Origin of the sequence: Sphingomonas faeni (assembly GCF_040407565.1) — a bacterium.
Taxonomy (GTDB): Bacteria; Pseudomonadota; Alphaproteobacteria; order Sphingomonadales; family Sphingomonadaceae; genus Sphingomonas; species Sphingomonas faeni_F.
The window spans coordinates 113,587-171,257 of record NZ_JAPZPR010000007.1; the positions used below are offsets into that span (position 1 = coordinate 113,587).

At 67.0% G+C, this 57,671-nt stretch carries 51 protein-coding genes (2 of these 51 only partly in view); 35 read left to right on the plus strand and 16 right to left on the minus strand.

The annotated features are described in order from the left end of the window. On the plus strand, window positions 1-582 hold the 3' portion of the coding sequence (locus O6Y00_RS15375; RefSeq protein ID WP_353443464.1) for a hypothetical protein. Its footprint begins 51 nt before the window's first position; 582 of the gene's 633 nt are visible here — the last part of the coding sequence; its start codon lies off the left edge, out of view; its stop codon occupies window positions 580-582. A gap of 320 nt (window positions 583-902) precedes the next feature. On the opposite strand, the gene O6Y00_RS15380 is transcribed toward O6Y00_RS15375, so the two are convergent. Beyond that, the gene (locus tag O6Y00_RS15380; RefSeq protein WP_353443465.1) at window positions 903-1,283 is read right to left on the minus strand and encodes a hypothetical protein; all 381 of its coding nucleotides are present in this window, start codon (window positions 1,281-1,283) and stop codon (window positions 903-905) included. A gap of 1,091 nt (window positions 1,284-2,374) precedes the next feature. Between O6Y00_RS15380 and O6Y00_RS15385 the strand changes: the two genes are divergently transcribed. The 4 genes from O6Y00_RS15385 to O6Y00_RS15400 all read left to right on the plus strand — a co-directional run bounded on the left by O6Y00_RS15385 (window position 2,375) and on the right by O6Y00_RS15400 (window position 6,656). Beyond that, window positions 2,375-3,193 carry a hypothetical protein gene (locus O6Y00_RS15385; protein WP_353443466.1) on the plus strand — a complete coding sequence of 273 codons (819 nt, stop codon included), beginning with the start codon at window positions 2,375-2,377 and terminating at the stop codon, window positions 3,191-3,193. A 1,088-nt stretch (window positions 3,194-4,281) separates the two neighbouring features. Then, window positions 4,282-4,995 (plus strand): hypothetical protein, encoded by a 714-nt coding sequence (locus tag O6Y00_RS15390; protein ID WP_353443467.1) that lies wholly within the window; start codon window positions 4,282-4,284, stop codon window positions 4,993-4,995. 101 nt (window positions 4,996-5,096) lie between these two features. Beyond that, window positions 5,097-5,498 carry a VOC family protein gene (locus tag O6Y00_RS15395; RefSeq protein ID WP_353443468.1) on the plus strand — a complete coding sequence of 134 codons (402 nt, stop codon included), beginning with the start codon at window positions 5,097-5,099 and terminating at the stop codon, window positions 5,496-5,498. A gap of 69 nt (window positions 5,499-5,567) precedes the next feature. Further along, window positions 5,568-6,656, plus strand: a complete 1,089-nt coding sequence (locus O6Y00_RS15400) for an acyltransferase family protein (protein WP_353443469.1) — start codon at window positions 5,568-5,570, stop codon at window positions 6,654-6,656. Between the two features lie 381 nt (window positions 6,657-7,037). Here O6Y00_RS15400 and O6Y00_RS15405 read toward each other — a convergent pair whose 3' ends face one another. From O6Y00_RS15405 to O6Y00_RS15420, 4 genes are all read right to left on the minus strand, one after another. Continuing rightward, window positions 7,038-7,778, minus strand: coding sequence for an SDR family NAD(P)-dependent oxidoreductase (locus O6Y00_RS15405; protein ID WP_353443470.1), 741 nt, complete (start codon window positions 7,776-7,778; stop codon window positions 7,038-7,040). Between the two features lie 79 nt (window positions 7,779-7,857). Beyond that, complete coding sequence (locus O6Y00_RS15410) at window positions 7,858-8,646, minus strand: AcvB/VirJ family lysyl-phosphatidylglycerol hydrolase (RefSeq protein WP_353443471.1); 789 nt, start codon at window positions 8,644-8,646, stop codon at window positions 7,858-7,860. 67 nt (window positions 8,647-8,713) lie between these two features. After that, window positions 8,714-10,306: a cisplatin damage response ATP-dependent DNA ligase gene (locus tag O6Y00_RS15415; protein WP_353443472.1), complete on the minus strand. Its 1,593-nt coding sequence runs from the start codon at window positions 10,304-10,306 to the stop codon at window positions 8,714-8,716. Window positions 10,307-10,391: 85 nt separating this feature from the next. After that, window positions 10,392-12,521, minus strand: coding sequence for a TonB-dependent siderophore receptor (locus O6Y00_RS15420; RefSeq protein ID WP_353443474.1), 2,130 nt, complete (start codon window positions 12,519-12,521; stop codon window positions 10,392-10,394). A gap of 57 nt (window positions 12,522-12,578) precedes the next feature. On the opposite strand from O6Y00_RS15420, the gene O6Y00_RS15425 reads away from it, so the two are divergent. Beyond that, a complete protein-coding gene (locus O6Y00_RS15425; protein ID WP_353443475.1) occupies window positions 12,579-13,871 on the plus strand; it encodes a DUF1624 domain-containing protein in 1,293 nt (430 codons plus the stop codon). Window positions 13,872-13,935: 64 nt separating this feature from the next. On the opposite strand, the gene O6Y00_RS15430 is transcribed toward O6Y00_RS15425, so the two are convergent. After that, window positions 13,936-14,451 carry a MucR family transcriptional regulator gene (locus O6Y00_RS15430; protein WP_353443476.1) on the minus strand — a complete coding sequence of 172 codons (516 nt, stop codon included), beginning with the start codon at window positions 14,449-14,451 and terminating at the stop codon, window positions 13,936-13,938. Between the two features lie 363 nt (window positions 14,452-14,814). On the opposite strand from O6Y00_RS15430, the gene O6Y00_RS15435 reads away from it, so the two are divergent. The 4 genes from O6Y00_RS15435 (at window position 14,815) to O6Y00_RS15450 (ending at window position 21,934) form a co-directional block, all read left to right on the plus strand. Further along, window positions 14,815-17,646, plus strand: coding sequence for a M16 family metallopeptidase (locus O6Y00_RS15435; protein ID WP_353443478.1), 2,832 nt, complete (start codon window positions 14,815-14,817; stop codon window positions 17,644-17,646). A gap of 19 nt (window positions 17,647-17,665) precedes the next feature. After that, window positions 17,666-17,965 carry a hypothetical protein gene (locus O6Y00_RS15440; protein WP_353443480.1) on the plus strand — a complete coding sequence of 100 codons (300 nt, stop codon included), beginning with the start codon at window positions 17,666-17,668 and terminating at the stop codon, window positions 17,963-17,965. Between the two features lie 307 nt (window positions 17,966-18,272). Next, the gene (locus O6Y00_RS15445; RefSeq protein ID WP_353443481.1) at window positions 18,273-20,822 is read left to right on the plus strand and encodes a DegT/DnrJ/EryC1/StrS family aminotransferase; all 2,550 of its coding nucleotides are present in this window, start codon (window positions 18,273-18,275) and stop codon (window positions 20,820-20,822) included. Further along, window positions 20,819-21,934 carry a glycosyltransferase family 2 protein gene (locus O6Y00_RS15450; protein ID WP_353443483.1) on the plus strand — a complete coding sequence of 372 codons (1,116 nt, stop codon included), beginning with the start codon at window positions 20,819-20,821 and terminating at the stop codon, window positions 21,932-21,934. Before O6Y00_RS15445 ends, O6Y00_RS15450 begins: the two co-directional genes overlap by 4 nt. 49 nt (window positions 21,935-21,983) lie before the next feature. On the opposite strand, the gene O6Y00_RS15455 is transcribed toward O6Y00_RS15450, so the two are convergent. Next, on the minus strand, window positions 21,984-22,688 hold the full coding sequence (locus tag O6Y00_RS15455; protein WP_353443484.1) for a murein L,D-transpeptidase catalytic domain family protein: 705 nt from the start codon (window positions 22,686-22,688) through the stop codon (window positions 21,984-21,986). 205 nt (window positions 22,689-22,893) lie between these two features. Here O6Y00_RS15455 and O6Y00_RS15460 point away from each other — a divergent pair, with 205 nt between their 5' ends. Beyond that, window positions 22,894-23,496 (plus strand): L,D-transpeptidase family protein, encoded by a 603-nt coding sequence (locus tag O6Y00_RS15460; protein WP_353443485.1) that lies wholly within the window; start codon window positions 22,894-22,896, stop codon window positions 23,494-23,496. A gap of 83 nt (window positions 23,497-23,579) precedes the next feature. Here O6Y00_RS15460 and O6Y00_RS15465 read toward each other — a convergent pair whose 3' ends face one another. Further along, a complete protein-coding gene (locus tag O6Y00_RS15465) occupies window positions 23,580-24,206 on the minus strand; it encodes an HAD family hydrolase (protein WP_353443662.1) in 627 nt (208 codons plus the stop codon). A 4-nt stretch (window positions 24,207-24,210) separates the two neighbouring features. After that, entirely contained in the window at window positions 24,211-24,336 is a 126-nt protein-coding gene (ykgO, locus tag O6Y00_RS15470) for a type B 50S ribosomal protein L36 (RefSeq protein WP_003046794.1), read from the minus strand. Between the two features lie 167 nt (window positions 24,337-24,503). On the opposite strand from ykgO, the gene O6Y00_RS15475 reads away from it, so the two are divergent. The 24 genes from O6Y00_RS15475 to O6Y00_RS15590 all read left to right on the plus strand — a co-directional run bounded on the left by O6Y00_RS15475 (window position 24,504) and on the right by O6Y00_RS15590 (window position 45,967). After that, window positions 24,504-25,118, plus strand: a complete 615-nt coding sequence (locus tag O6Y00_RS15475) for a DUF4136 domain-containing protein (RefSeq protein WP_353443486.1) — start codon at window positions 24,504-24,506, stop codon at window positions 25,116-25,118. Window positions 25,119-25,147: 29 nt separating this feature from the next. Next, entirely contained in the window at window positions 25,148-26,269 is a 1,122-nt protein-coding gene (locus O6Y00_RS15480) for a M14 family metallopeptidase (protein ID WP_353443487.1), read from the plus strand. Window positions 26,270-26,401: 132 nt separating this feature from the next. After that, window positions 26,402-27,088: a 2,3-diphosphoglycerate-dependent phosphoglycerate mutase gene (gene gpmA / locus O6Y00_RS15485; protein ID WP_353443488.1), complete on the plus strand. Its 687-nt coding sequence runs from the start codon at window positions 26,402-26,404 to the stop codon at window positions 27,086-27,088. Between the two features lie 214 nt (window positions 27,089-27,302). Further along, complete coding sequence (purE, locus tag O6Y00_RS15490) at window positions 27,303-27,758, plus strand: 5-(carboxyamino)imidazole ribonucleotide mutase (protein WP_353443663.1); 456 nt, start codon at window positions 27,303-27,305, stop codon at window positions 27,756-27,758. Window positions 27,759-27,769: 11 nt separating this feature from the next. Next, window positions 27,770-28,837 carry a 5-(carboxyamino)imidazole ribonucleotide synthase gene (locus tag O6Y00_RS15495; RefSeq protein WP_353443490.1) on the plus strand — a complete coding sequence of 356 codons (1,068 nt, stop codon included), beginning with the start codon at window positions 27,770-27,772 and terminating at the stop codon, window positions 28,835-28,837. Between the two features lie 368 nt (window positions 28,838-29,205). After that, the gene (locus tag O6Y00_RS15500) at window positions 29,206-29,961 is read left to right on the plus strand and encodes an HPP family protein (protein ID WP_353443492.1); all 756 of its coding nucleotides are present in this window, start codon (window positions 29,206-29,208) and stop codon (window positions 29,959-29,961) included. Window positions 29,962-30,160: 199 nt separating this feature from the next. Further along, a complete protein-coding gene (locus O6Y00_RS15505) occupies window positions 30,161-30,772 on the plus strand; it encodes a hypothetical protein (protein ID WP_353443493.1) in 612 nt (203 codons plus the stop codon). Then, window positions 30,769-32,109, plus strand: a complete 1,341-nt coding sequence (locus O6Y00_RS15510; RefSeq protein WP_353443494.1) for a DNA-packaging protein — start codon at window positions 30,769-30,771, stop codon at window positions 32,107-32,109. Before O6Y00_RS15505 ends, O6Y00_RS15510 begins: the two co-directional genes overlap by 4 nt. Window positions 32,110-32,289: 180 nt before the next feature. Beyond that, on the plus strand, window positions 32,290-33,411 hold the full coding sequence (locus O6Y00_RS15515; RefSeq protein ID WP_353443495.1) for a phage portal protein: 1,122 nt from the start codon (window positions 32,290-32,292) through the stop codon (window positions 33,409-33,411). Beyond that, the gene (locus O6Y00_RS15520; RefSeq protein WP_183129183.1) at window positions 33,411-33,716 is read left to right on the plus strand and encodes a DUF6127 family protein; all 306 of its coding nucleotides are present in this window, start codon (window positions 33,411-33,413) and stop codon (window positions 33,714-33,716) included. Before O6Y00_RS15515 ends, O6Y00_RS15520 begins: the two co-directional genes overlap by 1 nt. Then, a complete protein-coding gene (locus O6Y00_RS15525) occupies window positions 33,704-34,090 on the plus strand; it encodes an HK97 family phage prohead protease (protein WP_353443496.1) in 387 nt (128 codons plus the stop codon). Before O6Y00_RS15520 ends, O6Y00_RS15525 begins: the two co-directional genes overlap by 13 nt. A 204-nt stretch (window positions 34,091-34,294) precedes the next feature. Then, window positions 34,295-35,296, plus strand: a complete 1,002-nt coding sequence (locus tag O6Y00_RS15530; RefSeq protein WP_353443497.1) for a phage major capsid protein — start codon at window positions 34,295-34,297, stop codon at window positions 35,294-35,296. Window positions 35,297-35,464: 168 nt separating this feature from the next. Beyond that, window positions 35,465-36,013 (plus strand): head-tail connector protein, encoded by a 549-nt coding sequence (locus tag O6Y00_RS15535; protein WP_353443498.1) that lies wholly within the window; start codon window positions 35,465-35,467, stop codon window positions 36,011-36,013. Between the two features lie 8 nt (window positions 36,014-36,021). Further along, entirely contained in the window at window positions 36,022-36,393 is a 372-nt protein-coding gene (gp17, locus tag O6Y00_RS15540) for a tail completion protein gp17 (protein WP_353443500.1), read from the plus strand. A 26-nt stretch (window positions 36,394-36,419) separates the two neighbouring features. Continuing rightward, complete coding sequence (locus O6Y00_RS15545; RefSeq protein ID WP_353443501.1) at window positions 36,420-36,827, plus strand: phage tail protein; 408 nt, start codon at window positions 36,420-36,422, stop codon at window positions 36,825-36,827. 177 nt (window positions 36,828-37,004) lie between these two features. Beyond that, window positions 37,005-37,319: a gene transfer agent family protein gene (locus tag O6Y00_RS15550; RefSeq protein WP_353443502.1), complete on the plus strand. Its 315-nt coding sequence runs from the start codon at window positions 37,005-37,007 to the stop codon at window positions 37,317-37,319. Continuing rightward, entirely contained in the window at window positions 37,316-37,507 is a 192-nt protein-coding gene (locus O6Y00_RS15555) for a phage tail assembly chaperone (protein ID WP_187502562.1), read from the plus strand. The genes O6Y00_RS15550 and O6Y00_RS15555 overlap by 4 nt, the downstream gene beginning before the upstream one ends. Beyond that, on the plus strand, window positions 37,500-38,048 hold the full coding sequence (locus tag O6Y00_RS15560) for a tail tape measure protein (protein ID WP_353443504.1): 549 nt from the start codon (window positions 37,500-37,502) through the stop codon (window positions 38,046-38,048). The genes O6Y00_RS15555 and O6Y00_RS15560 overlap by 8 nt, the downstream gene beginning before the upstream one ends. A gap of 216 nt (window positions 38,049-38,264) precedes the next feature. Further along, window positions 38,265-40,565: a DUF2460 domain-containing protein gene (locus O6Y00_RS15565; RefSeq protein ID WP_353443505.1), complete on the plus strand. Its 2,301-nt coding sequence runs from the start codon at window positions 38,265-38,267 to the stop codon at window positions 40,563-40,565. Between the two features lie 175 nt (window positions 40,566-40,740). Then, the gene (locus tag O6Y00_RS15570; protein WP_353443506.1) at window positions 40,741-41,538 is read left to right on the plus strand and encodes a DUF2163 domain-containing protein; all 798 of its coding nucleotides are present in this window, start codon (window positions 40,741-40,743) and stop codon (window positions 41,536-41,538) included. Continuing rightward, a complete protein-coding gene (locus tag O6Y00_RS15575; protein WP_353443507.1) occupies window positions 41,535-41,906 on the plus strand; it encodes a peptidoglycan endopeptidase in 372 nt (123 codons plus the stop codon). Before O6Y00_RS15570 ends, O6Y00_RS15575 begins: the two co-directional genes overlap by 4 nt. Window position 41,907: 1 nt before the next feature. Next, a complete protein-coding gene (locus O6Y00_RS15580) occupies window positions 41,908-44,058 on the plus strand; it encodes a phage tail protein (protein WP_353443508.1) in 2,151 nt (716 codons plus the stop codon). Window positions 44,059-44,080: 22 nt separating this feature from the next. Continuing rightward, complete coding sequence (locus O6Y00_RS15585) at window positions 44,081-44,584, plus strand: DUF2793 domain-containing protein (protein WP_353443510.1); 504 nt, start codon at window positions 44,081-44,083, stop codon at window positions 44,582-44,584. Window positions 44,585-44,854: 270 nt separating this feature from the next. After that, on the plus strand, window positions 44,855-45,967 hold the full coding sequence (locus tag O6Y00_RS15590) for an OmpA family protein (RefSeq protein ID WP_353443511.1): 1,113 nt from the start codon (window positions 44,855-44,857) through the stop codon (window positions 45,965-45,967). Between the two features lie 346 nt (window positions 45,968-46,313). Here the strand turns inward: O6Y00_RS15590 and O6Y00_RS15595 are convergent, their stop codons facing one another. The 7 genes from O6Y00_RS15595 to ligA form a co-directional block, all read right to left on the minus strand. Next, window positions 46,314-47,312 (minus strand): MBL fold metallo-hydrolase, encoded by a 999-nt coding sequence (locus O6Y00_RS15595; RefSeq protein ID WP_353443512.1) that lies wholly within the window; start codon window positions 47,310-47,312, stop codon window positions 46,314-46,316. Window positions 47,313-47,383: 71 nt separating this feature from the next. Then, window positions 47,384-49,252: an ABC-F family ATP-binding cassette domain-containing protein gene (locus O6Y00_RS15600; protein ID WP_353443513.1), complete on the minus strand. Its 1,869-nt coding sequence runs from the start codon at window positions 49,250-49,252 to the stop codon at window positions 47,384-47,386. Window positions 49,253-49,673: 421 nt separating this feature from the next. Continuing rightward, a complete protein-coding gene (locus tag O6Y00_RS15605; protein WP_353443514.1) occupies window positions 49,674-50,690 on the minus strand; it encodes a cell wall hydrolase in 1,017 nt (338 codons plus the stop codon). A 293-nt stretch (window positions 50,691-50,983) separates the two neighbouring features. Continuing rightward, window positions 50,984-51,781: a LytR/AlgR family response regulator transcription factor gene (locus tag O6Y00_RS15610; protein ID WP_031393111.1), complete on the minus strand. Its 798-nt coding sequence runs from the start codon at window positions 51,779-51,781 to the stop codon at window positions 50,984-50,986. Beyond that, a complete protein-coding gene (locus tag O6Y00_RS15615) occupies window positions 51,778-52,935 on the minus strand; it encodes a sensor histidine kinase (protein WP_353443516.1) in 1,158 nt (385 codons plus the stop codon). The genes O6Y00_RS15610 and O6Y00_RS15615 overlap by 4 nt, the downstream gene beginning before the upstream one ends. A gap of 167 nt (window positions 52,936-53,102) precedes the next feature. Next, the gene (locus O6Y00_RS15620; RefSeq protein ID WP_353443517.1) at window positions 53,103-56,402 is read right to left on the minus strand and encodes a TonB-dependent receptor; all 3,300 of its coding nucleotides are present in this window, start codon (window positions 56,400-56,402) and stop codon (window positions 53,103-53,105) included. A 211-nt stretch (window positions 56,403-56,613) separates the two neighbouring features. Next, window positions 56,614-57,671: the 3' portion of an NAD-dependent DNA ligase LigA gene (gene ligA / locus O6Y00_RS15625; protein ID WP_353443518.1), read on the minus strand. It continues 1,066 nt past the right edge of the window; 1,058 of the gene's 2,124 nt are visible here — the last part of the coding sequence; the start codon falls outside the window, past its right edge; it ends in the stop codon at window positions 56,614-56,616.

A 57,671-nucleotide genomic window follows, 5' to 3' on the forward strand; every position in this document is an offset into this window, starting at 1 on the left:
GCGGATCGATCCGATGGGGACCTGACCAACGCGGCCAGTCGTGATGCGCCGAGTCCACGACCGGGCAAGGGCACGATCCGACCTTCGATGGCGGCCAGCAAGAACCTCCCCGCGCGGTACGTGAAAGCCCTGTCGTGTGACTTCGACGAGAACCCCATCGCTGCCGTGCAGACCTATCACAGTACGGCGGCTGGCCGGGCCGAGCGCGCGCGCGACGTGACGCTGCTCAAGTCGCTAGGCTTCACACGGGAAGGGCGCGATGGCGATCTGGAGAGCGTCGGGGGCAAGATTCGGGCACCCGCCGGCCTGACCGTTCTCGGCTTGCCTGTCCGGTCGGTGGAACTCAACGGCATGATCGGCGACGCGAACGCGATGTATGTCACCGTCTTCGACAACGGCGTGACCGTGGACCAGACCGTCAAGGCCGCCCGTTTGCAGATGGATCCCGAATCCTACAGGAAGTACAGGATTCGGCACTACAGCAGAAGGGTCGCTGGCAACCCCTATACGGAACTCTACCTCGACGACCGAGGTGGCGGTACTGCCACGCTCGTCTGTCAGATCAAGGGTACTCCGGACTGACCCTGCGCGTTGATGGCGCATGGACGACTCGCCTTCGTTCCCGAGCGTGGGCGCGACGACATTTCCGGCGGCGGCGTGAACACCGGCCACGTATCGTGATCGCGGCAGTCGCCCTCGGCGTTCAGCCCAGCCACGCGGCGGAAAATCTTCAGTGCGGGTCAGGCTAGCAGTCCAGACCGTCACGGGTCGCGGCATGGACGGCGTCTATTGCGTGCGGTCAGCCAAGCTCGCGGCGTGAGCTTTCGCGTGTCTGGCAGGTTGACTCCGGTCGACGCGGGGGAGGTCGATCCCGTAGAGGGCACTTGGTCCGCAGTCGCCCATTAACGGACATTCAAGGGCGACAGGTCGAGGTGCATATGCGCTACTTCAACCGTCGCGTCGAACCACTCGGTGGATATTTGGAAACGGCTAGGGGTCAGCCAGTGCAGTCCGATACTGCCGAAGTCGAACGTGCCGTCTAGGTCTCGCGCGACATTCGGCTTGCCGGGTAGCCATTCAACGATTGATGGCTGTTTCAGCACAATGCTACCCTCACGATAGCAATGCGCCTCGCCGGGTAGCGGAGGAGCATAATCGGGGTGATCGGTCGTAAGGGCAAACAGGACCCTTAATCGAAGATCGCCGCCTTCAGCGATTATCCCGAGGAAGTAACTGTCTTCCAAATTGGCGCCGCCGAATTCCGGCATGTATTCATTTTCCATGTTTCCGATCGTAAGCGTGAACCACGCCGAAGCAATGTCCGCTTTCCTCCCATTGCGGCCATTCCGCTTTCGCCCATTTACGGACATCACTTGTTCCGGTTAGGTTGCCGCTGTGGATCAGGCAGTCTCATCTCCGCCAGCGCAGAAGGGCGGCACCGCTCAGTCGGCCTACCTGCATCCCTATGCCTGCTTTTGTTGCCGCAAGAGCTTCAAGCGGGCCAGCCGGATCGAGGCTGTCTTACCGTGCCCCGAGTGCGGCGGTCCGAGCGTCGGGCTGACTCGTAAGTTCAAGCCACCGAAGCGTTCTGACGTGAAGCAGTGGAACAAGGTCGAGGCGTTAGTGAGACACGGCTTTTTGTTTTGGAGTGTCGGCGAACCTTATCCTGACACTCTCCAAGAGGTCGCCTCCTTTGCTGTGCGCCACGCGAACTTCATAGCTGCGGAGCGCGCTCGACGACCGGAAGCCTACCTTCAAATAGAAGCGGCTTTGTCGCGAGTCCGTTAATCGGTCTACGTCCGCTTTCCTTCCCAAAACAGCCCTAATTCGCCCTGAGGTCTTTGCCGCATTTCGAGCAGCACCGGCGCGGCCACGGATGGCTAATTCCGACGAAGCCAAGCCGCGTTGTGAACGGAGATGTGCCGCAATCAGGACAGCGAAAAAGCCATAGGAAGGCTGCGCCGTGGGCTAGCCACGACGCCATTCCCGGCAGGGCTCCAATGAGACCTAAGCGGATGAACGGCCAGAATAGCCAAAGCGGCGAAGTAACGAACACGAGCATCGTCCACCCCGTGAACAGCCATGCTTTGCGGTAGAGCGTCACAAGCACACCGTAGGTGATAGGAGGTTGCCGACCAATGGCTGCTTTCCCTCAATTCTCGCCAAAAGCCGCCCGTCCGCTTTCCTCCCAAAGCGGCCATTCCGCTAACGCCCATTTGCGGTATTTCGAAGATGGCAAAACGCTTGCCCAGAAGCATGCGTTAGTTCAACTTCGGATCCGGTTCTATCTCGGTCGTATCGGCGATTGGCCTTTACGATAAGTTGGGAATTTGTTTTGGTGCACATGCCGTCGATAGCGATCGCAATCGCGTATTTGAGCATTTTCGCCATCCCGGCGGACGTCCATGCGCAGGCCAAGGACATCGTGGTAACAGGGCGACGTCCGCCGAATCATGAAGCGACCCGAACGATGGTGCAGCAAATGATCCGGCCCGTGGACGGCAAGTTTCCGCGTTGGCAGATACCGGTTTGTCCCGTTGCCTCTGGTTTGTCGGAAGAGGCAAACGCGACATTGGTCCTGAGAATGCGACAGGTGGCCAAAAACTCAGGCATCAAGGTAGCCGCGCCGCGCTGTTCCGCTAATTTCATACTGGCGTTTACACCTAACAGCCTCGCTTACATCAAGGCGCTCGTCTCGCGGTTGCCGTCCGCTTATAACGATCCAAAGCAATCTCAAAAAAGAGCATTGCTGGCAAGCAAGGGCCCTGCCCGCGTGTGGGTATCAACCGTGATGCACAGCGAGGATGGCATTGCTGCGATCCCAGACGCAAAATTCAACGGGGCTGCGACGATCAAGGTTCGTCGAGATACCAACATCCCGGTTCAGACCCGTCAGGACATAGAATTCGGCATTGTTGCAATTGATAGTTCGGCCGCAATCGGGAAATCGCTTAATCAACTCGCGGATTATGCAATAATGCGCGGATTGTCGACTATGGCGAGTGCTCAAGGGCCTTATTACGCAAACAGCATCACCACTATATTCGACGAAGGGCGGAATGAAATGCCGCGCGAACTTACCACCTTCGACGTATCGGTATTAAGGACGCTTTACAGGGGTGCGGCTAATACACCGGCAAGTAGTAAGGTGGCGGAACTGGTGCGCGAAGTCGAGAAAGTACCGAACGAATAAGTCGTGAACCGGCCTGCCCTACATTGCAACCGACCAATGCCGCGGACATTCGCGGACTATCAACGCCCCGTGCCGACGATATTCCGAGGGTGCGGCGCGACGCGCTGGTCGGATGCCAGATGTCCTGCGCACTGACACTGTTCGCTAACTAACGCTCCAACTCCCCGTACCGTGTGCCGAGGAAACGGCAGAGGCCTTATCCGCCGCAGACTTTCTCACCCCTTAAAAACTCGGGGTTTGGGGCGGGCATGCCATGATATACGCCAAAATACCCCCGCCAAGCCCTACAACAATGCCATGGATCGTTGCTCGACGCTCGTCCGCTTTCGCCTAAATGCGGACATTGCCAAAGTCGCGTCGAGGGTCAAAGTAATGGCTCTCTTACCGTGCAAGCGATCCTTGATCGGAGTTACGATGCCAAAGCAGCTTGCCGTTGCGCTGATTCTGACATTGGCAGCGTGTAACTCATCAAGTCCGGTCGGCACTCGGAGTAAGACCCGCATAGAACCAGACAGTAGGCGAGCGTCCCACTGCTATGCCGCCCATGATTTTGGGGCGGAACAAGGAATAAGGCAGAATCCACCCCCCGGCTTCACCAACCGCCGTGACCCCAAACACTTTGACAACAGCGTCAGGGCGTTGTGGCAGTATAACAGGTTCAGAGCGTCTGCTACCCCGCAAGTTGAGGAAGAGCAGGTAATTGCTTTGACAAAACAGATGCTAAGATTTCCGGAAACTGCTGCGGTATTGGTCAGGGAATGCAGCAGACTTGAAGACCGAGACCCCGAATTTCATCGCGCGAAAAAAGATATTATTGAAAAGCTACTGGAGCCTCCATCGACGATCCCGATAACCTTATCGCGCCAATAGGCGTTAGCTTCGATGTCCGCCTTCCTTCCCATCCCGGACATGCCGCGTGAGCCCGCAAGCCGTTGGTGGGGCTTTCGCGCGGTTACCCGTCAGCGGTATTTCGGTCGGTCTCACCGGATATCGTCCGATGCCGGATGCGATGCGTTGTAATACTGAAACCTTGCCAATGCCGGATGCGACCGCGCACAATCCGGCTGCATCGAACAAGGACCCTGCTGATGGCTTTGAGTCTTCAATTGTGGATCAACGCCTTCATCCCGAAGACCGTGCCGGGCTATACCAAGACGCTGACCACCGGCATCCACCGGGGGAAGACCGCAATTCCGATGCCAATGCTGGCGAGGTTCGTCAATTATCAGGCCAGCGATCATCAGGGATATCTGACCGACCAGCGTGGGTTCGACGACAGTCTGAAGGCCAGCGTCAGGATGCGGACGTTGCTGGACGTGCGGATCGACGGCGCGTCCACACTCGTCCTGCCCAGCGCACAGACATCGGGAACCACCGGCGTGGACCTGGTCACCGGCAAGCAGAACGGGCAGGGCGATGCCAACATGAGCAAGTGCAAGGCGACGGTTCGCGGCGCCGTCTCGCAACGAAAGGACATCATCAGCAGGGCGATGCTCGCGCCTACCGCGTCGTCGATCGAAATCGACATCTATGGAGGCGCAGGCGACCCGCTGGTCAACTTCGCGGCCGAGATCAACTACGAAGGCACGTTCCAGATCATCACCGACACGGCGGGCAAGACGCTGAGCGTGCGCTTCGCCGGAAAGCTGGACGAGTTTCCTGCATTCGAGGCTTATGCCCGCTGCAACGGCGTTACGAAGACGCTGTTCCAATCATCGCCACCGAAGAACAACACGGTCATGGACTTGCTTGGCGGCGCGTGGCGGCCTGTGTCGGGCAAGGCGGACTTCAAGCTGGCTTAGCTGGGCGCCACGCCACGCCACGCCACGCCACGTCAACGACATTGCGCTTGCCAAACCCGCGCGTCAGGATCGCTGATTACCGCTGGAATGAGGAGACGCGGGTGCTGACCATCGAGGCCGTCGATCACATCGTCCTGAACGTCGCCGACGTGGAACGCTCCGCAGCGTGGTACGAACGGGTGCTCGGGATGGCGCGTGTCGACCGGCGCGTGGCATCGGGCAAGGTCCGTACGAGCATGATGTTCGGCGACTCCAAGATCAATCTACGCCCGGTCGCGGCCTCGCAGGACAGCTGGTTCACGGCACGAGCGCCCAGTGTCGGCAGCGACGACCTCTGTTTCCTGACGACGGCCGAGCCGGACGCCGTGGTCCGGCATTTCACGGCATGCGGCGTTCCGATCGTGACCGGACCGGTGACGAAGGCCGGGGCGCGCGGGCCGATCGAGTCGGTCTACATCCGCGACCCGGACGGTAGCCTCATCGAAGTCTCGTCGTACCGCTGACGCCCTGTGGCGATCGTCACTGCTGCAGCGCGATTTCGAGTAAATTAACCGCGACCGGCTACGCGTCTCATGGTGAACGAAGCCGCAACCAGACCTGGGGATCATGGCCTCGCGACGACGCATGCCGGTGACCCGAGCGGTCAGCGCCTGGTGCAGCTGGACGGCTTGCGCGGCATCGCGGCGATCGCGGTGATGGTCTACCACATCCACAACATATTCGGGCTGACGCTTGGCTTCGAGCGCGCCTATCTGTTCGTGGACGTCTTCTTCATGCTGAGCGGATTCGTCCTGCAGCTGGCATGGTCGTCGACTTCGACCCACGCTTTCGATGCGGCTGCGGTGTTGAAGGCGCGCGTTCGCCGATTATGGCCGACGATCGCCGCAGCCGCGATACTCGGTGCGATCATCCACGCATTCCTGGGCGACGTGGCCCATCCCACGACGTTCCTGCTGCTGGCGCTCCTGATCGTGCCCGCGATCTGGAACGACGGCGCGATCTTCCCGCTGAACGGTCCGCAATGGTCGCTGTTCTGGGAAGGGGTCGCCAACCTCGTCCACGTGCTCTGGCTGCGCCGGCTGACGGAACGCGAGCTGGTTCTCGTCAGCCTGGTCATGGGGCTGTCCGTCATCACGGCGATCGAACTCTGGGGTGCCGCGATGTTCGGGCCGACGTCCAACGGCTGGTGGCTCGCGCTGGCGCGGGTCGGCTGGTCGTACACGGCCGGGATGCTGATCGGTCGTCGATATCAGGCGACGCATTGGCGACCGGTCCTGTCCTGGTGGCAGGCACTGGCGCTGCCCATGCTCGTGGTGCTGGCGCTGCCGTTCGTCCCGCTGCCGACCAAGACGGGCGACGAACTGCTGATCATCGTCGTCTTCCCGCTGCTGTTCTGGCTGCTGGCGACGGCGCGGCCGCCTCGGCGCGCGCGCGAGGCATTGGCGCGGCTGGGGGCGCTGTCGTTCCCGCTCTATGCCGTTCATCTGCCGTTGCTCGACCTGTTCGCCGGCTTCGGTGTTCCGCGCATCGCGGCCGCCGCGTTGGCGACGACGGCGTCGCTGCTGTTCGCCATGGGGTTGAGTGGCGCCGGGGGGCGACGTGGGGAAATGGCGTCGCCGACTGCGGCGGCGGGCAATCTGCCGCGTCGCCAGGCGGTCTGACGCGACAGCCACCGATCCCGCAGAGGCATGCCCGCGAGTCCACCGGGACACGGTCACTCGAAGACCGCTGCTGCCCCGCCTGTCATGGGCGTCGGCGTTGGACCGCGCGGGGCAGGGGCGGGTTCAAGCCCCCCATCGTCGCGAGATCCCGGCCGCTTCGGTAACGGCATACCCAAGCGCTTATGCAGTTCGACGATCAGCGCCTTTTCTTCCGCGGTCGGCAGGGGCGGCCCGATCAGATCCTGGACTGGCATAGCGTGCCTCGCTCATGTGTTGCTGCCCGATCCTACCATAGTCCGTGCGCGCGGTTGATACCCCGTCGGTTGCGCGATCGCGCCGCAGGGCTGCCGGGTTGCCGGCCGGGGGTGGAGCTTCGGGCGGTCAGGCGCTCCAGCCGCCGTCGATGTCGTAGGTGGAGCCGGTGACGAAGCCGGCGTCGGCCGAGGCGAGATAGGCCACGAGGCTGGCGACCTCGTCGGTCGTGCCGTGGCGGGGGATCGCGAGGGGGCTGCGTTTGCCGGCGGCGTCGGGGCCATCGGCCGGGTTGCGCTCGGTGTCGATCGGACCCGGCTGGACGAGATTGACGGTGATGCCGCGCGGTCCGAGATCGCGCGCGAGCCCGCGGGTCATGCCGCCCAGCGCGGCCTTGCTGGCGGCGTAGAGCGTGGCTCCGGCGCCCGGCATCCGATCGGCGACGATGCTGCCGATGGTGATGATGCGACCGCCTTCGCGCATGATGCGGGCGGCCCTCCTGGCGGCGAGGAACGGCGCCCTGACGTTGAGCGCGAAGATCCGATCGAAGGCGTCGTCCGCATAACCGTCGAGCGGGCCGACGATCGCCATCCCGGCGACGTTCACGAGCACGTCCAGCCGGCCGAAATGCGCCGTGACGGCGTCGATCGCGCGGTCGAGCGCGGCGGGATCGGCGACGTCGGCCTGCGTCAGATGGATGTCGGCACCCCGATCGCGCAGTTCGCCGGCAAAGCGGTCCGCCTCGTCGGCACGGCTCAGATAGACGATCGCCACGGACGCGCCGTCGGCCGCCATCCGCCGACTGATCGCGGCGCCGATCCCGCGCGTACCGCCGATCACGAGAGCGACCTTTCCGTCCAGCGCTTGCATGGCATTTCCTTCGCGTGTGAGTCCGTTGCCGGGCAGCGTAGGTCGGTGGGTGGCAACCGGCCAGCCGAATGCGCCTGACCTAGCGGGCGTTTGGGGGCACGGCGGCGGCCTGTCGGATCGCGGCCAGGACGTGGGCGAGCAGGCCGTCGGCGTCGTGGCGGATGTTGTGGCCGCCGGGCATCGCGACCTTGCGCGCGTTTGGCTGCGTCAGGAGCGGGCAGAGGCTGTCGGTTTCCTCGACACCGAAGATGCACGTGACCGGCGCCCAAGTCAGCCGGTTGCCGGTGGTCGCGCCCATGCTGTCGGGCGTACCATGGTCGTACAGCAGGCTCGAGGGATCGGCGCGGTAGAAGACGGTGTCGCCGGGGAGGATCAGGACGATCGCGGCGACGCGCGTGCGGAGGTCCGATGGCAGCGCGGCGAGGCCGGTCTGGACGATGTCGGCGCCGTAGGACTGGCCCATGACGACGATCCGCCTCGCGCCGGTGCGGGCGAGCGCGGTCCGCACGCCATCGGCGACGATCGCGTCGAGTTCGGTGCGGGTGCGGTGGCGGCCGAACAGCGCGGGCGTGGTGATGCCGACGACCGGGATGCCGTGCTCGGTCAGCCCGCGCGAGGTCGACGCGCCGAGCAGGAAGCGCAGCCCCATGTCACCCGAGAAATTGACGACGGCGACGGGCGGCGCGCCAGCCGAGGAGCTGGTCGACGACGGGGTTCGCAGCGCGGGATAGACGTGGACCGGATCGCGATCGAAATACCCCGCCAGCGCGACGAAGGTGACGATGATCGCGGACAGGATGCCGGTGACCCAGGCGCCGCGTCGCCAGCGGCGTGCGGTCGCGGTGCGGGGATGATTTTTCGTTTTCACCGGAATGTCCTGTGCGCGGGATCAGGCGCGATACCGCACGCCGCGCGCCGCTTCCATGACGCGCGGATTACGTAATCATCCGCTTGAGCGTCTCGATCCGGTCCGCTTCGGCGGCGGGCTTGTCGGTCCTGATCCGGGCGATCCGGGGGAAGCGCATCGCGACCCCCGATTTGTGGCGCTTCGAATCGTGGAGCGAATCGAACGCGATCTCGAGCACCAGCGTCTTCTCCACCTCGCGCACCGGGCCGAAGCGGTTCTGCGTGTGATTGCGGACGAAGCTGTCGAGCATCCTGAGCTCGTCATCGGTAATGCCGGAATAGGCCTTGCCGACCGGGAGCAGCTCGCCCTCCTCGGTCCAGCAGCCGAACGTGTAGTCCGAATAATAGGACGAGCGCCGGCCCGAGCCGCGTTGCGCGTACATCATCACGCAGTCGGCGGTCAGCGGATCGCGCTTCCACTTGTACCACAGGCCGGCGCGGCGGCCGCCGACATAGGGCGAGTCGCGGCGCTTGAGCATGACCCCCTCGATCGCCGCATCGCGCGACGTCGCACGAATGGCCTCCAGCGCGGTGAAATCCTCCGCGTCGATCACCGCGCTCAGATCGAACCGGTCGGGATCGAGTTGCGGCACGAACGCCTCAAGCCGTTTGCGCCGCGCGGTCCAGGGCAGCGCGCGCAGATCCTCGTCGCCGTCGATCAGCAGGTCGTAGAGGCGGACGAAGGCGGGATACTCGGCGAGCATCTTCGCCGACACGGTCTTGCGGCCGAGCCTTTGCTGGAGCGCGTTGAAGCTGGCCGCGCCGCCGCCATCCTCGAGCGTGCCGCCCTGATGCTCGCCCTTGACCAGCAGTTCGCCATCGACCGTGCCGGGCGTGCGGAACGCGGCGGCGATCTCGGGGAAGCTCGCGGTCACGTCGTCGCCGGTGCGGCTGTAGAGCCGGGTTTCGCCGGCGACATGGACGATCTGCACGCGGATCCCGTCCCATTTCCACTCGGCGGCGTAATCGGCGAGATCGACCCGCAGGTCCTCCAGACCATGCGCGAGCATGAACGGGCGGAACACGGGCACGTCGGCGGGGGTCGGCTGTTCGCCGGTGCCCTCGGCCCAGGCGAACAGGCTGGGATAGGGCGCGTCGAGCCCGTGCCAGACCTCCTCGACCGCATCGACGTCGAGCCCGAACGCGTCGGCGAGCGCGGTCTTGGCGAGCCGTGCGGACACGCCGATGCGGAGCGCGCCGGTCGCCATCTTGAGCAGCGCGAACCGCTCCTCGGCATCGGAGCGGTCGAGCATCGCCGCCAGCGCCGCGGGGGCATCGGCGCGCGACAGCGCCGCGAGCTGCTCGACGACATCGGTGATCGACAGGGGGGCGGGATCGACCGGCACGCTCGGCTCGGGCCAGAGCAGCGCGACCGTCTCCGCGGTATCGCCGACATAATCGCGGCTCATCCGGAACAGCACCGGATCGACGCGCGTCTCGATCAGGCCACGGATCACTGCCGACTTGACGCCGCGCAGATCGAGATCGCCGGTCAGCGCCGCCATCGCCCAGCCGCGATCGGGATCGGGCGTCGCGCGCAGATAATCGGCGATCAGCTTCAGCTTGGCGTTGCGCGACCGGGTGTAGGTGAGCGAATCGAGCAGGGCGGCGAAGGCGTGCATGACGGCTCAACGCGCGAGCAGGGATTTAGTCCTGCTGGCTGGATCCATCAGCTCGGGCCATCAGTATCGGTGGGCGCGTGCGCGGCTACTGCGTCAATCGCACGGAGAACCGCAGCGTGCGCGGCGCGCCGGGGAAGACCCAGACCGGGCTGTACGAGCTTTGCGCGTAGCGGGCGTCGAACAGATTGTCCGCCTCGGCCCGGACGGTCACGTGGCGCGAGACCGCATAGTCGACCGCGGCCTTCGCCTTCACATAATCGGGCAGGACCAGACCGCTCGCGTCGATCGCGCCGGCGCGCTTGCCGACATAGCTTGCGCCGGCGCTGATCGAGGGGCCGCGACCGTCCGCGTCGAGGAAGCGGCCGAGCGCGAACAGCGTGGCGGCGTGTTCGGGGACGTTCAGCACGCGGTCGGTCGCGAAGATGCTGTCGTCGGCGCGCGCGCGGGTCCAGGCATAGTTGGCGACGACCTGCCACTGCGCGGCGATCCGCACCGACGCGTCCAATTCGATCCCGCGGCTGGTCAGCCGACCGACCGGGGCGAGGAAATTGGGATCGACCGGATCGTTGGTCAGGATGTCGCGCTTGGCGATGTCGAACCAGGTCAGCGCGATGTCGAGGCCGGGCAGGGCGGCGGTCGCGCCGATCTCGTACCCGTGGCCGCGTTCGGGCGAAAAGCCCGTGCCGTCGCGGCCGATCCCCGAGTTGAGCAGGAAGCTTTCGCCCCAGTTGGCGTGGACCGCGAGCGTGTCGGTCAGCGCATAGCGACCGCCGAGCCGGAACTGGGCGGGCTCGCCGACCGCCTCGCCGACAGCGCCGGTGCGGTTGTTGCGGATCCGCTGGTCATAGGCATCGAGCCGAACGCCGACGGTCAGCGTGAGGCGCGGCGTGACGTCCCACATGTCCTGCGCATACAGCGTGGCGGAACGCCGGGTCTCGTCATTGTCGGTGAACGGCAGCAGCGGCCGCGCCTGGCCGCCATAGACCGGCGCGAAGACGTCGATCGCATGGGGGGTGGCGGCGGTCGGGTTCCGGCGGAGCAACCCTTCATGATAGTCGAGCGTGTAGCCCTTCACGCCGATGCTGGCGCGGTGCGCGCCGAACCGTCCGGTCAGTTCGAGCCGTGCCGACAGATCGTCGACGCTATAGTCGCGCGCGCGGCGCTGTCGCCACAGCGTCCGCCCGTCGACGAGCCGCGACTGATCCGACGACAAGCCGCGTAGCGAGCCGGTCCGCCACGCGATGCCGCCGTTGAGCACGATGCGGTCGTCGAGGTCGACCTGGCCGGTCAGCTGGTGCCGGGTGTTGCGGAAGCGCGTCGTGCCATCGCCGGGTTCGCCGTAGAAGCGCGTGCGGGGCAGCGCGTTGGCGTCGCCGTCGATCGCCGGGATGCCGCGGTCGAACGGCGCGTCGAACTGCGTGAACTCGCCGACATAGGTCAGCCGCAGGCCGTCGCGCGGCGCCCAGGTGAGCGAGGGCGACACCACGCGCCGCCGCAACGGGACGAAATCGCGCCAGCCGTCGCTGTCCTCGCCGGCGACGACGATCCGTGCCGCCAGTGTCGTGGACAGCGGCCCGGTCGCGTCGATCTCGACGCGGCGCGTGTCGAACGATCCATAGGTGAGCGTCGCGGATGCGGCGGGGGTGAAGCGCGGCGTCTTGCTGACGATGTTCACGCGGCCGCCCGGATCGATATCGCCGAACAGCGCGCCCGCCGGGCCCTTGAGCACCTCGATCCGCTCGACCGTCGCCGGATCGCGGGGCGGGCCGAGGCCGCGATTGGCGAGGAACCCGTCGACATAATATTCGGCGCCGCCGTCAGGCGTGCCGAGAAAGCCGCGGATCGCGAAATTGTCGAGGAAGCCGCCGCGATTATTCTGGTTGCTGACGCCGCTGACGAGTTCGAGCGCGTCGGACAGCCGGTACGTTCCCGCCGCGGTCAGCAGATCGCGTTCGAGCGAGCGGCTCGATTGCGACATGCGTTCGGTGGCCAGATCCGACGACAAGGTCCGATCGGCGCGTGCCCCGCGCGTGCCGAGCACGACGATGTCGTCGCGTCGAGGATCGTCGGCGGCCGTATCGTCGTCGCGCCTATCGCGCTCGCCGGCCCGGTCTCGCGGTCCATCCCGTGGATCGTCCTGCGCGTCGGCGGGCAGCGGACATGCGAGGAGAAGGAGCGCGGCGAAGGGACCGGCGGATCGCAGGATGGCGGACAAAAGCGTTTGCCTTGGAAGTGATGATGTAACATTACGAATGACGGAGGTACGTCGATCTTGTCAACCGTTTTGAACCCGATGCCGCATGGCCTGAACGCCCCCGCCGCCATACCGGCGCCCGTATCGGGGCCCGTGTCGACGCCCGTATCGGGGCCCGTATCGTCACCCTTATCGGCGGCCACCGCACCGCCGCAACGGCGGGCCCGCATTCCGTCGATCGACGCGTTGCGCGGCGTCGTCATGCTGCTGATGCTCGTCGATCACACCCGCGAGTTCTTCTACATCCATGCGCAGGTGAGCGATCCGATGACGCTGGCGACGACGCCGCCCGCGCTGGTCTTCACGCGGCTGGCGGCGCATCTGTGCGCACCCGTGTTCGTCCTGCTGACCGGCCTCGCGGCGTGGCTCTACGCGGATTCGCGGCGCGGCGGTGGCGATGACGAGTGGCGCGGACGAGCGGCGGCGTCGGCGTTCCTGCTCAAGCGCGGAGTGTTCCTCGTGGCGCTGGAACTGACCGTCGTCAGTTTCGCGTGGTCGTTCGATCTGACGCCGACGATGGTCTATCTCCAGGTCATCTGGGCGATCGGGCTGTCGATGATCGCACTGGCGGCGCTCGTCCACCTGCCGCACGCGGTCGTACTGGCGGTGGGACTGGCGATCATGCTGGGGCACAACCTGCTCGATCCGATCACGATCGCACCGGGACAGCCCGGCCATGCGCTGTGGGCGGTGCTGCACGATCGCGGCCTGATCGACCTGCCGTTCGGGATGACCGCGCGGACGTCCTATCCGGTGCTGCCGTGGATCGGCGTGATCGCGCTGGGATGGTCGATCGGCCCGTGGTTCGCGCAGGCCATCGCTGCGGATCGACGGCAGCGACGGTTGCTGTTCGCCGGTGCGACCTCGATCGCGCTGTTCGCGGTGCTGCGCGCGATCAACATCTACGGCGACCCGACGCCGTGGCAGCCGGGGGCGAGCATGCTGGCGACGATCATGAGCATCCTCAACGTGACCAAATACCCGCCATCGGCGGACTTCCTGGCGCTGACGCTCGGCATCGGCCTGCTGGCGCTGATCGTGCTGGAGCGCGTGCCGGTGCGGTGGAGCGGCGTGCTGGCGGTGCTCGGAGCGGCGCCGCTGTTCTTCTACATCCTGCATCTCTACGCGCTGCATGCGCTCAACCGCGCGATCGGGATCGCGATCGGTACGCAGGGGGCACCGGTGAGCGTGCCGGGCGTCGCGTGGATCTGGGGAATCGCGGCGATCGTCGCCGTGCCGTGCTGGTTCGCCTGCCGGTGGTTCGGCGCGTTCAAGTGGCGCCATGGCGGCTGGTATTGGCGCTATCTATAGCGCGCACATCGTGCGGGGATCGTGGGGAAGGCCAGGCCTCCCCCACCATCGGACTCAGGCGGACTCAGGCGTCGCTGCCGAGCGTCTTCTTTGCAGCATCGAGTGCGGCCTTGCCGCCCTTGCGCACCGTCTTCACCGCGTCGCCCGCAGTCTTCTCGACGGTCGAACCGGCCTTGCGACCCAGACCGATCGACTTCGCCATCGCGCGACGGGCTTCCGAATAGGTCGCGGCGACCATCGGATAGTCGGCCTTCAGGTTGAAGCGCTCGCGATACTGTTCCGGCGTCAGGCCGTTGGTCGAGAGGTGACGACGCAGCGTCTTGTACTTCTTGCCGTCGAGCATCGAGATGATGTGATCGGGCGAGGCGAGCGACTTGCGGACCGAAACGGCAGGTTCAGCGGTCGGCGCGGTGGTTGCTTCCGGCTCCACGTCGCCATTGCCGGCAAGTTTCGCCACGGCTGCATGCATCGCCACCAGAAATGCCGGCACATCGTCGGCTGCGGTGCGCGTATTGGGGTTGGCGAGCCAGGCTGCGGTCAGTTCTGCGGCCAGTTCTACGGTATTAATTGTATCCGTCACGCTAGTTCCTTGAATTCGTCATGGGTCCCCGGTCCGGGAGCGCCTACAGCTTTTAAACGGTAATGAACACCATCGAAAGTCGCTAAGTCGCGGGCAAGATATCGATTATTCTGATCGACTGGTTTTCAAGGGGGAGCGGCGTCGCCGAACCACGAGATCGTCGTATCTCCGACATCGCGACGCCAGGCCGCGTCTTCGGTGCATTATCGTCAACCAATCGGTATCGCGGAACCGCCGTGCGAGGGCGCCGAAATATCCGCCGCGATGCGGGCTCACCTGGGCTGTTGTCGAAAACTGTCGCGTAGCTATGTTGCGATGTCCAACAGTCCCCACTCTACAGTTCCAACAAGGTAACGATCGCGTATGACCCTGAAATTGACCGCCTGTGCGAGCGTTGCCGTGGCTGCCCTGCTGGGCTCGACCAGCGTCTGGGCGCAATCGGCGGCGACCCCCGCGGCCAAGCCCGCACCGGTCGCCGATCTCGTCAAGTCGGTCGATATTCCGTACCAGCAGTTCACGCTCAAGAACGGGCTGCGCGTGGTCGTGCATACCGATCGCAAGGCGCCGGTGGTGGCGGTGTCCGTATGGTACAATGTCGGGTCGAAGTTCGAGCCCAAGGGCAAGACCGGGTTCGCGCATCTGTTCGAGCATCTGATGTTCAACGGCAGCGAGAACGCACCGGGCGATTTCTTCGAGCCACTAAAGCAGGTCGGCGCGACCGACTTCAACGGCACGACCTATTATGATCGTACCAATTACTTCGAGACGGTGCCGACCGCCGCGCTCGACCGCGCGCTGTTCCTCGAATCCGACCGGATGGGGTATCTGACCGGCGCGATCACGCAAGGGGTGCTCGACGAGCAGCGCGGCGTCGTCCAGAACGAGAAGAGGCAAGGCGACAACCAGCCCTACGGCCTGACCGAATACAAGATCACCGAGGGGCTGTTCCCCGCGACGCATCCGTATGGCCACACCACGATCGGCTCGATGGCGGATCTCGACGCCGCCTCGCTGCAGACGGTGAAGGACTGGTTCAAGGATCACTACGGCCCGAACAACGCGGTGCTGGTGCTTGCCGGCGACGTCGACGCGGCGACCGCCAAGCGCCTCGCCGAGAAGTATTTCGGCGGCATTCCGAAGGGCGCCGAGAGCATCGTTCCGCCCGCGCCGATCCCGACGCTGCCGGCGCCGGTGAGCGAGACGATCAAGGACCGGGTCGCTGCGGTGATGATCAGCCGCAACTGGGTGGTGCCCGGCCTCAACGACAAGGACGGCACCGCGCTCAGCGTCGCCGCGGGCGTGCTCGGTGGGCTCGCGAGCAGCCGGTTCGACACCGCGCTGGTCAAGAAGGAGAAGCTGGTCACGCGCATCTCCGCCTCGAACAACAGCTTCAGCCAGCTCGGCATGTTCCAGATCGAGGCGATCGTCCGCGAGGGCGTCGACCCTGCGCTGGTGTCGAAGCGGATCGACGAGATCCTCGCCGACTTCCTCAAGAACGGCCCGACCGCCGACGAGGTCGGCCGCGTCGCCACGACGACCGCGTCGCGCACGATGGAGGGGCTCGAGTCGGTCGGCGGGTTCGGCGGCAAGGCGGTGACGCTGGCCGAGGGCGCGCTGTATTCGAACGATCCCGGCTATTACAAGAAACAGCTGTTGCAGCTGGCGGCGGAAACGCCGGCGAGCGTGCGCACGGCGGCGGCGAAGTGGCTGTCGCGTCCGGCCTATTCGCTCACCGTCGTGCCGGGCCCGCGCGATGCCTATGCTAACGCGGTCGTGCCGCCCAAGGTCGACGTCGTGCCAGCCCCCGAGGCACCACCGAAGGGAACGCGGGGGCCGTTGCCGGGCGTCGGCACGGTCGCGGGCCTGAGCTTCCCGACCGTCGAGCGCACGCGCCTCGCGAACGGCATCGAGCTGGTCTACGCGCAGCGCACGGCCGTTCCCGTCACGCAGGCGGTGTTGAGCTTCGATGCGGGCGTGGCGGCGGACGTTCCGACCAAGCTCGGGACGCAGCAACTGACGCTGGCGATGATGGACGAGGGCACGCCGACCCGCGATTCGGTTGCGCTGGCCGAAGCCAAGGAGCGTCTCGGCGCGGACATCGGTTCGGGGGCATCGAGCGACCGGACCTTCCTGTCGTTGCAGGTGCCGAGCGCCAATCTCGCGCCCGCGGTCGACCTGTTCGCGGACATCGCGCAGAACCCGGCGTTCGCCGATGCGGAGGTCGCGCGCGTCAAGAACCAGCAGCTCGCACAGATCGCGCAGGAGCTGACGAGCCCGCAGGGGCTGGCGACGCGCGTCCTGCCGAAGCTGCTCGCGCCGACCTCGCCCTATGCCAAGGCGCAGGGCAGCGGCGATCCGAAAGCCGTCGCAGGCCTGACCCGTGCGGACCTGGTCGCGTTCCAGCAGGCGTGGCTGAGGCCCGACAAGGCCAAGATCTTCGTCGTCAGCGATCGTCCGCTCGGCGAGGTGAAGGCGGCGCTCGACGCACGGTTCGGGACGTGGCGCCCGACCGGGGCGCCCGGCGTCAAGGCGTTCCCGGCGACCGTCACGCCGTCCGCACCGAAGATCGTGCTGATCGATCGTCCGGACAGCCCGCAGTCGGTGATCGTCGCGGGCGTGCCGACCGGATTGAAGGGCACGCAGGACCTGTTGCCGATCGTGACCGCGAACGATGCGCTCGGCGGCAGCTTCCTCGGGCGCATCAACATGGACCTGCGCGAGAACAAGCACTGGTCCTACGGTGTGTCGGGGCGGTTCCAGCAGGTCGAGAACGCCGCGCCCTACATCCTGTCGGCACCGGTGCAGGCAGACCAGACGGGTCCGTCGATCGCCGCGCTCAAGGGCGATATCGCCGCGTTCCTCGGCAAGGAGCCGATGACCCAGGTGGAATTCGATCGTGCGATCAACGGCGCGATCCGTTCCCTGTCGGGCAATTTCGAGACGTCGGACGCGGTGCTCGGCGCGATGCAGCAGAACGATCTGTTGAAGCGCCCCGACGATTATTACGCCAGGATCACGCAGCGTTACCAGGGGCTCACCCTGCCACAGCTGAACACCGCGATCCAAAAGGCGATCGATCCGAACAAGACGATCTGGGTGGTGGTAGGCGACGCGAAGACGGTGCGCCCGCAGCTTGACAGCATCGGCTTGCCGGTCGAGGTCGTTCCCGCAGCGTCGGTTGCCGGCGCTCGGTAAGTTTCAGGAGAGAGATGCAATGGCGAACGTCGATGGCAGCTGGGATTGCGTGGTCAAGTCGCCGCTGGGCGACCAGAAGATGACGCTGACCGTCAATAGCGCAGGCTCGACCTTCACCGGTGCGGTGTCGGGCGCGATGGGCGGCATGGACGTGACCGGTGAGGTCGATGGCGACACGATCAGCTGGAAGCAGAGCATGACCGTGCCGATGCCGATGACGCTCGATTGCAAGGCGACCGTCGAAGACGACGTCCTCAAGGGCAGCGTCGCGGCGGGTGCTTTCGGCAGCTTTCCGCTGACGGGAACACGCACCGCCTGACCCGCGTCACACCGCGGACAGATGAGCCCGCCTTTCCAGCAGGAAGGGCGGGCTTTTTTGTTGCGCGGCGCCAGAGAAGGCGCGTCCGCCAGCCGCGCGGTGCAGCTAGAGGACAAAGCATCGGTTGTTGCCGGATCCGCACGGAACCGGATATGCTGTCGGAATCATTGGCTTATCTTGGTGTTTATGTACAATCGGGCGAAGAAACTGCCGACTCGATTGTCGGAACTGTCGGCATGGCAGAGGGTGTAACCTGTTCTTAGGAGGCTTTGCGGCAAGGTCTTGGCGAACATAGCCGGATGCGCCGATGAAACCCCTGCCCCTGATCGCCCCGAACCCGCCCCGCCTGAGCGAGCATCTCGATGCGTTGCGCAGGGTCGAGGCGTCGGGCGTGTTCAGCAACAATGGCCCCGAAGTGCGTGCGTTCGAGCAGGGCGTGACCGATCGGCTGTTCGGCGGGCACGGCGCGAGCCTTGCGGTGTCGAATGCGACGCTGGGGTTGATGATCGCGATCCGGCAGGCGGCGAGCTGGCGGACGGGCGGGCTCAACCCCAAGCCCGGCACGCTGGCGATCATGCCGGCGATGACTTTCGCGGCAACCGCGCAGGCGGCGGCCTGGGCCGGGCTGACCCCGCTGATCTGCGACGTCGACCCGGACGACTGGGGTGCCTGCGCGCGTGAGGAGGAGCGTTTGCTCCAGTATCACGGCGAGCGGGTTGGCATGATCCTGCCCTATGCCACGTTCGGCAACGCGATCGATCTCGAGCGCTATGTCGATTTCCGCGACCGCTACGGCGCCGGCGTGGTCGTCGATGCCGCCTCGTCGCTGGGGACGCTGGACGATGCGGGCGAGGGGTTCGGCGCGCGGGCGCCGTTCGCGGTGGTCCACTCGATGCACGCGACCAAGACGTTCGCGGTTGGCGAAGGCGGGCTGATCCACAGCGGCGACGTCGCGCTGATCGCGACGTTGCGCGCGATGGCCAATTTCGGCTTCGACGGCAGTCGCAGCGCGATGCTGCCGGGGATCAATGCCAAGCTGCCCGAGATCCTGGCGATCATGGCGCAGGCCAAGCTCGCCGAGATCGACACGGTGGCCGGGCACCGCGCCGCGCTGGAGGCGACCTACCGCGAGGCGCTGGCGGCGTTCCAGTTGCAGGCGGTATCCGGCACGCGCCGCGCGACCCAGTTCATGGCGGTGCTGCTGCCCGAGCGGCTCGCGCATCACCGCGACGCGATCGTCGCGAGCGTCGAGGCGCAGGGGGTCGGATGCGGCCGATATTTCAGCCCGCATCTCGGCGAGCAGCCCTGGTTCCAGGCGACCGCGCTGATCGAGCCGACCCCGGTCGCCGACAAGCTTTCCGGTCGGATGCTGTCGCTGCCGATCACCGATGCGATGTCGATGGCGGATGCGCAGCGTGCCGCCGGTGCGCTGACCAAGGCGTGCGCGGCGATCCTGGTACCGCGCGACCGGCGCACGAAGACCGGCGGCGGGGCGGCGCGCACGACGGGGCGCACGACGGGGCAGGGGGGGGCGCGCGCGATCGCGTCGGTGATCGTGATCGGCGGCGGCCCGGCAGGCACGGCGATGCTGACGTCCGCGACCAAGCGCGGCGCGTTGCCCGCGCTGGCCGCCTCCGGGCTGATGGTGGTCGAGCGCGGTGGCGCGATCGGGGGCGGGCGGCTCGGCCGGTATGCGATCACCTCCGATTCGACCGCGCAGACGTTCCTGACCGCGGTGCGCGACAATATTCATCCCGAGCTGGCGCGGCTGGTCGATCATCCCGCCGGACGCGCCGTTGCTGCGCACGAGGGCGCGCTGGGCGTGCCGCTGGTCGAGGTCGGGCCGTTGCTGCGCGCGACCGGCGATCGATTGACCGACATCGTCCGCGAGCATGGCGGCGTGGTGCTGACCGGGCACGAGGCGCTGGGTGCGCGGCGCGTCGGCGACGGCCTGTGGAGCGTGCAGCTCCGCCGGCTGTCCGACGGGCACGTCTTCGAGCAACTCGCGCGCAACGTCGTCGTCGCGACCGGCGGGCATCAGCCGCTCGACCGGCTGGCGGCGCAGCGCGTGGCGGGGGCGAGCCTGGTCGATCTTGCCAGCGGGCGGCTGCTGCAGTCCGACGACGTGCTGACCGTCGGCGGGTTCGAGAAGGTCGCCGACCTGCTGACCGGCAAGCGCAATCCGAAGATCGCGGTGATCGGCGGATCGACCAGCGCGCTGACGACGATCGCGCTGCTGCTCAAGAGCCGTCCGGCGATCCCGCTGGGCGCGGCGGCGGTGACGTTGCTGCATCGCCGGCCGCTGCGGCCGTTCTATCATTCGGTCGAGGCGGCGCACGCCGAAGGGTTCACCGATTTCGGACCCGACGATATCTGTCCGGTGTCGGGCTTCGTCTACCGGCTGGCGGGGTTCCGGCTCGAGGCGCGCGACCTCGTGTTGCGGATGCTCGCGGTCGACGGTCGCACGCCCGATCCGCGCGTCGCGCTGCACCGGATCAGCGGCGACGACGATGCGGCGGCACGCGCGCATATCGAGCAGGCCGACCTGGTGATCGCGGCGCTCGGCTATCGTCCGATCGGGATGCCGATCGCCGATCGCGACGGTGCGCAGATTCCGCTGGCCGCGCATGGCGGGCGGCCGATGGTCGATCGCCACTGCCGGATCGTCGATTCCGAGGGGGTGCCGATCGCGGGACTCTACGGATTGGGACTGGCGGCTGGGTTCGTGCCCTGGGGGGCGCTTGGCGGTGAATCGAGCTTTAGCGGGCAGGCCAATGGATTGTGGCTGTGGCAGAACGACGTCGGGTCGATGATCATCGACCAGGTGATGACACACGAGGTCAAGGCGGTGGCATGACCGGGGATGCCGCCGCCGGACCGGACCCGATGACGACGGACCCCGCGATCAGCGTGATCGTCGCGGCGTATAACGGCGCCACGGTCATAGAGGAGACGCTGGCGAGCCTGACGGCGCAGACGTTCGGCGATTTCGAGGTGATCGTGGTCGACGATTGCTCGACCGATACGACGCGCGACGTGGTCGCGGCGTGGCCCGATCCGCGCGTGCGCCTGGTCGCGCTGGAGAAGAACGGCGGGCCGGTGAAGGCGCGCAACCGGGGCTTCGCGCTGGCCCGCGGGCGCTACGTCGCGGCGCTGGACCAGGACGATCTGTGCCGGCCGGAGCGGTTCGCGCGGCAGGTCGCCTATCTCGATGCGCACCCGGAAACGGTGCTGCTGGGGACCGCGGCCGAACTGCTGTTCGAAGGGACGATCAAGCCGTCGACCTATTCGCCGGCGACCAGCCCGGCGGCGACCGCGTGGCTGACCGCGATCGAGAACCCGCTGGTCTGGTCGTCGGTGATGCTGCGGACCGAGGTGGCGCGGCGGCTCGATCCGTTCACCCGGCCCGAGCTGCTGTATGCCGAGGATTTCGACCTGTACCAGCGGATGCAGGTGCATGGCGGGATCGCGCGGCTCGACGACATGCTGATGCTGTACCGCGTCCATGCGGGCGGCGCGTCGAAACGGTTCGTCGATGTGATGGAGGCGTCCGCGACCCGGGTGCTGACCGAGCGGCACACGCGGTTGTTCGACGACCGGGCGGGCCACGTCGCGCATCTGCTGGTGGCGCACAACATGGGCAAGCGGCCGGTGCCCGACCGCGAGACGCTGGCGGCGCTGGGCAGTGCGCTGAGCGTGATCCAGGCGGATTTCCTGGCGACGCACGCGTGCACCGCGCACGACATCAGGCTGATCCGGTGGGAAACGGCACGGCGCTGGGGCGATATCGGGCGGGCGGGGCTCCGTGCCGGGACGATCCGGCTGGCGGATGTTCTCGCCGTGCGGCCCGACCATCTCGGGCTGGGCTATGCGAGCCTGGAGGCGCTGCTGTGGTCAGGGATGATCGGTGGCGTCCGGCGTGCGCGCCGCCGGATGGAGCAAAGCCGCATGGTGCAGACCGCGACCTGATGCCGTCATTGGCGCCGGCGGTCGGCGCGGCACGATCTGCACAAGAGGGTCAGACCTTGGCGGCGTAGATCATCCGGCCCGGCCCGAGGCGTGCGAACACCTGGTCGAGATCGCGCTCGCCGACCGCGAAGCAACCCTGGCTGCGACCGAGCATGCCGTGGCTCTCAATCATGTCCTTGTTGGCGTACCACGCCGAATGGACGACGATCGCGCGGTCGAGCGCGTTGTCGTTGGTCGGGTCGAGCCCGATCAGGCGCTGCGAGCGGCCATGCTTGCCGACGTAATAGTCGTCGGTGACGAACGCGCCCTCGGACGAGGCGTTCGAGCCGAAGCGGTTCGAGAAGCGCTCGAGATAGCCGGTATGCGCAGGGTCGGAGCCGCTGCCGTGCGCGACCAGCAACGAGGTGCTGCGACCGCTGGCGAGATCGACGAAGTGGAAGCGGGGCTTGCCCGACGGCGCCGCGAAATCGGCGATCGCGATCCGGTCGTGATGCTGGATACGGCTGCCGTGACGGCTGAGCGACGCCATCGCCTGACGCAGCAGGTCGGGGCGAACCACCTTCGGCGAGGTCAGCGCGACCGTGGTGCGCGGCAGCGGCGGCTGCGACATCGGCTTGAGATCGCGCGCGGTCAGCGCACGGCCCAGATGGGGTGTCGCGGAGACGGCGCCCGGTACCACCAGGGCCCCCGCCAATACTAAACCGTTCTTCAGCAGTGCGCGTCGTTCGCGCACATGACCTTGCTCGTCGTGCATCGATTTTCCCGAAATTGCCCCAGTTCCCGTGCACCCCGTATAGCCGATTTTCGGTGAATATTCTGCAACCATTTCCACTGGTTGTGGGTCTGTTCCCTCTGACTACCCCGGCTTGGGGTCGGTTCGTCGACTCGCGTGCCCGACGGCACGATTCGCAGAATCGCGCGTTGAGCGGAGATATCGGGATTCGAGAACGGGCGGAACGATGACCAGGATGATGCGGACTGTTGCGGCAATCGGACTCGCATCCGCGCTGTTCGCAGGGACATCTCCCGCGCAGGCCGCATCGGCCGTTGCCATCGCAGCGATGCCGATCGAGCAGGCCGCGACCGAACTCTCGCCCAACCAGTTCGTCTGGAAGGACAACGGCTCGAGCGAGCCAGTCAGCATCGTCGTCAGCCTGCTGGAACAGCGCGCGTTCGTCTATCGCGGGTCGGTGATGATCGCGGCGACCACAATCTCGTCGGGCAAGGATGGCAAGGACACGCCGCTCGGGACCTATCCGATCCTCCAGAAGAACGCGGTCCACAAGTCGAGCCTGTACGACGATGCGTCGATGCCGTTCATGCAGCGACTGACCTGGGATGGCATTGCGATCCATGCCGGGCGGAACCCGGGTTTCCCCGCGTCGCATGGCTGCATCCGCGTACCGCTCGGTTTTGCGAAGCAGTTGTTCGGGGTGACGACGCTGGGGACGACCGTGACGGTGACGGACGATTTCGAGGGCGGGATGGCCCCGGAAGCACCGGTTGCGGATCAGGAGACTGCGGTGGCGAACTTGCGGCAGTCGGTCTCGCTGGAGCAGTAAGCGACGCCACCCCGTCATTCTGACGAAAGTCAGAATCCAGAGTAACGAACTTCGACGCTAGTGGCTCTGGATCCTGACTTTCGTCAGGATGACGGGTGTTGGGCGATCGGGAGCCCCAGCTCGACGAGCCGCGCGCGAAAATCGGCGGCATTTGTGAACAGCACCGATTCGATTCCCAATGCCTGCGCGCCCGCGACGTTCGCGGCGTTGTCGTCGACGAACACCACGTCTTCCGCCGCCACGCCGAATCGGTCGAGCGCAAGCCGGTAGATCGCCGCATCCGGCTTCACCAGCTTCTCCTCGCCCGACACCACCACATCGCGGAACCGGTCGAACAGCGCGGCTTCACGCGCGCGGAAGGGTGGCCAGAACTCGTGGCTGAAGTTGGTGATCGCGAACAGCGGCACGCCCGCCGAATCGAGCTCTTCGACGATCTCGCGCATGCCGGCGATGCCCGCACCGATGCTCTCGATGAAGCGCGGGCCCCATAAGGCGATCAGCGCGGCGTGCTGAGGATGCAGCGCGGCAAGCTCCGCCGAGGTATCGGCGAAGTTGCGCCCAGCATCGTGCTGGAAGTGCCAGTCGATCGTCACGACGTCACGCAGGAACGCGTCGAGCACCCGATCGTCGTCGATCAGGCGCTCGTACAGGATCCGGGGATCCCAGTCGTAAAGAACACGACCGACGTCGAAAATGACGGCGGTCTTCAGGGGTTTAGCCCTGGCGTGCCTTGAAGCGACGGTTGGTCTTGTTGATGACGTAGGTACGGCCACGACGACGGATCACGCGGTTGTCCCGGTGGCGATCCTTGAGCGACTTCAGGGAATTGCGGATCTTCATGATCGATTCGCTTCTTTTCAATTCTAGGTGTGCGGAAAGACGGGATCGCCTAATGGCGGGGTGTGTCCAAGTCAAGCAACGGACGCGCGTCCCAACCGTGCTCCCATCCGGGAACCTACACGGCTGGTCCGAGCGTTACCCTAGCGCAACATACTGAGGAAGTCCCGATGGCGGTTCGTTCGATCCTGGTTCTCGCGCTGGCCGGCGCATCCCTGACTGCGTGCGCGACGGGCCCGTCGCTGCCGCCCACCGAGGTGCTGCGCTATCATCTCGGCGAGCCGATCGACCGCGGCACCATCGCGGTCCAGCCGCTCACCGGCGGCGGTCCCGCCAGCCTCGAGTTCAAGACCTATGCCGCCGCGGTGCAGGGTGAGCTGCTCAAGGCTGGCTACAGCGTGCCGACGCCGGGCGCGAAGCCTTTGCTGGTCGCGACCGTCGCCTTCACGCGGACGACGCAGGCAGGGCCGCCCAAGCCGGCGCCGTTCAGCATCGGCCTCGGTGGCGGCGGCTTCAGCGGCGGTCGTGGTGGTGGCGGCGTCGGGCTCGGCGGCGGCGTCGGCTTCCCGATCGGTGGCGGTGGGCGCACCGCGATCCTGGTGTCCGAACTGTCGGTGACGATCAAGCGCAGCGCCGACCAGTCGCCGGTCTGGGAAGGCCGCGCGCAGACCTTCGCCGATGCTAGCAAGGCCGACGCGACGACCGATATCCAGGCCGGGAAGCTGGCGCGGGCGCTGTTCATGGGGTTCCCCGGTGAGTCCGGTCGCACTATCCAGGTGAAATGAACGTCCCAAGAGAAACGAACGCAAACACCATGAGCCCCGTCGCCATCAACGCAGCCTTCGATGGCGGCAACATCCGTGTTGTCGCCGTCGAGGGAGACCGAATCGACCTGGAGATCGTCACCGATTTCCAGTCCGATTTCTTCCAGTGGTTTTACTTCCGCGTGGCGGGGGCGGCTGGCCGCACGCTGACCTACCGCATCCTGAACGCGGGCAAGTCGGCCTATCCGTTCGGCTGGCCGGGCTACAAGACGCGCGCCAGCACCGATCGGCAGGCGTGGCGCATGATTGAGACGCGCTATGAGGGTGGCGTGCTCGAGTTCGACTTTACCGCCGATACCGATCTCGCCTGGTTCGCCTATTTCGCGCCCTACACGATGGAAATGCACGAGGCTCTGGTGGCGCGCACCGCGCTGTTGCCGGGCGTCACGCACCGCGAACTCGGCCAGTCGCTTGACGGGCAGGCAATCGATTGCTTCACGATCGGCTCGGGGCCCAAGCAGGTCTGGATCTACGGTCGCCAGCACCCCGGCGAAGCGATGACCGAATGGTGGATGGAAGGCGCGCTGGAGCGGCTGACCGATCCGGCCGACCTGATCACGGCGGACCTGCTGGCGAAGGCGACCTTCAACGTCGTCCCCAACATGAATCCGGACGGGACGCGTCGCGGTCATCTGCGCACCAATGCGGTCGGCGTGAACCTCAATCGCGAATGGCACACGCCGACGCCGGAGAAGAGCCCGGAAGTCCTGTGCGTCCGCAATGCGATGGATCTGACCGGCGTCGACGTCGCGATGGACATCCACGGCGACGAGGCGATCCCTGCGAACTTCATCGCCGGCTTCGAAGGCATCCCATCCTGGACCGACGCGCACGGTGAGAAATTCTACGAATACGGCCGGCGGCTCGCGGCGCACACGCCTGATTTCCAGACCGAGAAGGGCTATCCCAAGTCCGCACCGGGCTCGGCGAACCTGTCGATGTCGACCAACCAGCTCGCCGAGCGTTTCGGCGCGGTGTCGATGACGCTGGAGATGCCGTTCAAGGATCACGACGCCAACGCCGATCTTGAGTTCGGCTGGTCGCCGGAGCGCTCGAAACAGCTCGCGCATGCGATGCTGGAGACGCTCGCCGGCATGATCGACGACATCTGAACTCATCTCGTCATCCTGACGAAAGTCAGGACCCAGGATAACAGGACGCCGTCGTTCTTGGCTCTGGGTCCTGACTTTCGTCAGGATGACGGATAGTTGTTGATACCAACCCGCGCCACCCCAGGAGCCCGAATGCCGACCCTAGTCCTGATCCGCCACGGCCAGTCCACCTGGAACCTCGAGAACCGCTTCACCGGCTGGTGGGACGTCGACATGACCGCCAAGGGCGAGGCCGAGGCCAAGGCGGCGGGCGAGCTGATGGCGGCCAAGGGCCTCGACTTTGACCAGACCTTCGTCAGCCTCCAGACGCGGGCGATCAAGACGCTCAACATCGCGCTGGAGGCGATGGGGCGGCTGTGGCTTCCGGTCGAGAAGGAATGGCGTCTCAACGAGCGGCATTATGGCGGGCTTACTGGGCTCGACAAGGCCGAGACCGCGGCGAAGCACGGCGATGCGCAGGTCCATATCTGGCGCCGTAGCTTCGACGTCCCGCCGCCCGTGCTCGACGACGGCAGCGAATTCGACCTGTCGAAGGACCGGCGTTACGACGGCATCGCGATCCCCAGGACCGAGAGCCTCAAGGACACCATCGCTCGCGTCCTCCCGTACTGGGACGAGCGGATCGCCCCCGCGCTCAAGGACGGTCAGCGCGTGCTGATTTCTGCGCATGGCAACTCGCTCCGTGCGCTGGTGAAGCATCTGTCGAACATCCCCGACGACGAGATCACCGGGCTGGAGATCCCGACCGGCCAGCCGATCGTGTATGAGCTGGATGCGGAGCTGAACGCGACGGACCGGTATTATCTGAGCGAGCGCTGACGCCGTCCCTTGCTCCCCCCTCCCTGGAAGGGAGGGGCCGGGGGTGGGTCGGCCAATTGGCGAGCGCTCCGGATCCCAATTAGCCAACCCACCCCCAACCCCTCCCTTCCCGGGAGGGGAGCAGTGCACCAACAACATTGCCCAATTCCCCCCACGTCGCTAGGCACGGCGCTCCTTGAATCAGGGGGCGATCGTGGCTCTAGTCGGCATCATCATGGGCAGCACTTCCGATTGGGAGACGATGCGCCACGCCGCGGAGACGCTCGATACGCTCGGCGTCGCCTATGATACGAAGGTCGTCTCCGCGCACCGCACCCCGCAGCGCCTCTACGACTATGCGACCAGCGCCGCCGATCGCGGGCTGAAGGTCATCATCGCCGGTGCGGGCGGCGCAGCGCATCTGCCCGGCATGGCGGCGTCGATGACGCATCTCCCGGTACTCGGCGTGCCCGTCGAATCGAAGGCGCTCAAGGGCATGGATAGCCTGCTCTCGATCGTCCAGATGCCCGGCGGCATCCCGGTCGGCACGCTGGCGATCGGCAAGCCGGGCGCGATCAACGCCGGCCTGCTCGCCGCGGCGATCCTCGCGACGTCGGACGATGCGCTCGCCGAGCGCCTGAAGGCCTGGCGCGCGGCGCAGACCGACGGCGTCGCCACCGACCCTATCTGAAAGACGACGGCATGACCCCGCTTCCCCCCGGATCGACCATCGGCATCCTCGGCGGCGGCCAGCTCGGCCGCATGCTCGCGACCGCCGCGGCACAGCTCGGCTATCACACGCACGTGCTCGCGCCCGACCAGGAGAGCGTGGCGGCGCAGTCCGCCTCGACGATGACGCGCGCCGACTATCACAACCGCATCGTCCTCGCCGACTTCGCCGACGCCTGCGACGTGATCACCTACGAGTTCGAGAACATCGCCGCACAACCCGTCGAATGGCTCGCCGAACGGGTGCCCGTCCACCCGAGCCCGCGTGCGTTGCGGGTGGCGCAGGAGCGGATCGGCGAGAAGCGTTTCGTGGAAAGCGTCGGCGGGCGGCCGGCGGCGTGGGCGGCGGTCGACAGCCTCGACAGCCTGATGGCCGGGCTGGCGACGGTCGGCACCCCCGCCGTGCTCAAGACCGCGCGGTTCGGCTATGACGGCAAGGGGCAGGTCAAGATCGACACGCCCGCCGGCGCGCAGGCCGCGTGGGAGACGATCGGCGGGCCGGCGGTTCTCGAAGCGTTCGTGCCCTTCGAGCACGAGTTCTCGATCCTGATCGCGCGCGGCCATGACGGGGGCATCGCGCGCTACGATCCGCCGCTCAACGTCCACCGCGACGCGATCCTGCGCCATTCCACCGTCCCCGCACCCGCCGCCGTATTGGCCCAGGCGGACGAAGCCGCCGCGCTGGCCGAGCGGATCGCGGCCGAGCTCGACTATGTCGGCGTGCTGGCCTGCGAGTTCTTCGTCGGCGCGGACGGCCCGGTGTTCAACGAGATGGCGCCGCGCGTGCACAATTCGGGGCATTGGACGATCGAAGGCGCCGAATGCTCGCAGTTCGAAAACCACATCCGCGCGATCTGCGGCCTGCCGCTCGGCGCGACGACGCTGACCGGGCGCGAGGCGGCGATGGAGAATCTGATCGGTGACGACGCCGATCGGTGGCCCGAACTGCTCGCCGAGCCCGGCGCGCATCTGCATCTCTACGGCAAGGGCACCGCGCGACCGGGGCGGAAAATGGGCCACGTCACCCGGATCGTCCGCTAGGGACGACGGCAACGGCAGTGTGTCGCCGGCCCCAACCCGCGAGGCTGGCGCACTGATCGACCCGTCTGATGCTGGACGGCGGAAGGCGGCATCCGCCGTGCGGGCTGTACTGCTAAGGGCCTGGGCAACCGGACGTCGATCCGCCTCCGACGCGGCGTGCCGAAGGAGGATCGGCGCGGTCGCCATGGGGGGCTGCCCTTTCGGCGTTCCGGCATCGGCGTCGGCATCGGGGTCGGGGGCGGGTGAGGTCGAGAGGCTCAACCTGGAACAGAATGCCCGGATGCTGGACCCGGTAGGCGAAGCAGGTTGCGCGGGCAGGGACGAACCGCCAGACGCGGGCACCCGTCCTCCGTTCAGGCCTTGCGATCGTGCCGCTGTTCAAACCCATCCTGGCTGGCGCGACGCTCGCGGAGCGGCTCGTCGCCTGTATCGGCGCGGCGATCGCCATCGCGGCGACGATCATCCTGTGCGCGATGGTGCCGCTCGGCGCGACCGATCTGCCGATCATCGTCGCGCCGCTGGGAGCATCGGCGGTGCTGGTGTTCGCGGTGCCGTCGAGCCCGCTGGCGCAACCCTGGCCGGTGATCGGCGGCAACATCCTGTCGACGCTGGTCGGGGTGACGGCGTCCATTCTGATCCCGAACACGGCGATCGCCGCCGGGATCGCGGTCGGCGGTGCGATCCTGCTGATGTCGGTGCTGCGCTGCCTGCATCCGCCGGGCGGGGCGGCCGCACTGACCGCGGTGATCGGCGGGCCGGCGATCCATGCGGCGGGCTATGGCTTCGCGTTCGTCCCGGTCGGGCTCAACTCGGTGGTGCTGGTGGCAATCGCGGTGCTGATTCACCGCTCGACCCGCCGACGCTATCCGCACGTTCCCGGTATCGCGGTCGGGACGCCGGCGGCGGACGCCGTCACGCCGGGCGCCACGCTGGACACCAAATTGGGCGACACACCCGCTCGGATGGGGCTGCACGAGACCGATATCGATGCGGCGCTGGCGGACATGCACGAGAGCTTCGACATCAGCCGGGAAGACCTCGACGCGCTGCTTGCAGGGGCCGAGCGCCATGCAGCGCTGCGGGTGGAGCGCGAGGCCAGGCCACGGGCAGCAACCGCCTCATAGCGAACCAGATCGGTTAAACTGCTTGACATCGTCACGCTCGTTTGGTACATAACAGGAACGCTGCAGAATTGCGGGTCGGGTTGGTAGGCCCGAGGGGAAGGCCGGGACGATCGGGTTCGAAACCCGGGCGTTGCCGGCCTTTTGGCGTTCTGGCGGGATGGCCGGGGACGATATGGGACCGATCGGGAAAGGGGGCACGATGGCGCAGTCGCAGTCTGGCAAGACACGCGGGACGACCATTGCCGGGAGCAGCAACCGCCCGCTCCAGGTCCGCATCGCGCGGGCTCGGACGTGGGACGACAAGACGCAGGCGCGGTTTCTCGGCGAACTGGCGATGACCGGCAACGTGACGTCGTCGGCCGCGGTGGTCGGGATGTCGGTGGGCGGCGCGTATAACCGGCGGGCGCACGACCCGGCGTTCGCCGCGCGGTGGCAGGCGGCGCTGGTCCAGGGCTATGAGCGGCTCGAGCAGCTGCTGCTGGCGACCGCGCTGGCGTCGATCGGTGGCGAGCCGGTCGGCGAGGGCGACGCGGTGCCGGTGCATATCGCAGACGTCCAGCCGGTTGCCGAAAACGGCGGAGATCCGGGCGTAACACCGGACGGGCGGGGGCAGGCGGTGCCGGGTGCGGGGCTGGTCCAGCTGTCGAGCGTGACGGCGATCCAGTTCGCGCTGGCGATGCTCAACCAGCATCGTGCGGACCAGGCGCGCGGTCGCAAGAAGAACCAGGTCCACCGCGCGCCGTCCACGGAGACCGATGCCGTCCTGGCCAAGCTGCTCGATTCGCTCGCGCAGCGTAGGGCCCGGTCATGACGCGCGCCGGAAAGGCCGCTGCGCCCGTTCGCGATGTGGTCGCGGAACTCGCGTCGCTGCCGGTCGCGCACCGGGGCAACCTCGTCCGGAAGCTGACGATCGGCCAGCGCAACGAGCTGCGCGATCGGTGGCGGCACTGGGCGCATGAGGGGCAATATCCCCCCGAGGGCGACTGGCGGATCTGGCTGATCCGGGCGGGGCGCGGCTTCGGCAAGACGCGGGCGGGAGCCGAATGGGTGTGCCAGATCGCGCGGGCGGATCCGAACGCGCGGATCGCACTGGTCGGGGCGACGCTCGACGACGTGCGGCGGGTGATGATCGAGGGCGAAAGCGGGCTGATGACGGTGGCGCGCGACGACGAGAACACGGTGTGGCGCGGCGCGGTGGGCGAGTTGCATTTCGCGAGCGGGGCGAAGGCCTATGCGTATTCGGCGGAGGCGCCCGAATCGCTGCGCGGGCCCGAGCATGGCTGGGCGTGGTGCGACGAACTGGCGAAGTGGCGCTACGGCGACGCGACCTGGGACAATCTGATGATGGGATTGCGGCTCGGCGAGACGCCGCGCGTGCTGGTGACGACGACGCCGCGGCCGATCGCGCTGATGCGCCGGGTGATGGCGCTGCCGGACCTGGTCGAGACGCACGGGCGGACGTGCGACAATCCGCATCTTCCGGCGAGCTTCGTGGCGGCGATGACGGCCAGTTACGCGGGGACGCGACTGGGGCGGCAGGAGCTGGACGGCGAGATGATCGAGGATGTCGCCGGCGCCTTGTGGACACGCGTGCTGATGGAATCGCGGCGGGTTGCCTTCGCGCCGGCGTTGACGCGGGTCGTCGTCGGCGTGGATCCGCCCGCCGGGAGCGTGTCGGGGGGGCCGGGGGATGCCTGCGGGATCGTCGCGGTGGCGCTAGGGATCGACGGGTTCGGGTATGTGCTGGAAGATGCGAGCGTATCCGGGGCCAGTCCCGAGGGGTGGGCGCGGGCGGTGGCTGAGTGCACGGCGCGGCATGGCGCGGACCGGGTGATCGCGGAGGCCAACCAGGGGGGGAAGATGGTCGAGAGCGTGCTGTTGGGCGCGGATCGGGCGATGCCGGTCCGGCTGGTGCATGCGTCGAAGGGCAAGGTGGCGCGGGCCGAGCCGGTGGCGGCGTTGTACGAACGCGGGGGTGCCTGGCATGTCGGCGCGTTTCCGGACCTGGAAGACGAGCTTTGCGGGCTGATCGCGGGTGGCGGGTATGAGGGGCCGGGGCGATCGCCGGATCGCGCGGATGCCCTTGTGTGGGCGATGACCGAGTTGCTGCTGGGGCCGGTGCGGCGGGTTTCGGTGCGGGTGCTCTAGGCGTCTTCTTGATCCTCCCCCGTAAGGGGGAGGTGGCTGGCACTTGCCAGACGGAGGGGGCGGCACGCGCTAACCTCCGTTCCGTATCCTCCCCATCCGTCGCCTTCGGCGCCACCCCCCCCTGGCGGGGGAGGATCGTGTTCGGCGTCGGAAAACAGGGTGGAATTTCAGGAGAACATCATGAAATTGTTCGGGTGGAAATCCGGGCGCGAGGAATCGCGGCCGGTGTTGTCGCGTGCGCTCAGCACGCCGGGGTTTCAGGGCGCTTTCGGGGACGCGCCGCAGTCGTACGAGGCGCAGGTGCGCGATGGGTATCTGCGCAATCCGATCGTCCAGCGGGCGGTGAAGCTGGTCGTCGAGGGGGTGGGCTCGGCGCCGTTGATCGCGTCGGACCCTGCGTTGCTCGCGCTGGTGACGGCGCGGTCCGGGGGGCAGTCGCTGATCGAGACGGTGGCTGCGCAGATGCTGTTGCACGGCAATGCGTATGTGCAGGTGCTGCGCGATGTCGATGGCGGCGCGGCGGAGCTGTTCGCGCTGCGGCCCGAGCGGGTCGCGGTCGAGGCGGATGCGAGCGGGTGGCCGGCGGCCTACCGCTACCGGGTCGGCGAGCGGTTGACGCGGCTGCAGGCGGATCCGGTGCGGCCCGAGGTGATCCACCTGAAGAGCTTCAACCCGGTCGACGACCATTATGGGCTGGGGTGTCTTGGCGCGGCGTCCGGGGCCGTGGCGATCCACAATGCGGCGGCGCGGTGGAACAAGGCTTTGCTGGACAATGCGGCGCGGCCTTCGGGGGCTCTCGTGTTCGATCCCGGGGACGGCACGGCGTTGTCGGGGGAGCAGTTCGCGCGGTTGAAGGGGGAGCTGGAGGAGTCGTTCTCCGGCGCCGGGAATGCGGGGCGGCCGATGCTGCTCGAGGGCGGGCTCAGGTGGCAGGCGTTGAGTCTGTCGCCCGCCGACATGGATTTCGTCGGGACGAAGGCGGCGGCGGCGCGCGAGATCGCGCTGGCGTTCGGGGTGCCGCCGATGCTGCTCGGGCTGCCGGGGGATAATAGCTACGCCAATTACCGCGAGGCGAACCGCGCTTTGTGGCGGGTCGGGGTGCTGCCGATCGCGTCGGCGGTGCTGACGGGCATCGCGCAGGGGTTGACCGGGTGGTTCGCGGGGGCGGCGATTTCGATCGATCTCGACCGGGTGCCGGCGCTGGTCGAGGACCGCGAGCGGCTTTGGGGGATGGTGAGCGGGGCTTCGTTTCTCAGCGATGCGGAGAAGCGGGCGATGTTGCAGATTCAGGAGGTGGCGTGATGGACGGGGCGGTGTTGGCGCAGTTGATGCGGCAGGGGGCTGAACGCGGTGTCGACCTGGTGACGTTGCGGGCGATCGTGGAGGAGGCGGGGGAGCTGGGGGCGGCTCGGGCTTTGGCGCGGGTGGCGTTGAGTGATGAGCGGGCTCGGGAGGATGTGGCGGAGTTGCGCGAGCTGCTGGCGGCCTGGCGGGATGCGAAACGGTCGGTTTGGAAGGCGGTGGTGGGGTGGATCGCTCGGCTGGCGATGGCGCTGATGTTGGCGGGGCTGGCGGTTAAGCTGGGGTTTGCCGCGTGGTTGAAGTGAGCCCGGTGGCGTTCGCGGGGTATGCGGCGGTGTTCGATGTTGTCGATCGGGCGGGGGATGTGATGCGGCGGGGGGCTTTTTCCGAAGCTCGCGTGGTGCCCTTGTTGTGGCAGCATCGGGGTGTGGCGGTTGGGTTCTTGTCCGTCGTTGCGGAGGATGCTCGGGGGTTGCGGGTCGAGGGGGTGGTTGCGGATCCGGCGCTGGCTCGGTTGGTGCGGGCTGGGGCGGTGGCCGGGTTGTCGGTGGGGTATCGGGCGACGTCCGTGCGGCAGGGGGGGCGGCGGGAGTTGCTGTCCGTCGATCTGGTGGAGGTTAGTCTGGTGGCGGTGCCGATGCAGGCTTTGGCGCGGGTCGAGGTGGTCGACACGGTCTAGGTCGGATGCGCTGTTTCATCCTCCCCCACCAGGGGGAGGTGGCGCCGGAGGCGACGGAGGGGGAGGACACGGAACAGACGTTTCGCGTGCCTCCCCCTCCGTCTGGCAAGCGCCAGCCACCTCCCCCTGGCGGGGGAGGATCGAAGACTTTTTCATGAGGCGTCCTGCGGGGCGCCTTTTTTCGTTTCATGCGAGGAGATGGACATGAGTGTTGTTGACCGGCCGGTTTTGGCGGGGGCTTCCCCCTTGGCGCAGAATGCGGCGTTTGCGGGGTTCGTTCGGACTGGCGCTACGCTGGAGATGAAGGCTTTTACCGGGGTTACGGGGGATGCCGGCGGGTTTGCGGTGCCGCGGGAGATCGATGCCCAGATCGATACTTTGCTGAAGGGGATTTCGCCGATCCGGGCGATCGCCAATGTGGTGAAGGTGGGGTCGGCTGGGTATCGCAAGTTGGTTACGACCGGGGGTACGCCTTCGGGGTGGGCGGCGGAGAATGCGGCTCGGCCGGAGACGGCTTCGCCGGTTTTCGTGGAGATCGCGCCGCCTACGGGGGAGCTGTATGCCAATCCTTCGGCTAGCCAGGCGATGCTCGATGACGCCGCTTTCGATGTCGAGGAGTGGCTGGCGGGCGAGATCGCGATGGAGTTTGCGAAGGCCGAGGGGGCGGCTTTCGTGTCTGGCTCGGGCGTGTCGCGGCCTAAGGGGTTCCTGACCTCAGCGACGGCGGCGACGGCGGATGGGGTTCGGGCTTTCGGGACCTTGCAGTATCTGGCGAGCGGGACGGCGGGCGACTTTTCGGCGAATCCGCAGGAGCGGTTGATCGATCTGGTTCAGTCTTTGCGGGGGCCTTATCGGCAGGGGGCTAGCTTCGTGATGAATGCGGCGACTCTGGCGCGAATCCGGAAGTTCAAGACGACGGATGGGGCGTTCGTCTGGGCGCCGAGCCTGGCGGCTGGGGTGCCGGCTACGCTGCTGGGGTATCCGGTGGTGGAGGCCGAGGACATGCCGGATATCGCGGCCAATGCTCTGGCGATCGCGTTCGGGAATTTCCGGGCTGGGTACATCATTGCCGAGCGGACGGAGACTGGGATCCTGCGCGATCCGTATTCGAACAAGCCTTTCGTCAATTTCTACGCGACCAAGCGGGTCGGTGGGTGCGTGACGAATTCCGAGGCTATCAAGCTGATGAAGTTCTCGGTGGCTTGAGCTGTCCCTCTCCTCGTCGGGGAGAGGGAAGGAGCACTTGCGACGGGGGGGTGAGGGGCGGTTGGGATTCACGTCCTTAGCCTCACTCCCCTCTCCCTCCCACGCGCAAAGGGCGCGCGGGCCCCTCCCTCTCCCCGGAGGGGCGAGGGAAGTTTTGGAGACATCGTTATGACGGGGTCGGCGATTTCTGCCGGGGTGATCGCTGAGGTGGTCGTCGCGGCTAGGGCTTTGTTGCGGGTGGAGACGGGGGAGGATTTGGTGCTCTCGCGGTTGGCGTCGACGGCGTTGCTGCTGGGGGAGGCTTTCCTGGGGGCGGCGGTGATCGTGCGGCCGTTCGAGGATGTGGTGACCAGTGCGGCGGGGTGGCGGCGGTTGTTGGTCGCGCCCGTCACCGTGATCTCAGGGTTGACCGGGTTGCCTGGCGAGGGGGCGCCGTTCATGTTGGCGGTCGGGGCGTATGCGGTCGATATCGATGCGGATGGGGTCGGGTGGGTTCGGGTTCTCGCCCCGGCGTCTGCTGGCCGTGTGGCGGTGGCGTATTCGGCTGGGCTCGCGCTGAGCTTCGAGGCGGTGCCGGCGCCGATCGCGCAGGGGGTGGCGATGCTGGTCGCGCATCTGTTCGATCACCGGGAGAGCGATGTGGCGCCGCCGGCGGCGGTGGCGGCTTTGTGGCGGCCTTATCGGCGGATGCGGCTTGGCCCCGTGGTGCATTCGTGAGTGCGCGGGTGGTTTTGCAAGCTGCCGTCGTCGCTCGGCTGAATGCGGTGCTGGACGTTAGCGTGTTCGATGCGCCGCCGGTGCGCGGGGGGCTGCCCTATGCGGTGGTCGATGGGCCGGTGCTGTCGGACTGGAGCACGAAGACCTGGGTCGGGCGCGAGGGGCGCGTTCTGCTGACGCTGTTCGATGGGGGGGAGCGGCCGGTTCGGGCGCGGGCTCTGCTGGCGGCGGCGGAGGAGGGGTTGGAGGCGCTGCCGCCTGATCTGGGTGAGGGGTGGCGGGTGGTTCGGCTGGCGCTGGTGCGGTCTCGGGTGCTGCGGGTCGGGGATAGGTGGCGGGGGACGTCGGAGTTTCTGGTGCGGATGTACCGCGAGAGCTGAGTGGCACGGTTTTGGGGGAGATCGACATGGCGGTGGAGAAGGGAAGTGCGTTCCTGCTGAAGGTGGGGAACGGGGCGGTGCCGGTGGTCTACGCGACGGTGGCGGGGCTGCGGACGACGCAGATGTCGGTGATTGGGGAGGCTATCGTTGTTACCACGAAGGACTCTGGCGGGTGGCGGCAGTTGCTGTCGGGGGCTGGGGTTCGGAGTGTTTCGGTTTCGGGGGCTGGGGTTTTTACCGGGTCTGTCGCCGAGTTGCGGGTGAAGGCTAGCGCGCTGACCGGCGTGCTCGATGATTATCGGCTGGCGTTCGAAGGCGGGGATACGATGACGGGGAAGTTCCTGGTGTCTCGGCTGGACTATGCCGGGGATTTCAATGGGGAGCGGTCTTATACGCTTAGCCTTGAGAGTTCCGGGGCTGTTGTTGTGGGGTGAAACTGCTGTCCCTCTCCACTTTGGGGAGAGGGAAGGAGGAGCCGTAGGCGACGGGAGGGTGAGGGGCGGTTGGGATTTGGGTCCTTAGCCTCACTCCCCTCTCCCTCCCACGCGCAAGGGCGCGCGGGCCCCTCCCTCTCCCCGGAGGGGCGAGGGTTCTCTTTTCGGAGACTTATCATGGGTGATTTGGCGAATCCGGTTCGGGGGGAGGGGGCTCTTCGGGTTGGGGGGGAGGTGCTTGTGCTTCGGCCTAGCTTTGCTGCGCTTGTGGCCGCCGAAAGCGAGTTGGGGCCTTTGTTCGCGCTGGTGGAGCGCGCGGCGGAGGGCAAGCTCGGGATCGGGGAGATGGTGGGGCTGTTCTGGCATTGCCTGCGCGAGTGTCCCGAGGGGGTTACGCGGGAGCGGTTGGGGGAGGCTGTCGTCGAGGCGGGGCTGGCGGCGGTGACGCCGGTTTTGCGGGGGCTGTTGCGGCAGATCCTGGCGGGGAAGTGACGTTCTCCGATAGCGCGGCGCGGTTGGCTGGCTTTGCTGGCGCGGTGTTGGGTTGGGCGCCGGAGGTGTTCTGGCGGGCTACGCCGGCGGAGTTGGCGGGGGTTGTCGGGGCTTTGGTGGGCGATGTGCAAACGCCGCCGGATGCTTCGACGATCGCGCGGTTGAGGGGGGCTTTTCCTGATGGATGACGATCTGGAGCCGGCGCTGCTGAGCGTGCGGGTGGGGACGACCGGGTTTGCGCGCGATGTCGCGGCGATGCGGGACGAGTTGGAAAGCGTGCTGGGGAGCGGCGCCGAGCGGGCTTCGCTGCGGGTCGAGGCAGGGCTGTTGCGCGCGGTTCGGTCGGGGAAATTGGGGTTCGAGGAGCTGAAGGGGGTCGCGCTGTCGGCGCTGGATGCGATCGCCTCGGCGGCTTTGAAGGCTGGGGTGCAGTCGGTGTTGAGTGGTGGGGGTTTGAGTGGGGCGCTGGCGGGGCTGGTTGGCGGGTTGCCTGGGCGGGCGACTGGCGGGCCGGTTTCTCCGGGGCGCGCTTATGTGGTTGGCGAGCGGGGGGCGGAGGTGTTCGTGCCCACGACCAGCGGGCGGGTCGAGGTTGGTTCTGGTGGTGGCGTGCGTGAGGTGCGGGTGGCTATCACGGTGAATGCTGCCGGGGGGAGTGCGCCTGGGGTGTTGGCGCAGTCGAGCCGGCAGGTGGCTCGGGCGGTGAAGGCGGCCTTGGCGTTGGAATAGAGCCGCGGCCTCGTCATGCCGGGCTTGTTCCGGCATCCACCGTTGGGCTTGATCATCGGCCGTTGTTTCGCGGCGCCGTGGACCCCGGAACAAGCCCTGGGTGACGGAGTGGGTGGGAGGGAGAGGCGCGTGCCTAACGCCCCTCACCCTCCCACGCGCAAGGGCGCGCGGGCCCCTCCCTCTCCCCGTAGGGGCGAGGGGAACTTGGAGGAATTTATGGCGCATTGGCTTTGCTCGGGGCGGACTGTGCAGGTCGAGGGGCTCGTTTCTCGGTTCGATCCTCGGTTCTGGACGGTGGATTTTCCGCGGCCGATGATGGCGTCCGTTGTGACCACCGCGCCCGATGCGCTGCGGGTGGATGCGGTGTTCTATAAGGCGGATGACCTGGCGGGGGTGATCTGGGAGGCGGTGGATCGGTTCGATCATCCTTTGCTGAAATACGAGACGTCGCGGGATTTTCGGGACTGTCGGCTGCGGTTTCGGTGGCGGTCTTCGGGGGTGATGGCGTTGGACGCCATCAATGGGCCCACTCTCACGATCGAGGGACGGGATGCCGCTGGGGCGGCTCGGTCCTGGTATGTGCGACTGTGGAATTATGCGGTGGGGACGCCGGAGGATGCGGTCGTCGCGCTCGACTTCGGCGCGATGGTTGGTGGGTATGAGCTGCCCGAGGATGCGGATCCCGTTTGGGCAGGGGATATCGACCGGATGTTCGTGTCGGTGGTGCCGCCGGACTATACCGAGGTCGACGTGCCGCTGGCGGTGCCGCGCGAGGGGTGGGTCGAGTGGACCGATCTGGTCTGCGAGGGGCCGAGGTCGGTGCTGGCGATCGGCGATGCGGTGGTGCCCGAGCACGGGCTGCGGATCGCGGGCGGGTATGACGACAGCTACAATTTGACGCCAGCGCGGCTGCTGCGCAATGCGCTGCATCTCGGCTATCGGGGGAGCATCGCGCACTATGTCGGGATGAGCCATTATTTCCGGCTCGAGCGGGTTGGCGGCGGGTTCTACGTTTCGGCGGCCGGAGGCGTGCTGAACGCGGCGTGCGCGGCGTGGCATCGGGATTTTGCCGCACGCGCGCGGGCGCTCGGGTTCGATGTGATCTGGTCGCTGAGTTACGAGCTGTTCGACGCGCATTGCTGGAGCGACTGGAAGCAGCGCGCGGCGGACGGCGCGCCGGCGCTGACCGGGTGGGAGCCGCCGTCGACGCTGCTGTCGCCGGCGCATGGCGGGGCGATGGCGTATCTGCAGGCGGTGGCGCGGGCGTTCATGGGCATCGCGGTCGGTGCGGGGTTGGCGGCGAAGTTCCAGGTCGGCGAGCCGTGGTGGTGGGTGATGCCGGATGGGCGGCCGTGCCTGTACGATGCGAGCGCGGTGGCGGCGTTCGCGCCGGTCCAGATCGCCACGATCCGCGGCACCAAGACGACCGCGCAGATCGCGACGCTGGAGGCGGCGGGGGCGTGCCTGGCGGCGTCGACCGCCGCGCTGGTGGCGGCGGCGAAGTCGGAAGCGCCAGGGTGTGTTTCGCACCTGCTGGCCTATCTGCCGACCGTGCTGGATGCGCGGGCGCTTGAGGCGAAGCGCGCGAACATGCCCCTGGGGTGGGCGAGCCCGGCGTTCGACGTGTTGCAGCTCGAGGATTACGACTGGGTGACGGCCGGAGACGCGGCTGCGTCTGCGGAGGGCGTGGCGGTGGCGTTGGCGCGTCTCGGGTATCCGGCGGACCGGCAGCATTACCTGTCGGGGTTCGTGCTGCAGCCCGATCAGGGTCCCGCGCAGGTGGCGGAATGGGGACTGATCGAAGCGGCGGCGGCGGTCGCGCGGGCGCGCGGCGTGGCGGAAACCTTCGTGTGGGCGCTGCCGCAGGTGATGCGGGACGGGTTCGTGCATTTTGACCCGAACGGGGTCGAGACTTCGGGAGACGAGGCCGTGGATGCGTTCGATGACGTGTTGTTTCCGTTGGCGCTGGGCCGCGAGGCCGAGGTGACGCCCGGATTTTCGACCGCGGTGTTGACGAGTGCCGGGGGGCGGGAGGTGCGCAATGCGGCCTGGGCGGAGGCGCGGACGGCGTATGACGTCGGGCCGGGACTGCGGAGCGAGGCGGATATCGGCGTGTTGCTCGCGTTCTTTCGCGCGCGGATGGGGGCGGCGCGCGGGTTTCGGTTGCGCGATCCGTTCGATTTCGATGCGGTCGGTGAGGGGCTTGGCGTTGGCGACGGGGTCGTGCGGCGGTTCGCGCTGGTGAAGTCGTATGGCGCGGCGGTGCGGCGGATCACGCGGCCGGTCTCCGGGAGCGTTTCGGTGGCTGTGGGGGGTGTCTTGACGTCGGCGTTTGCGGTGGAGGCTGGCGGGTGGGTGGTGCTGGACGTGGCGCCCGCGGTCGGCGTGGCGGTGGCCGCCGGGTTCGCGTTCGATGTGCCGGTGCGGTTTGCCGAGGACCGGTTGAGCGTGGCGCGGGCGACGTTTCTCGCGGGGGTGGCGACGAGTGTGCCGCTGGTCGAGGTTCGGGAGGCCTGAATTTGTCCCTCGCCCCGTCGGGGAGAGGGAGGGAGGAGCGCTTGCGACGGGAGGGTGAGGGGTCGTTGGGGTTTCGGTCCTTAGCCTCATGCCCCTCTCCCTCCCACGCGCAAGGGCGCGCGGGCCCCTCCCTCTCCCCGGAGGGGCGAGGGAATCTCTTTTTTAGGAGACGGCGATGTTTCTGGATGCGGAGCTGGCGACGATCGCGCTTTGCTGGCGGATCGAGCGGCGGGATGGGGTGGCGGTCGGGCTCACCGCGCATGATCGGGACCTGGTCATCGACGGGCTGGTGCACCGGGCGGCGCCGGGGATGACGCCGTCGGCGATCCAGCGGTCGGATGGGCTGGAGGCGGATACGATGGATGTCGCGGGCGCTCTGACGTCCGCCGCGATCGGCGAGCGGGACTTGCTGAGCGGGCGCTGGGATGGGGCGCGGGTGGTGCTGTCCGCGGTGGACTGGACCGATCCGGCGTCGCGGGTGTCGCTGGGCGAAGGCGTGATCGGCGCGGTCGAGCTCGGGGAGGCCGGGTTCACCGCCGAGCTGCGCGGCGCGAGTGCGGCGCTGGACCGGCCGGTGGTCGAGGAGACGTCGCCCGAATGTCGTGCGGAGCTGGGCGATCGGCGGTGCCGGGTGGCGATGGCGGGGCGGCGGCGGTTTGCACGGGTCGTCGCGTGCGAGGGGGCGGTGGTGACGCTGGATGTCAGCGCGGAGGGGCTTGGGGGCGGGCTGTTGCGCTGGTTCGGGGGCGCGAATTGCGGGTTGGAGGGTGCGATCGCGCGCGGGATCGGCAATGCAGCCACGTTGCGGGCCGTGCCGGCGTTCGTGGTCGGGGCGGGCGTTCTGGTCGAGGTGGTCGAGGGCTGCGACAAGAGTCTGGCCACCTGCGCGGCGCGGTTCGGCAATGCGGTGAACTTTCGCGGCGAGCCGTATCTGCCAGGGATCGACCTGCTGACCCGGTATCCGGGGGCTTGAGCCGGATCGCGGCGGCAGCGCTGGCGGCGGTGGGCACCAGGTTTCGGTTGCATGGGCGCGGCGCGGACGGGCTCGATTGCGTCGGGCTGGTCGCGTTGGCGCTGCAGGCTGGTGGGTACGACGGCGAGGTGCCGACCGGCTATGCCTTGCGCGGGGGCGACTGGAGCGTGCTCGATCGGCGGCTGGTGCGGGTCGAATGCGTGGAACCGGGCGACGTGCTGTTGATGGCGGTGGGGCCGGGGCAGGTTCATCTCGGGATCGGGACGGCGGCGGGGTTCGTGCATGCGGATGCCGGGTTGCGACGCGTGGTCGAGCGGCCGGGGGCGCCGCCTTGGCCCTTGATCGGTGTCTGGCGGATGGGGGAATGACATGGCGACCTTGATATTGACCGCGGTCGGCTCCGCGGTGGGCGGGCCGATCGGTGGCGCGATCGGTGCGCTGATCGGGCAGGCGGCGGATCACGCGCTGTTCGGGGCGAAGCGGCGCGAGGGGCCGCGGCTGGTCGAGCTGGCGGTGCAGACCTCGTCCTATGGCGCGCAGATTCCCAGGCTGTACGGGACGATCCGGGTGGCTGGGACGGTGATATGGGCGACCGACCTGATCGAGAGCCGGTCCTCCTCGCACAGCGGCAAGGGCCAGCCGGGCGTCTCGACCTATTCCTATGCGGCGTCGTTCGCGGTGCTGTTGTCGGCGCGCGCGATCCGGCGCGTCGGGCGGATCTGGGCGGAAGGGAAACTGCTGCGCGGGGCGGCGGGGGACTTCAAGACGGCGACCGGGTTTCGGTTGCATCTGGGCGGCGAGGACCAGGCGGTCGATCCGTTGATTGCGTCGGCGGAAGGACCGTCGCCTGCGTATCGCGGGGCTGCGTACGCGGTGTTCGAGATGCTGCAGCTGGCCGATTTCGGGAATCGGATCCCTTCGCTGACATTCGAGGTGGTTGCGGACGAGGGGCCGGTGCTGGTGTCGACGATCGCGCGGGCGCTGGCCGGGGAGGTGTCGGGGACCGCGACGCTTGCCGTGGGTGGGTTTGCGGCGTCGGGCGGAAGCGTTCGCGCGGTGCTGGAGATGCTGGGGCAGGCGGGCGGGGCTTGGTTCGCGCCGTCGGGGGCCGGGCTGGTGATGCGCGATGCGGCTGGGGCGACCGTGGCGGTGGCGGACGAGGGGTTTTCCGCGGAGGCCAGGGGCGTGCGGCGGACGCGCGCGGTGGCGGCGATCGAGACCGTGCCGCGGACGGTGACGGTCGGCTATTACGATGCGGCGCGGGATTACCAGGCGGGTTTGCAGCGCGCGCGGCGGCCGGGAGCGGGGGTGCGCGATCTGTCGATCGAGGTGCCGGCGGTGCTGGAGGCAGGCGCGGCGAAGACGGTGGCGGAGACGATGCTGGCGCGCGCCGAGGCCGGGCGGGTGCGGCGGACGGTGGCGGCGGGCTTCGCGGCGATGGCGATCGCGCCCGGGTCTTGCGTGACGGTTCCTGGCGAGGGTGGTGTCTGGCGGGTGGCCGACGTCAGTATCGAGGGGATGGTGACGTCGCTCGGGCTGGTGCCGCTGGTGGCGGCGTCGTTGCCGGCGAGCGCGACCAGCGGGCGGGTTTCCGGTGCCGTGGATGCGCTGGTCGGCGCGACGATCCTGCGCGCGTTCGAGGTGGCGGGGCTGGACGACGTGCCGCTGTCGGCGCCGCGGATGACGGTGGTCGCGGCCGGCATGGGTGCGGCGTGGCGACAGGCGGCGCTGCTCTACAGCGTCGACGACGGGGTGAGCTGGGTTGCGGCGGGGGCGACCGCTGCTCCCGGGGTGATCGGCACGATCGCGGTGGTGGCGCTGGCCGCGCCCTCGACGCTGATCGATCTGCGCGGAGCGTTCGAGGTGGTTCTTGCGCATCCCGACATGGCGCTTGGCGATGCGGATGCGGCAGGGCTCGACCGCGGCGTCAACCTCGCCTTGCTCGGGGACGAACTCGTGCAATTCGGGCGCGCGGAACCGCTTGGCGGTGCGCGGTGGCGCCTCAGCATGCTCTTGCGCGGACGGCGCGGTACCGAGGCGGCAGCCGGCGCGCAGGCGATCGGCGACCGGTTCGTGGCGCTGGAGGAAGAGACCGCGCGGACGTTCGACCTGCCGGTCGCGGTGCTGGGCCGCGATGTTCGCGTGCTGGCGTCGGGCGTGGCCGACACCGCGCCGGTCGAGACGCGGTGCGTGATGCTCGGCGCGTCGGTGGTGCCGCCGGCGCCTGCGCATCTTGCCTACCGACCCGAGGCGGATGGGAGCGCGACGGTGTCATGGGTGCGGCGCAGTCGGGCGGGGTGGCGCTGGATCGACGGGGTCGATGCACCGCTCGCCGAGGAGCGCGAGGCCTACCGCGTGACGGTCTCTGGCGCCGGCGCCGGCGGCGCGCGCACGATCGAGGTGACGGCGCCATCGGTGACGGTGAGCGCCGTGGAACGGATCGGTCCGGTCGTCGTGACGGTCCGGCAACGCGGCGTCTTCGGCGAGTCGCCGCCGGCCACCGTCACGATAGCGCCATGACAGTCATTTTGGGGGAACGATCATGAGCGACGACTCGACACCGCGACTGGCACTGCCGCTGCTGCGGCCCGGACAGGCGCAGAAGGAAATCACGCATAACGAGGCGCTCGCGCTGCTCGACCTGACCGTACAGGCCAACGTGCTGGCGGTCGGCGTTGCGACGCCCCCTGCAGCCCCGGTGCCGGGCGGCGCATGGATCGTCGGTACCGCTCCAACCGGCGACTGGGCCGGGCAGGCGCAGCGGCTTGCCGGGTGGACGACCAGCGGATGGCGGTTCGTCGCGCCATACGAAGGCATGACGGTGTGGAGCATCGCCGACGCGCAGCCCGCGCGGTTCGCCGGGGACGGCTGGACGCTCGGGGTGCTCGCGGGAAGTCGGGTCGCGATCGGCGGGGTGGACGTCGTCGGCGCGCGCCGGGCGGCGATCGCCAACCCGATCGGTGGAACCGTCGTCGACAACCAGGCGCGGGCATCGATCACCGCGATATTGGCGACGCTGCGCGGCCATGGGTTGATCGGAACCTAGGCGCGATGACGTTCGACTCGGCGGGCCTGCCGCGAACACCGCGAAGGCAAGCGGGCACGACGCACGTCGCACGCTCGTAGAACGGCTACCGCCACACCCATTGTTGGTCGGAAATCGCGCTATCCAGACGATAAATTCCTACGAGGGCCAAAACGCCCCGAAAACTGTGTCGTTCCAGCAACAGTCTCAACTTTTGTTAGCTTGCGTGGAAACAAGCCCGAGGATAGGGAGTTTGCGATGTCCGTGTGACACTCATGAAAGGGGATTTATATGCGGAAGCTTGCCGTCGTTCTGGCACTCGCCTCCACCGCTCTTGCCACTCCCGCCCTCGCCCGCGACAAGTCGTGGTACGTTGGCGTCGAAGGCGGTGGGATGATCGTTGAAGATATCGATTATGATATCGGCGCAGCGAACAATGCCGGCTCTGTCGATCATGACTATGGTTATGATGTCGATGGGGTCATGGGTTATGATTTCGGCGGTTTCCGTCTGGAAACCGAAGTCGGCTACCGCAAGGCAACTGTTGACGGCTTCACGTCGACCGTTCCCACGCCTGCAACGCCATCGGCTGGCTTCGTTCCGGCGAACAGCTTCGGCGGCGCTGGTGGTTCGTCGTCGGCGCTCAGCTTCATGCTGAACGGCCTGCTCGACTTCGGTCCCGATGACGGCATCCAGGGCTTTATCGGCGGTGGTGTTGGTGTTGCTCGCGTCAAGGCGCAGTACGCCATCAACCGTCGTGCAGACTTCCTGAACGACTCGGACACCGTGTTCGCGTATCAGGGTCTCGCCGGTATCCGTGCACCGCTGACCGACCACATCGACGCGACGCTGAAGTATCGTTTCTTCAACGCCGAGAACGTCAAGCTGGTCGACACCGCCAACCGCGTGTTCGACGGTCGTTACCGTTCGCACAGCATCCTCGGTGGTGTGACGTACAACTTCGGCGAGCCTGCTGCTCCGCCGCCGCCGCCGCCGCCGCCGGCACCTGAGCCGATGCCGACCCCGCCGCCGCCTGCTCCTGAAGCAGTCGTCTGCTCGCCTGGTCCGTTCATCGTGTTCTTCGAATGGGACAAGTCGGACATCACGCCTGAGGCAGCGTCGATCCTCGACAACGCCGTCACGCAGTACCAGTCGTGCGGCAACGCACAGGTCATGCTGGCAGGTCACGCCGATAAGTCGGGTTCGGCATCGTACAACGTCGGTCTGTCGCAGCGCCGCGCAGATGGCGTGAAGGCATACCTGTCTTCGCATGCCATCCCGGACAGCGTCATCTCGACGGAAGCATTCGGCGAGAGCCGTCCGCGCGTCGAGACCGCCGATGGCGTTCGCGAAGTGCAGAACCGTCGCGTGGAAGTCACCTACGGTCCGGGTTCGGGCCAGTAAGACTTTCGCCAGTCGGTCCTCGGATCGGCTACGGAATGAAGATCGGGGAGGTCGGCGAAAGCCGGCCTCCCTTTTCTTTTGGGCGCTGTCGAAGATCGCAGTGGACGGTTTCAGAGCCAGCGGGTGGAGCTAGCCGATCGTACCGGATCGGTCGGCTTCGGTTGGGCTGGGATTTTGCGGGCGATGGTTGCTCTGGGTCGCGTATGGGGAGCGGGCGTCTCGCCTGGACGGGTGCGGCGCCCCGTCACGGATCGCCCCGGCCGGCCACGCAACCGGATCGCGGTAGCGACGGCGAACCAGGCGCGGTACCTAACCGTCGATCGGCGTGCGGCATCGCGGCCGACAGCTAGGCGGCGGTCGCCGTAGCGCCGAAATCGTAGATACCGCCCGGTATCGCTGCGACGAAGCGGGACGCGGGGATGGCGGCGGCCGACAGTGCCGAGGCGAGCGCGATGCATGGCGCCTCCCGCGCCTCGTCGGTAAGCTGGAAGCTGCCCCAGTGGATACCGAGCGCGCGCCGCGCCTCGACGTCGCACAGGATCCGCACCGCCTCGGCGGGGTCGACATGCTGATCCGCCATGAACCAGCGCGGGGCGTAGGCGCCGATCGGGATCAGCGCGACGTCCGGCGCCCCGAGGCGGGCCCGGACCGCGGGGAAGATCGCGCCGTCGCCATAGCCGGTGTCGCCGACGAACCAGACCGAGCCCGACGGTGTCGCGAGATAATGCCCCGCCCAGAGCGCCATGCGGACGTCGTTTGGCCAGCGGTTCGCCCAATGGTTCGCAGGCGTCAGCGTCGTCGCGAGATCATCGCCGAGCGGCAGCCTCTCCCACCAGTCGCCGACGATGCAACTGGCGTCCGGCACCGCAGCGCGGACGATCGTGTCGTTGCCCAGCGGCATCGCCATGAGCGGCGCATGCACCGCCTGGAGCCGTCGCAGCGTGGCGATGTCGAGATGGTCGTAATGACCATGGCTGAGCAGCACGATATCGATTGGCGGGAGGTCGTCGAAAGCTATGCCGGGAGCAGTCACGCGTTTCGGGCCGGCGAACGAGACGGGGCTGACGCGATCCGACCAGACGGGATCGGTCAGGATGTTGCGCCCAGCCGCCTGGATCAGCAGCGAGGCATGGCCGACCATCGTGATGCGCAGCCCGGCGATGCGCGCCTCAGGCTTGGCGGGCGTCACCGGGACGGACGACGGCCATTTTTCGGTCGCGCCCCCGAACTTCCACCGCAACACATCGCCCAGCCCGCGGGCAGGCGACGGCTGGCCCGGATTGAAGAAGCGAACGCCATCGAAATGATCGCTCGTCGGGCCCTGGTAGTAACGGTTGCGCGGCATGGCGCTATGTAGCGCCGATCGCACGCCGGCGCGATGGGCGCGCGATGGGTGTCTGCTAGCTGATGGGTGGCCTACGCCGCCACGCCCTCCAGAGCCTCGCTAGCCTCCAGCCACTTCGCCTCGCTAGCCTCGAGCTTCGCATGCACCTCGGCGCGACGCTTGCTCAGATCCCCCATCGACATCCGCGAGAACCGCGGCTCCGCGTTCGCCGGATCGACCATCGCGCGGTCCAGAGCATTACGCTCCTTGGTGAACTTCGCGGTCTGCTCCTCGATCTCGCGCAAAGCCTTCCGCAGAGCGGCGTCATTGCTCCTCGCCTCGGCCGCGGCCTTCTTGCCCGCCTTCTTGTCCGCCTTCGACGCCGCATCGCCCTTGCCGCCATCGCCCTTCAGGACGAACGCGATGTAATCGTCGAGGCTGCCGTCGAATTCCTTCGCGGTGCCATCGTCGACCAGCACCAGCCGGTCCGCGGTCAGCTCCAGCATATGCCGGTCATGGCTGACCAGCACCACCGCGCCGGTATACGCGTTGAGCGCCTGCACGAGCGCCTCACGCGCATCGACGTCAAGATGGTTGGTTGGCTCATCGAGGATCAGCAGGTGCGGCGCATCGCGCGTGATCAGCGCCAGCGCTAGGCGCGCCCGCTCGCCACCCGACAGTTTGCCGACCCGAGTCGTCGCCTTGTCGCCCGAGAACCCGAACCGCCCCAGCTGAGCCCGTACCGCAGCCGGAGTCGCGCCCTTCATCAGATGCGACATATGCTCGATCGGCGAATCGGTCGGATCGAGTTCCTCGACCTGATACTGCGTGAAATACCCGACCTTCATCTTGCCCGACGACGACATCTCGCCGTCCATCGGCGTCAGCTGCGCCGCCAACAGCCGCGCGAGCGTCGTCTTGCCGTTGCCGTTGCGCCCGAGCAGCGCGACCCGGTCGTCGGGATCGAGCCGCATGTTGAGCCGCTTCAGGATCGGCACGTCGGCATAGCCCACGGTCGCCATGTCGAGCGTGATCAGAGGCGGACGCAGCTCTGTCGGGTTGGGGAAGCCGAACGACAGCGTCGGATCGTTGTAGCTCTCGGCGATCGGCTGCATCTTCGACAGCATCTTCTGCCGCGACTGCGCCTGCTTCGCGGTCGAGGCGCGAGCCGAATTCTTGGCGATATATTCCTGCAGCTTCTCGCGCTGCACAGCCTGGTTGGCGCGCGCCGCTTCGATCTGCGCGAGCCGCTCGGCACGCTGCCGCTCGAACGCGTCGTAGCCGCCCGGATACAGCGTGATCTTGCCGCCCTGCAGATGCAGGATGTGATCGACCACGTTGTTAAGGAAATCGCGCTCGTGGCTGACCACCACGATCGTCGCCTTATAGCCCTTGAGGAAGTCCTCGAGCCACATCACCGCCTCGAGATCGAGATGGTTCGAAGGCTCGTCGAGCAGCAGCAGGTCCGGCTGCGAGAACAGCAAAGCGGCGAGCGCCACGCGCATCTTCCAGCCACCCGAGAAGCTGTCGAGCGTCCGCGCCTGCATGTCCTCGTCGAAGCCGAGCCCGAGCAGGATCTGCGCGGCGCGGGCGGGCGCGGTATAGGCGTCGATCGCGATCAGCCGCTCGTACACGTCGCCGAGCCGGTCGGGATCCTCGCTCGTCTCGCTCTCGATCATCAGCGCGGCGCGCTCCAGATCGGCTTCGAGCACGGTCTCGAACGGGGTCTTCACACCGTGCGGCGCTTCCTGCGCGAGGTAGCCGATCCGCGCGCCCTTCGGCATGTCGGCGGACCCGTCGTCGGGCTCGAGCTGGCCTGCGATCACGCGCACCATCGTCGACTTGCCCGCGCCGTTGCGCCCGATCAGCCCGACGCGCGAGCCCGGCGGCAACGCGGCCGTGGCGCCATCGAGGATAACGCGTCCGCCCAGGCGCACCGTGATATTGTTCAGGTTCAGCATGCGCGTCCCGTTAGCAGATGCAGCATGGTTTTGCGAGGGTTGGGGTGTCGCCGGCGATCGAGCGGCGAGCGATCCATTGAAAGAAGCTGTTGCCCCGCGAAGGCGGGGGCCCAGGATCACAAACGCCACCGCCTGAGACCCTGGGCCCCCGCCTCCGCGGGGGAACGAGAAAGCCTTTTTGCAACCACGATCACCCCGCCTTACGACCACCCCGGCGAAGGCCGGGGCCCAGTTGGCAAGGTGGTCGTAACGAAGCGCGGTCCGCCGTTAGCAACGTCCCCCAACTGGGCCCCGGCCTTCGCCGGGGTGGTGCAGGTATTGGGATAGGGAGCCTCAAAACTCCCTCCCCTTTAGGGAGGGCTGGACCGTGTCGCTCGGGGCAGTGCCCCACCCCAACCCTCCCCTGAAGGGAAGGGAGCTATCAGGTTTCGTCCGACACTACTGCGTCGGCGGCGTTACCGCCGCCGATCATCGCAGCCGCCCGCCCACCAACGTGAACTCGCACTCCGGAAACCAACCGCGTCTGCACAACCGCCGCACCCGCCATCGTCGAACCAGAACGCAACACCCCCCGGTGCACCGTCACCCCGTGCAGCACATCACCCGGCTCCGCACCCGAGTCCGCAACGTCGTCCCGATTGCCATAATGCACCGAAACCCCAGCAATCTGCGCCGCAACTGCCGCCACGTCATCACCGCTCGCCAAGCCACCACTCCGAACCCCAGGCTCGACCCCGGCATAAGCCTGCCGGAACGTCAGTGCCCGCTCCAGCGCCCCCTGCCAGCGATAGAACACATGCGCCCCGACCGTTGTGATCCGCGCAAGACTTGACGCCCACCACGGCAGAATGCTCGTCGTATGAAACGACGTCGCCGCCCCGACCGGCGCATACACGCTCCCACCAAGCGCCGCCGCCGCCACCGCCCGCGCGCGATCCCAAGCCCCCGGCTCCCGCGCACGGTTCATCGAGCCGTCGCACGTAAAGCTGAACTGGCACCCGGTCCGCCGCTCGGACCCCTGATACACGACCCCACACACGCTGTTCGGAAAGGCCCGGTCGCGAACGCGGTTCAATACAACCTGTGCCACCGCCCGCTGCCCATCCTCCGACTGCGACCGTGCTTCGTAATACACTGCCGCCGTTAGGCAGTCGGCGGCTCGGCTAGCATCATCAACGGAGTTCGAAGTCAGAAACGGCGGAGCAACGAACGGCGCCCCAGCCGCAAACGGCACATCGGGTGCGGCCGTCGCGATCTTCGCCGAGATGTCGTCCGGCACATGCAGCGCCATCCGGCTCAGTAAGGCACGCGAGTTGCGCTCCGGCTGGGCTCGGGCGATCGCCGCAGGTCGGTCCGCCGGCACGCACGACGTCGCCAGCACCAACGCGGGCAGGCTGATCAGCGCATGGGGATAAAGGCCGTAACCCGACGTCTTCATCCCCCCGCTCTAGGCCGCGGGGTTTAGGGACTGGTTAATGGCCACGGGAAACGGGGGAAGCGCCCACTAGGGGAGCGCACCCCCGTCATCCCGACAAAAGTCGGGACCTCGATCGGCAAGGACGGACGTGGAAGGGCGCGCTCCTTAAAGCTTGCCGCAACCACACCCCCTGCGTCCGTCATCCTGACGAACGTCAGGATCCAGGGTAACGAGCGTCCCCCTCAATGGCTCTGGATCCTGACTTTCGTCAGGATGACGGGAAGGGGGCGAGGATAAGGGGAAGGGCCCCTACCTCAGTGAACGAACCGCGCCACCACATCACGATACGACCGGGAAACCTTCACGCTCGCCCCGGAATTCAGCACCAGGAAGCATTCCCCATTGGTATGCGGCTTAACCTGCTTCACCAGATCCAGATTCACGATCGTCGACCGATGCACCCGCTGGAACCGCCGCGGATCGAGCCGCTTCTCCAGATCCTTCATAGTCTCGCGCAGGATCAGCGTATTATCGCCGGTATAAATGCACATGTAATCGCCGGCCGCATCGATACGCTCGATCGTGTCCACATCGACGCGGAAGATCTGCCCGCGATCCTTGATGTTGATGAGCTTCTCGAACCGGTTCGCCGACACGGCGTCCCCATCCGGCATGTCCGCCGCCGCATCCGGCGCGACATCGGCAAGCACTTCGCGTAACCGGTCGACTTCCTCGACGCCGCGCTTCTCCGACAAACGCTGCCGAACCCGCTCGATCGTATCCGCCAGCCGCGATTCCTCGACCGGCTTCATCAGATAATCGACCGCCTGCGCCTCGAACGCCCGCAACGCGTGGTCCGAATACGCGGTGACGAACACGAACAGCGGCGGTTCGACCTCCATCAGCCCCTGTACGACGGAGAACCCGTCGAACCCCGGCATCTGGATATCGAGGAAGACCAGGTCGGGCTTGTGCGTCTTGATCGCGCGAATCGCCTCGCGGCCGTTCGAGCATTTTTCGATGATCTCGACGTCTTCATGGGCCTGGAGTCGGAGTTCCAGCCCCTGGATCGCCAGCGGCTCGTCGTCGACGAGAATGGTACGGATGGTCATGCGGCCTCTCTGTTCACGTCTTCAAGCTGATACGGAATCTCGATCTCGACCGAGAAGCCGCCAGCGGGCGTGGAGCGGGTTTCGAAACGGTGGTCGGGCCCATATGCCTGAGCCAACCTGTCTCTAATATTAGCGAGCCCCACGCCTGTGGATTGGCTTGAACCGATCCGGCCCTCGATCAAGCCCGGACCGGTATCGGATACGGCGATCTGCACGCGTTCCCCGGCGAGCCGCACTTCGACGCAGATTTCGGCGCCTTCCTCCTGCGGCGTGACGGCATATTTGATCGCGTTTTCGACGAGCGGTTGCAGCAGCAGCGACGGCAGTCGCGCGCGTTCGGCGCGCGGATCGATGTCGAACTTCGGCCGCATCCGATCCTCGAAGCGCATCTTCTCGATCTCCAGATACAGCTTCAGCTGGTCGACCTCCTGCGCGACGGTGACGTGCGCGGTCGGCTCGTTCGCCAGCGTATAGCGCAGGAACGACGACAGCCGGCTGAGCATCGCATTCGCCCGCTCGGTCTGTTTGAGCAGCACTAAGGTCGAGATCGAGTTCAGCGTGTTGAACAGAAAATGCGGGTTGAGCTGATAGCGCAGCATCGCCAGCTGCGCCGACGACGCCTGGTTCTCGAGATGCTCCATCTGGTCGATCTGCTGCTCGACGATCAGGTAGAAGTTGATCCCGAAATACAGCGCCGACCACCCGAACAGCACCGTGAAGGTGACATACACCGACCCCAGCAGCCGCGTGAGGGTCACCCCCGGCGTCGCGGTCGCGATGAACGAGAAGGTGAACGCGTCGAGCACCGCATACAGGAACGTCGCCGCGGCGAGCGTCGCGATCGTCAGGAATATCCCGACCAGCCGGTTCATCTGCCGATACTGGCCGTACATCGTCGAGAGCAGCAGCGTGATGCAATAGCCGACGATCGCCTCGACGATCACCGGGATCACCCCGTCGAGCGACAGCCCGTTCGAGATCGAGACGACGCCGCGCAGCAGCAGATACCCGCTCCACCCGACTGCCTGAAGGATCCAGAACGCGCGCGCCTTGTTCTCGAAGAACGGCCGCGCGGTGAAGGGCAGGCGCCGGGCAGACGTCAGGGCGGACGAGCCGGGGGACGGGCCGGAGGACGGGGCGGGAGGGGTAGCCATTGGTGCGCGGTCTTACACGCGCCGGCCAGCGCACGCAAAGCCGTGCGATCCCGGGGCCTTGCCGGGCCTCCCCAAGGGCATCGTCGCAAGCATCCAGCTGCAAACGAAAAAGACCGCCGTTTCCCGAAGGAAACGGCGGTCCAATCGAACCAGAGGTCGGGCGCGGATCAGAAGGTGAAGCGCGCGCCGATGCGGATCAGGTACAGCGAGCCGTTGAACACCGGCGATACGGCCGTGGCCGGCTCGCGGAACGACGAGTAGCGATACTGGACGCACGGCTGGTTCGCCGCGTTGCTGGTGACTGCGGCCGACGGGGTGCCGGTCGGCGTTGCCGTCGTGAGGCACTGGACCTGCACGACCGATGCGGTCGACGGGAAGGCGAGCTGGCGCAGGCCGCCCCACTTGCTGTTGAGCAGGTTCGGCAGGTTCTCGATATCGGCAAACAGCGTCACGCGCGAATTGCCGACGAAGGTCGGGACCTGCTGCTCGAGATGGAGATCGATCCGCGTGAAGGCACGGCTGCGGGCGATGTTGCGACCGGCGATCCTGCCGCGATAGTTCTTCAGTTCGGTGTTGTTGATCAGGCCTTCGACCTGCCCCTGCGTGATTGCGCTGTCATAGCTGACAAGCGGATCGTTCGTGCCGGTCGGCACGTACATCAGGTAGCGGTTGTTGTTCGACAATGTACCGAACACCGGGCTGCGGTTGGGGTTGCCCTGCTGATCGATCATCGTGAAGCTGTAGTTGCGGCCTGCGCGGGTCTCGCCGAACAGCTGGATCGCCGTGCGGTAATCGCCGAAGAAGGCGTGATCGAACCCGATGTTATACTTGAACGCCCAACGGGTCTCGTCGTTCGAACGGCCATAGGCGGCGAAGTTCGGATCGACCATCGCGCCATTGCCGTAGTTCGACAATGCCGTCGACGACGTCGCCGGCGTCGCATCCTTCACGTCCTGCCAGGTGTAGCTGCCGCCGAGCGACAGGCCCCAGTCGAACGTCTTTGCAGCGCGCACGTCGAACACGTGGCCGCGACCCTTGCTGGTGTTGCCGAGCACGATATCCGTGTTCGTATCGGTGACGCTGATCCCGCCGGCATTGGTCCGTGCGCCATAGCGCGGACGACCATCGGGCAGGCGCCCGATCACCACCGAGCGGGCGTCGCTGAACTGGACCTGCTGGATGACGTTCGAATAGATGTAGTCGGCGCCGAACTGGATGCCGAACAGATCGTAATCCGCCGAGAACGTCGCCTTCAGCGTCGACGGCAGATCGAAGCTCGGGTCAATCGCGTTGACTGGCGCGGTGCTGAGCGATCCCGTGTTGGTCGACAGGAAGCTTGCCAGCGCCGCAGGGATCGTGGCCCCGTTGACGTTGTTGAGCGCTGCATCACCGACCGCGACCGGCTGGTTGTAGACCGAGGCGCCGCTCGTCGTGCGCGTCAGGTTGACCTGGTTGCTGACGACGCCCGTGTTCGAGAAGCTGTTCGACAGATAGACGTCGGGTGCACCACCGGCGAACACGCCGGCACCGCCGCGCAGCTTCAGACCCGAAACCGGTGTCTTGAAGTCGAAGCCGATGCGCGGCTGCAGCGCGCCCAGTCCCTTGAACGTCTTGGTGTTGGCGAACCCGACGCGGCTCTGGAAGTTGGCGTTGTAGGGTACGCGGCTCTGCATGTCGTACAGGTCGTAGCGCGCACCATAGGTGACGTTCAGCGTATCGCTGACGCGCCAGCTGTCCTGTGCACCGAAGGTGTACTGCTGATAGCCGAAGTTCGCGGCGGCATCGGCGGTGTTGAGCGAAACGGCGTCCTGATAGGTAACCGAGTTTGCCCGACGCGCCTGGAAATCAGCGAGCGAGTCGAAATAATAGGCGCCGGCCGTGTTCTGCAGGAACAGGTTGTTGATCGTCACATGCGAGAATTCGCCGAGCAGACGAACGCTGTGATCGCCGATCGTGACGTTGGCGAGCGCCGATCCGCCAAAGCTCTCGGTTGCAAAGGTGTTGGACTGGCTGGCGCTGTCCGGGCCGAAGGCGATCACCGGCGTGCCGGTGCTGCACGTCAGCTGCGCGCCACCGGTGCCGAGCGAGGTCGGATCGAGGCAGACACGGAACTGGCCGAAGTCGTTGCCGCGCAACGGATCGCGCGTGCGGGTGTACTTCTTGTAGGTGCCGCGAATTTCGGTCGAGAAGGTGTCGCTCCAGTCCGAGTTCAACTGGGCGATACCGGCGCGGAGCAATTCGCCGAGCTTGTAGCCGTTCGAGTCGAGCGAGAAGCCGGGCGTCGCATTGTTGGTCGAGTTGGAGCCGCTGACGACGAACGAGTCGTATGCGTTGACGTAGGACAGGGCGAGCTTCTGGCCGTCGGTGATGTTCCAGTCGAGCTTGCCGACGATCTTCTCGTCCTTCTGCTGCGCGATCGTCAGGATCTGGCCGGCGTCATAGCCGTAGACCGACTGTGCGATGGTGGCGACGTTGGTCACCTGTGCAGCGGTCAGGAAGCCCGTGCCGAACGGGACCTGCGATGGCGAGGACACCGTCAGCGGACGTGCTTCGGTGTTGCGCTCGGCCGAGACCATGAAGAACAGCTTGTCCTTGATGATCGGGCCCGACAGCGTCGCGCCATAGGTCTCGGACTTGAAGTTGGTCGCGGGGCGCGTGAACGAGCCGATCTTCTCGCCGTACAGGCCATCGGTGTTCTGCGAATAGAAGCCGGTGCCGTGGAAGTCGTTGGTGCCCGATGCGAGCGTCGCGTCGATCGCGCCGCCCTGGAAATTGCCCTGGCGGAAATCATACGGTGCGATCGAGACCGAAACCTGCGCGATCGCGTCGTAGGGGATCGGGCCGCGTGCGGTCGGGCTGGCGTCGACGTTCAGGCCGAAATTGTCGCTGACCGACACGCCGTTGATCGAGAAGCGGTTGAAGCGCGGGTTGCTGCCCGCGAACGACACGGCGCGGTTGTTCGACAGATCGAGCGTGGCGAACGGATCGCGGCGCTGGATGTCGCGGATGTCGCGGTTGACCGAGGCGACCTTGCTGATGTCGCGCGCGCTGAGCACGGTCTGCGGACCATCCGACGAGGTGCCGGCGCCGCGGATCGACGATGCGGTGACGACGATCTCGTCGCTCGTGGCGCTGCCGCCGGCGGCGATGTCGATCGGCAGGTCGAACGGCTGGCCGATGATCGTGTAGACGTCGGTGACGCTGGTGCTGCCCTGCGCCGACGTGACGTCGACGGTGAACGGGCCGCCGGCGCGCAGGCCGGTGATGGTGAACGTACCCGACGAGTCGGTCGTCGCGGTCGATCGCGTGCCCGAGGGGACGTTGGTCACGACGATCGTGGCGTCGCTGACGGGTACGCCGGCCGACTGCACCGATCCGCGGATCGTCGCCGTCGTGTCCTGCGCCATGGCGGCGGCAGGTGCGACGAGCGCAACGACTGCCACACCCAGGAATAGGTTGTTCCGCATCAGTAATTACCCCTTTTGAGCAAGCCGCTCTGGATTTCGCGACTTCATGTCGCGTTAATCCGGCCCTGCACTTTGGATATTTCGGATATGTGACAATGGCGAGTCGCGAATTGTCACAGACGCACTCGGTCATGCCGCGTTGCAAAAAAGCCACGGAATTGAACCTAATCGGGTGCGTTGGAACCGGCCTTGGAAATGGACACCAGCCAGCCTAGCTGGCGGCGACGATCTCCGCCCATTCCGCCTCGGTGATGACGCGGATGCCGAGTTCGGTAGCTTTCTTCAGCTTCGAGCCCGCCCCCGGCCCGGCGATCACGAGGCCGGTCTTGCTCGACACCGACGCCGCCACGCGGGCGCCGAGCGCTTCCGCCTGCGCCTTCGCCTCGTCGCGGCTCAGCGTTTCGAGGCTGCCGGTGAAGACAAGGATCTGGCCGGTTACCGGCGATTCGCGTATCTCGTGGAAGACGTCCGCGGGTTTCACTTCGCGCAACAGGTCGAACACGACGCGGCGGTTGTGCGGCTCGGCGCAGAAGCCGACGAGCGCGCTGGCGACCTCGGGGCCGATCCCGGCCGTCTCGATTGCGCCGACCAGCAGCTTGTCGCGCCGGAGGACGAATTTGCGCTCGGGTTCGCCGATCACCGGTTCGATCTGGCTGCGGAGGAACACCGCGTGGCGGAGCACCGTGCCGAGCGCGCGCGCAGACACATAGCGTCGCGCGAGGTCGCGCGCGGTGATCTCGCCGACGTGGCGGATGCCGAGCGAGAACAGGAAGCGATCGAGCGGGATCGTCCGCTTGGTCTCGATCGCCGCGATCACCTTGGCCGCCCAGACGCGCCCGTCCTTCTTGCGCGCGGCGAGCTGCTCCTCGGTCAGGCGGAAGATGTCGGCGGGCGACTCGATCAGGCCGTCGCGGAAGAATGCCTCGATCAGCGTCTGGCCGAGCCCGCCGATGTCGAACGCGTGGCGCGAGGCGAAGTGGATCAGGCGCTCGACTCGCTGCGCTGGGCAGATCAGCCCGCCGGTGCAGCGATAGACGACCTCGCCCTCCTCGCGCTCGGCGGCGGACCCGCACTCGGGGCAGGTGTGCGGAAAGAGATACGCCTCGCGCTCGGCGTCCGGGGTCAGGTTCTCGACGATCTGCGGGATCACGTCGCCGGCGCGCTGGACGAGCACGCGGTCGCCCGGCCGTACGCCGAGTCGCTCGATCTCGTCGGCATTGTGCAGCGTCGCGTTGGTCACGACGACGCCGCCGACGGTGACCGGCGAGA

Excerpts from the sequence above, each read along its gene's own strand:
- O6Y00_RS15415 (WP_353443472.1), bottom strand. The coding sequence starts at position 10,306 with ATGCACGCCTTCGCCGCCCTGCTCGATTCGCTCACCTACACCCGGTCG.
- O6Y00_RS15390 (WP_353443467.1), top strand. The coding sequence starts at position 4,282 with ATGGCTTTGAGTCTTCAATTGTGGATCAACGCCTTCATCCCGAAGACC.
- O6Y00_RS15520 (WP_183129183.1), top strand. The coding sequence starts at position 33,411 with ATGGACGGGGCGGTGTTGGCGCAGTTGATGCGGCAGGGGGCTGAACGC.
- O6Y00_RS15455 (WP_353443484.1), bottom strand. The coding sequence starts at position 22,688 with ATGCACGACGAGCAAGGTCATGTGCGCGAACGACGCGCACTGCTGAAG.
- O6Y00_RS15615 (WP_353443516.1), bottom strand. The coding sequence starts at position 52,935 with ATGGCTACCCCTCCCGCCCCGTCCTCCGGCCCGTCCCCCGGCTCGTCC.
- O6Y00_RS15530 (WP_353443497.1), top strand. The coding sequence starts at position 34,295 with ATGAGTGTTGTTGACCGGCCGGTTTTGGCGGGGGCTTCCCCCTTGGCG.
- O6Y00_RS15475 (WP_353443486.1), top strand. The coding sequence starts at position 24,504 with ATGGCGGTTCGTTCGATCCTGGTTCTCGCGCTGGCCGGCGCATCCCTG.
- O6Y00_RS15605 (WP_353443514.1), bottom strand. The coding sequence starts at position 50,690 with ATGAAGACGTCGGGTTACGGCCTTTATCCCCATGCGCTGATCAGCCTG.
- O6Y00_RS15585 (WP_353443510.1), top strand. The coding sequence starts at position 44,081 with ATGAGCGACGACTCGACACCGCGACTGGCACTGCCGCTGCTGCGGCCC.
- O6Y00_RS15535 (WP_353443498.1), top strand. The coding sequence starts at position 35,465 with ATGACGGGGTCGGCGATTTCTGCCGGGGTGATCGCTGAGGTGGTCGTC.
- O6Y00_RS15565 (WP_353443505.1), top strand. The coding sequence starts at position 38,265 with ATGGCGCATTGGCTTTGCTCGGGGCGGACTGTGCAGGTCGAGGGGCTC.
- O6Y00_RS15570 (WP_353443506.1), top strand. The coding sequence starts at position 40,741 with ATGTTTCTGGATGCGGAGCTGGCGACGATCGCGCTTTGCTGGCGGATC.
- O6Y00_RS15380 (WP_353443465.1), bottom strand. The coding sequence starts at position 1,283 with ATGGAAAATGAATACATGCCGGAATTCGGCGGCGCCAATTTGGAAGAC.
- O6Y00_RS15435 (WP_353443478.1), top strand. The coding sequence starts at position 14,815 with ATGACCCTGAAATTGACCGCCTGTGCGAGCGTTGCCGTGGCTGCCCTG.
- O6Y00_RS15495 (WP_353443490.1), top strand. The coding sequence starts at position 27,770 with ATGACCCCGCTTCCCCCCGGATCGACCATCGGCATCCTCGGCGGCGGC.
- O6Y00_RS15560 (WP_353443504.1), top strand. The coding sequence starts at position 37,500 with ATGGATGACGATCTGGAGCCGGCGCTGCTGAGCGTGCGGGTGGGGACG.
- O6Y00_RS15595 (WP_353443512.1), bottom strand. The coding sequence starts at position 47,312 with ATGCCGCGCAACCGTTACTACCAGGGCCCGACGAGCGATCATTTCGAT.
- O6Y00_RS15440 (WP_353443480.1), top strand. The coding sequence starts at position 17,666 with ATGGCGAACGTCGATGGCAGCTGGGATTGCGTGGTCAAGTCGCCGCTG.
- O6Y00_RS15405 (WP_353443470.1), bottom strand. The coding sequence starts at position 7,778 with ATGCAAGCGCTGGACGGAAAGGTCGCTCTCGTGATCGGCGGTACGCGC.
- O6Y00_RS15515 (WP_353443495.1), top strand. The coding sequence starts at position 32,290 with ATGAAATTGTTCGGGTGGAAATCCGGGCGCGAGGAATCGCGGCCGGTG.
- gpmA (WP_353443488.1), top strand. The coding sequence starts at position 26,402 with ATGCCGACCCTAGTCCTGATCCGCCACGGCCAGTCCACCTGGAACCTC.
- O6Y00_RS15580 (WP_353443508.1), top strand. The coding sequence starts at position 41,908 with ATGGCGACCTTGATATTGACCGCGGTCGGCTCCGCGGTGGGCGGGCCG.
- O6Y00_RS15445 (WP_353443481.1), top strand. The coding sequence starts at position 18,273 with ATGAAACCCCTGCCCCTGATCGCCCCGAACCCGCCCCGCCTGAGCGAG.
- O6Y00_RS15505 (WP_353443493.1), top strand. The coding sequence starts at position 30,161 with ATGGCGCAGTCGCAGTCTGGCAAGACACGCGGGACGACCATTGCCGGG.
- O6Y00_RS15590 (WP_353443511.1), top strand. The coding sequence starts at position 44,855 with ATGCGGAAGCTTGCCGTCGTTCTGGCACTCGCCTCCACCGCTCTTGCC.
- O6Y00_RS15480 (WP_353443487.1), top strand. The coding sequence starts at position 25,148 with ATGAGCCCCGTCGCCATCAACGCAGCCTTCGATGGCGGCAACATCCGT.
- O6Y00_RS15450 (WP_353443483.1), top strand. The coding sequence starts at position 20,819 with ATGACCGGGGATGCCGCCGCCGGACCGGACCCGATGACGACGGACCCC.
- O6Y00_RS15460 (WP_353443485.1), top strand. The coding sequence starts at position 22,894 with ATGACCAGGATGATGCGGACTGTTGCGGCAATCGGACTCGCATCCGCG.
- O6Y00_RS15620 (WP_353443517.1), bottom strand. The coding sequence starts at position 56,402 with ATGCGGAACAACCTATTCCTGGGTGTGGCAGTCGTTGCGCTCGTCGCA.
- O6Y00_RS15545 (WP_353443501.1), top strand. The coding sequence starts at position 36,420 with ATGGCGGTGGAGAAGGGAAGTGCGTTCCTGCTGAAGGTGGGGAACGGG.
- O6Y00_RS15400 (WP_353443469.1), top strand. The coding sequence starts at position 5,568 with ATGGTGAACGAAGCCGCAACCAGACCTGGGGATCATGGCCTCGCGACG.
- O6Y00_RS15610 (WP_031393111.1), bottom strand. The coding sequence starts at position 51,781 with ATGACCATCCGTACCATTCTCGTCGACGACGAGCCGCTGGCGATCCAG.
- O6Y00_RS15600 (WP_353443513.1), bottom strand. The coding sequence starts at position 49,252 with ATGCTGAACCTGAACAATATCACGGTGCGCCTGGGCGGACGCGTTATC.
- purE (WP_353443663.1), top strand. The coding sequence starts at position 27,303 with ATGGGCAGCACTTCCGATTGGGAGACGATGCGCCACGCCGCGGAGACG.
- ykgO (WP_003046794.1), bottom strand. The coding sequence starts at position 24,336 with ATGAAGATCCGCAATTCCCTGAAGTCGCTCAAGGATCGCCACCGGGAC.
- O6Y00_RS15510 (WP_353443494.1), top strand. The coding sequence starts at position 30,769 with ATGACGCGCGCCGGAAAGGCCGCTGCGCCCGTTCGCGATGTGGTCGCG.
- O6Y00_RS15550 (WP_353443502.1), top strand. The coding sequence starts at position 37,005 with ATGGGTGATTTGGCGAATCCGGTTCGGGGGGAGGGGGCTCTTCGGGTT.